This is a genomic window from Streptomyces sp. CNQ085 (assembly GCF_022614595.1).
Lineage (GTDB): Bacteria > Actinomycetota > Actinomycetes > Streptomycetales > Streptomycetaceae > Streptomyces.
Genome location: NZ_JAJFAU010000021.1, coordinates 1 through 43,053 on the forward strand (window position 1 = coordinate 1; position 43,053 = coordinate 43,053).

Consider the following 43,053-nt stretch of genomic DNA (forward strand, 5'->3'; position numbering starts at 1 on the left):
CGCAGTTCCTCGCGCAGTGCCCGCAGGGCGCGGAGGGCGTACTCGATGTCCTCCTCATCGTCTCCGGCGCGGTGCCGGTGGGCGACGCGGTCGCCGACCGGGTCCAGGTCGCCGGTGCCCTTCAGTCTCCTGAACGGGCTTGCGGGAGGCGCCTGTCGGCGGCCGGGGCGCGGCGGCCGATGCCCGCCGCGCTCCTCGGTACGGGGAAGCCGGGCAGGGTGGCGTACGGCTCGTGGTTCACGCCTCCGGATCGGAGGGCGCCCGGCGGCGAAGCGCCGACTTGACCGTGTCGACCACGAGCCGGGCCGCGACGCCCACCAGCAGCAGGCCGCCGGTCATCTGGACCATCACGATGACCCGGGCCGGCTGGGAGCGTGCGGTGATGTCGCCGTAGCCGACGGTGGCGAACGTCGTGAGCGCGAAGTACAGGGCGTCGGTACGGGTGAGGGGTTCGCCGAAGCTGCCCGGCTCGGCCCTCTCCAGGAGGTGGTAGACGGTCGCGAAGAGCAGCAGGAACAGCAGCAGCACGCTCACCAGTGCCTCGGCCGCCCGCAGGATCGGGCGGGGGGAGCGCTCGATCTCACGGATCTCCCAGAGGAACAGGGCGAGGACGGCGAGCAGCCCCAGGGCGAGGATGACGGCCGTGCCACCGGTGAACTCCTCGTCCACGGGCAGCAGGTAGTACGCGGTCAGGAGCGCCGCGGTGATGAAGGCCAGCCGCACCGCGGCGATCACCGCGGGAACGCCGTGGGCGGTGCGGGCGGCGCGGACGCCCTCCCGGTTGTCCGGGGGCGGTCGGCGGGACGGGTCGGGTGGCGGCATGCGCGTCTCCCGGTGGTTCCGGTTCCGGTTCGGTCGCGGCCCGCGGGGGCTTCGGCGGACGCGGGGCTTCGGCGATCAGGCGACGGCCCGGGACGTTCCGGGGCCGCAGGGGTGTCAGGGGTGTCAGGGGCGGACCGACACCGTCCAGCCGCTCTTGTAGGTGTCCGGCACCGGGTGGCGCGGCCATTCTCGCGCCCAGGACGGCGGGTCCGCCCGGCGCATGACCACCGCGTCGGACCGCCGGGGGGCGCGCGGGTCCGTTCTGACGCAGCCCGCGGCGTGCGCGACGGGGATCGCCGCGTCGTTGCCCGTGACCGCGCACGGGGCGCGTACGCCGTGCGCGTGGAGCACTGCCGCGATGCGCTGCCAGTCCTCGCGCGCCTGCTCCTGGATGCCCGCGTGGGTGTGCGCCAGAGTGGCCTGGACGACCAGGTGGCCCGCCAGCACGGCGGTGAGGACGACGGCCGCCGGCGCCGAGCGGCGGGCCCGGTCGGCGAGGCGGAGCAGGCCGAGGGCGGCGGGCACGGCCAGCAGCGCGTAGCCGGGCAGCAGGAAGCGCGGCGCGACGTAGGGCAGCAGGAGGAAGTACTGCGCCATGAGCGAGCCGGCCGTGGCCGCGGCCAGCCACAGCGGCGCCGCGTCCCCCGCGCCGGCCATGATCCACGGCGTACGGGTGCGGCGCGCCGCGAGCAGTCCCAGCGCGGTGAGCAACCCCAGCAGCGGCCACCAGGCCGCGGCCGCCCACCACACCCCGTCGCCGGTGCAGGGGCGGCACAGCAGCGGGCCGTCCAGCGAGGTGAGGTGGTCGGCCACCGACAGCACCGGCCGCATGCCGCCCTGGACCTCGCTCGCCTCGGCGAGGCGCTGTGCCACCCCGCCGAACCGCAGCCACGCCTCCGCCGCCCACGGCAGCGCGCCCGCAGCGGCGCCCGCGGCCACGGCGGCGATCCTGCCCCGGCCGTGCCAGGCGGGCACCGCGACGGCGGCCAGCAGCAGGGGCGCGGCGAGGGCCGCGCCCTCGTTGGGCCGCATCAGGGTCGCCACGGCCAGTCCGGCGGCCAGTCCCGCGGACCGCGCACCGCGGCCGGATCCGCTTCCCGCGAAGCAGCCCACCGCCGCGAGCGCGCCCATCGCCGTGTAGTGATTGGGCATGGCGGCGCCCGCGTAGAACAGCACCGTCCACAGCGAGCCGTACAGCGCCGCCGCCACCCAGACCGCCGAGGGCCGGGGCACCACCCGCAGCCAGGGGCGGAAACCCAGGTAGAGCGCGGTGCTCGACAGCGCCAGCAGCCAGACTCTCAGCAGCACGGCCGAGTCGCTCCAGGAGGCGACGGGGAACAGCAGCAGGGGCACGCCATGGGTGCGCGGGGCGCTGAAGGGGGTCGGGGGACCGTAGGGGGAGAAGCGGCTGGCGTAGACCGTCTCGTCCCAGCCGAGCGGCAGGGTGAGCGGCACCAGGAGGGCGGCGGACAGCGCCGGCAGGACGCAGACGGCCGCCAGTCTGCGGGCCTCCCGCCGCAGGGCGCTCGGCGATCCCGGCGCGGCGGCCGTACCGTCGGCGCCGATGCCCCCGCGCCCTCCGATCCCTCGGGGGGCGCGGAGCCCGCCGGGGACCGGTACCGTGCGGCCGAGGGGCAGGGCTCTGCCCGGCGTTCTGCCCGGCACGGCGTTCACGCGGCCTCCACCCGGTCGTCCTGCGGCCTGCGGTCTGTCCCCCGCCCGTCGTTGTACCAGCGCGCCGGGCGGGCGGCGTGCGCCCGCGCGGTGGCCGCACGGCGGCCGCACCGATCGGACGACGGCCCTACGGCAGCCGGCCTACGGACACGCTCCGGTGCGCGACCCCGGCGGGTGACGGAGGAAGGGGCGCGCGGGAGGGCACGAGCGCTGTGACATACGCCCCAGGCGCGTGGCCGGACGCCGTCGGTGCGGGCCCGGACACACCGGGAGCCGCGGCACGCCCCGGCCCGGAGCCGGGCGCGAGGGGGAACGAAAAGCAGCGTCTGACCTGGTACTTGGCCTACTCGGAGGAGCCGGGGCCGCCTGCCGCCGGCGGGGTGCCCGCGACCGCCGGACGGGCCCGCGGAGCGTGCTGCCGGGCGGGCCGCGAAGCGGGGCCGCGCCCACCAGGCTTCTGGCTTCCCGGTGCGGAAGATGTCTCAAGTAGGCTACGAGACCGTTGCCGTCCGGCAAGGGTGCCGGAGACCGTGACGCCCGCCGATGCTGTCGACCGGGTTCGTACGAAGAAGCGGAGTACAGCGGTGGTGCGGATCGAACTGGGGGCCGCGGTGTCCGTCGCCCGGGAGATCGCCGAGAAGACCCTGGCCCCGCGAGCGGCCTCGGTGGACGCGGAGCAGCGGTGGCCGAAGGAGGGCATGGCGGCCCTGCTGTCCCGGCTGGGCGGGCTGGTGGTGCCCGAGCACTCCGGCGGCATGGGCCACGGTCTGCTGGCCGTGGCGCAGGTGGGAGAGGCGACGGGCCGGGCCTGCGCCTCGACGTCGATCTGCTTCGGCATGCACCTGGTCGGCTCGGCGGTGATCGCCGCGCAGGCCGGCACCGTACAGCGGGAGCGGTACCTGGCGCCGATCGCCGCCGGGGAGCACCTGACGACCCTGGCCCTGTCCGAGCCCGGGACGGGCGGCGAATTCTGGCTGCCGCAGACGCGGATGGAGCGCGTCGAGCGCTCCGGCGGCGACCGGCTGCGGCTGACCGGCGCCAAGAGCTTCGTCACCAACGGCGGCCACGCCGACTCCTATGTCGTGTCCACCATCGCCGTGGGGCCGGAGACGCCGCCCGGCCAGTTCTCCTGCACGGTCGTCGACGCCGACGCGCCCGGCCTTCGGTGGGGTCCCCAGTGGCACGGCTTCGGCATGCGGGGCAACGACTCGCGCGGCCTGGAGCTGCCCGGCGTGGAGATCCCCGCGGAATGCCTGCTGGGGCAGGAGGGCGACGAGATCTGGTACGTGTTCAACGTCGTCGCCCCCTACTTCCTGATGGCCATGTCCGGCACCTACCTGGGCGTCGCCGCGGCCGCCCTGGAGGAGACCCGCACACATCTGCTGCTGCGGCGCACACGCGCCGGCCGCGTTCTGGCCGGCAACCCGGTCGTACAGCACCGGCTGGGCACGATGTGGGCCCGGGTGGAGCGCACCCGGCGCCTGGTCTACCAGGCGGCCGCCGAGGCGGAGCTCGGCGGCCCCGAGGCCCTGCCGGGGCTGGCCTCGGCCAAGGCCGAGGTCTCCGACGCGGCGGAGGCCACGGTGAACGACGCCCTGACCCTGCTCGGCGGGATCGGCTACGGGACCGACTCGCCGCTGCAGCGGATGCTGCGCGACGCCCGCGCCGCCCATGTGATGGCCCCGGTCACCGACGTGCTGCGGGTGTGGGCGGGCAAGGCCCTGCTGGACGAACCGCTACTGGAAGACTGACGGTGTACTGACGATGCCCGGTGAGAGGAACCGCATCCTGCTGGTGGACGTCCTCCCCGAGACCGCGGAGGACTTCGAGGCCGCGTTCGGCGAGGAGGCCGAGCTGGTCCACGTCACGGCCGCGAGCGTCCTGGAGCACACCGAGGGCAGGCCCGGCCAACGCCGGCCCGCCGTGGCAGTGGTGGGCCGGCGGGTACCGGCCCCGGTCGGCCTGATCCACGCGCTGCGTCCCCACCCGGCGGACCTGGCGGCGGTGGTGGTCGCCACCTCCGCCACCGACTCCCGGCTCACCACGCTGCCGATACTCTTCTCCGCCGACCTCGTCCGCCGGGTCCCGGACGCACGGGCCGACCTGCTGCCGCGGACAGCCCGCGAACTGCTGGAGGGCGTGACCGGACGGCGCGCCGAGATCTCGGTGCGCTCCACCGTCCAGCGGCAGCTCGCCACCGGCACGGTGATGGGCCGGCAGCTGGGGGAGCGGCTGCTGGGCGAGTTCCTCACCCAGGCCCCGATCGGCGCCCTCATGCTGGACGACGACGGCGCGGTGCTCGCCTGGAACCACCGTGCCGCGGACGTCCTGGAGCTGGACGACCGCGGATCGCTCCGCCGTCCGCTGGCCGACCTGTTCCCGGCGGACGTCCGCGCCGCGCTGCGGCAGCACCTGGCCACCGCCCGGGAGCAGTCCGCCCCCGGTCCCGACGTGGTCTTCGAGCGGACCGGGTCCGACGGCACCGCGCAGGCCATACGCATAGCCCCCCAGAAGGTGACGGACTCCGAGGGCCGCGAGCGCGTCCTGGTGCTCGCCGAGGACGTCACCGACCGCCTGCACGCGCAGCGCAAGCTCGCCGAACGCACCGGCCACGCCCTGCTCAGCGCGGAGGTCGCCGCCGCCATGACGGCCCCCGGCCCGCTGGCCGAGCGCCTGCACCGCTGCGTACGGGCCACCGCGGACCGGCTGGGCGCCGACCGTGTCTGCCTGTGGACCCTGACGCCGTCCGGCAGACCCGAGCCCGCCGCCTGCGCCGACCTCGACCGCGCCACCTCCGCCGGCGGTCTCCACCCCGAGCACGCTGACGAGGACCTGGTCGGGCGGATCGCCGCCCGGCAGCGTCCCCATCTGGACCTCGCGCCCCCCGGCGGGCCGGCGTCCGGGTCCGGCCGGCCGGCGGGCTCCTTCGCCGGCTATCCGCTGGTCTCCGGCGGGGAGCCGATCGGCGTACTGGCCCTGAACACCCGCCTGGCCCTGCCCGGTTCCACGCTCTCCATCCTGGAGAACATCGCCGACCAGGTCGCCGTCGGCATCCAGCGGGACCGCCTGCTGCACCGGCTGCGCGCCACCACCCAGGCCCTGGAGCGCCCGCTGCTCCCGCCCCGCCTGCCCGAACTGCCCGGCTTCGACCTCGCCGCCCGCTACCACCCCTTCGGCAGCGGGCTGCACATCGGCGGGGACTTCTACGACGCCTTCACCGCCCCCGACGGCCGGTACGTCCTGGCCCTGGGCGATGTCTGCGGCAAGGGGCCCGGCGCCGCCGCCATCACCGGCCTGGTGCGCCACACCCTGTGGGCGGCGGCCCAGCACACCACCGGCCCCGAACACGTCCTGAGCCTGGTCAACAACGCGCTGCGGCGGCAGAACGCCCCCTTCTGCACCCTCGCCTACGCCGTCCTGGAGCCGCCCTCCGATCCGGCGGACCCCTCCGGCACCGCCCGCGTCCGCATCGCCTCCGCCGGGCACCCCACCCCGCTGCTGCGCCGCGCCGACGGCCGCGCCGTGCCGCTGGAGGTGCGCGGTCCGCTGCTGGGCGTCCTGGACGAACTGCGCCATCCGGTGACCGAGGTGGAGCTGCGGCCGGGCGAGACCCTGGTGTTCTACACCGACGGCTTCACCGAGGGCGCCGGGGCGGAGGACCGCCGCGAACCCGAGGACCTCGCCGCCCTGCTGGCCGCACACCCGCCGCCGGCCGGTGACGGGCGCCCCGCCGACCGCGTGGTCGCGGCCCTGCTGGAGGACGCCCACTCCTGGTGGGGCGAGCGGCTCCGCGACGACCTGGCCGTCCTGGCCATCGCCCGCCTGGGCTGACCGGCTCCGGGCGGGCGCCGCCGCGGGCTCTCAGGGGCGGGCGCGGAGGTTGGTGCCGTTCAGGCACAGGGCGATGTTGCGGACCGCGGCGGTGAGCTCCTCGATCACCCGGGCGGCCCGCTCGGCGTCGTGGAAGGCGGGCCGGTCGGCGGACGCGGACAGGGAGCTGCTGAGGTCCTCGGTGAGGCGGCGCATCGCGTCCAGTTCCTCGGCGGGCGGCACGGCGGGGGCGCCGGGAACCGCGGGCTCGCCCGAAGGGGGCGCCGGGACCGGCGCGGCGGGGGCGGCCGGAGTCGCCGGGACGAGGGGTACGGGTGCGGGCTCCGCGGGCTGCCGGGGCTGATCCGGCCGCGGGGACTGAGCGGGCGCGGCCCGGGGCTCGGAGCGGGGTACGGCGGGTGCGTCGGACGCCGCCGACGTCTCCGGCGCGGCGGGGGCGGCGGGGGCGGCGGGGGCGGCGGGTGCCGCGCCCGTACCGCCGCCACCGGCCGCCGGAGCGCTCCACCCCCCGGCGGGCCCCGACGCGTCCGGCGAGAGCCTGGTCTGCGGCGGCAGCACGTTCTCGGCGGTGCCCGGGGACCACAGCGGCGCCGTCGGCTGCGGCGCGGTGGGGACGTGCTCGGCCTTCCACCGCAGCCGGTAGCACTCGACCTGGTCGGCGCAGGCGGTGCGGGCGTGGAAGACCGCGCTGCCCTCTCCCAGGTCGGGGTACCAGAGGTTCGGACCGGGGAAGCGCACCGTCCGCATCCTGGGCTTGACGGGCTCCGCGCAGCCGATGCAGCAGCCGGCCGGCACGCACAGCCCCGCGACCTCCTTCTGCGCGGCGGCGCGGGGACCGATCTCCCCGCGGTACTCCCCGTTGCCGCAGGGCGGCAGTTCTCCGCAGGTGCGGCAGACCGCGTAGTGCTCCGGGAGGACCTGCCAGCCGTGGCTGACGGGCGCGCACCAGTGCTTGGGCGTGGAGCGCGGGAAGTTCTCGTTGCGCAGGACCAGCACCACGGGCCGCCTGTAGAAGTCGGACCGCTCGGGGGGCTGCGCGTTCAGCCGCCCGTTCATCCTGCGCAGGTCCTCCGAGTGCCGCCACAGTTCGAGGTGCTCGCGCCAGGCCTGCTCGTAGGAGAGCGGCCAGGGGTGGTCCCGGTACTCGTCGATCTCCAGGATCCGCCAGGGCTGCCGGTCGAAGACGACGACGTGCCCGCTCCTCAGGCGCAGGTGCGTACCGTTGTCGCCCTCCTTGGGCCAGTCGATGCGGCCGACGCGGGTGGGCTGGTCGGGGAGCCCTTCGCGAACATGCATGCCACGCTCCTCGGCAACGGGACAACTATGGTCAACATGGAGCACTTTCCAACATTCTGGATCATTTCGGACCTTTAGCCGTTCAGACACGCGCACGCCCGTCGCCCAGCACGCCCCGCTCCGCGGTCGCCGTACGGCGCCGACGTGCGGCGACCGCGTGCGGCACGTACCGCGCCAACACCGGGCGCCCCGTGAGTATTGACCTTTTGTCTGAGATTCCCCGCGAATGGCTGGCTGCCCGCCATGAGATCCCTGGCCGAGAAGGACATCCGCGCGTCGTTCGTCAACTGCTCCAAGGGCGAGGCGAGACGCATGGCGCTGCCGCGCGACCTGACCGAACAGCCCTGGGACGAGCCGGACTTCCTCGGCTGGCGCGATCCCGCCGCCCCCGACCGCGGCCATGTCGTCGCCGAACGCGACGGCCTGCTCACGGACGTGGCCCTCCGCGCCCCCGCCCGGCAGCCGGGCCGCGCCCGCCGTACCGGCTAGATCAGGCCCTGCGCCGCCATGCCCTGCTCCACCAGCTCGAAGCCGGCGATGTTGGCGCCGGCCACGTAGTCGCCGGGGCGGCCGTAGCGCTCGGCGGTGGTGTGGCACAGGCCGTGGATGTGCCGCATGACCTCGGTCAGCCGGGCCTCGGTGTGCTCGAAGGTCCATGAGTCGCGCGAGGCGTTCTGCTGCATCTCCAGGGCGCTGGTGGCCACACCGCCGGCGTTGGCCGCCTTGCCGGGGCCGAACAGCACGTCGGCCTCGCGCAGCACGCGCACGCCCCCCGGAGTGGTGGGCATGTTCGCGCCCTCGCCGACCGCCCGCACGCCGTTGCGCACCAGCGTCGCGGCGTCCTTCTCGTCCAGCTCGTTCTGGGTGGCCGAGGGCAGCGCCACCTCGCACGGCACCTCCCAGACCCGGCCGCCGGGGACGAAGCGTGCCCCGCCGCGCTCGGCGTACTCGGACAGCCGGCCGCGCTCGGTGAGCTTGACCTGCTTCAGCAACTCCAGTTCGATGCCCTTCTCCGCGACGACGTAGCCGCCGGAGTCGGAGCAGGCGATCGGGACGGCGCCGAGCTGCCGGGCCTTCTCCATGGCGTAGATGGCCACGTTGCCGGAGCCGGAGACGACCACGCGCTTGCCCTCCAGGGTCTCGCCGCGCGTCCTGAGCATCTCCTCGGTGAAGACGACCAGGCCGTAACCGGTGGCCTCGGTGCGGGCCTGGGACCCGCCCCACAGGACCCCCTTGCCGGTCAGGACGCCGGCCTCCCAGCGGTTGGTGATCCGGCGGTACTGGCCGAAGAGATAGCCGATCTCGCGGCCGCCGACCCCGATGTCACCCGCCGGGATGTCCGTGTACTCACCCAGGTGGCGGTACAGCTCGGTCATGAAGGACTGGCAGAAGCGCATGACCTCCGCGTCCGACCTCCCCTTGGGGTCGAAGTCGCTGCCGCCCTTGCCGCCGCCGATCGGCATGCCGGTCAGGGCGTTCTTGAAGGTCTGCTCGAAGCCCAGGAACTTGATGACCCCCAGGTTGACGGACGGATGGAAGCGCAGGCCGCCCTTGTACGGGCCGAGGGCGCTGTTGAACTCCACCCGGAAACCGCGGTTGACGTGGGTCCTCCCGGAGTCGTCGCTCCACGGGACGCGGAAGATGATCTGCCGCTCGGGCTCGCACAGGCGCTCGATGAGGGACTCGTCCAGCAGTTCGGGACGCCGGGCGAAGACCGGTTCGAGGGATTCCAGGACCTCCCACACGGCCTGGTGGAACTCCTTCTCGCCGGGATTGCGGTGCAGTATCCGGTCGTAGGTCTTCTCGATCACGCGTACTCCTAGAAGGTGCGGCTCCTGTTGTCCCGCCGACTCCGCCGACCCCTGCGGAGCCCGTGAAACGCATGACGCCGAGCACCCCCGTGGAGATCGGGTGCTCGGCGTCTTCGTCGACGTGGCGGACTTCAAGCGTGACACGCCCCGACCGTGAATTCCTCCCGGGTACCCGGCCGGTGGCCGGGAACCGCGCGGCGGAGCCGCGCGGGCGCCACCGGCGCGTCCTGCCGCCGGACGCTTCCTCCCGGTGCGGCGCCTCCCCCATGGCGGCGTGAAGGCGTGCCGCCTTCGCCTTACGGTCGGCCAGCGCGATGAGCATTCCGGTGTCGTACACCGGCACCCGTGCGGTCACGCCGTGTTCCCGGGGTGGCTGTCGGCCCTGGCGGGCGCGTCACCCCCGAGAACGAGTCCCACGGCTTCGCGCGCCTCCTGCCGCTCCGCCTCGGTGGGATCGTCGTCGCCGGGCTCGGGAGGCGCGGGCAGTTCGGCGGCCTCCGCCACGCACGTTCTCCTCGGCGCCGACCGGTGACCGTCGCCCAGGACTACAAACGCTCTCGCTGGTAAGGGATTCGACGTCTTCTGCGCGCATGCGCGGGCGCCCGCGAGCGAAGCGGGGTACGAGCGCCCGCACACCGCGTGGCACTCTTGGACGAGGAGAGAGAAGCCATTAGGTTAGCCTCGCCTAATTTGATGGTCGCTCAGGTGACCCGGGAACGCATCCGGAGGGAGGGGACGTGAGCGCTTCCGACGGTGGCTGACGGCGCGCACCGGACGACCGCACCGCTTCTCCGACCCACCGCCTCCCCGACCGTGCCGCACCCAGCGAGGTAGAGCCCGTGTCCATCGTTCTCCCGCCCTCCGCCGCCCCGCGTTCCGCCTACCCCGCCGAGGTCCTGCCCGGACCGGTCCGCCGGCGCCTGCTGGAGCTGGCGGAGGGCGAGGCGCCCGTCTCCGCGTACCTCTACGACGGCCGGGCCGCCGCCGCGCGCGCCCGCGGGCTGCGCGCCGTGCTGCCGGAGTGGGCGGCCGTCCACTACGCGGTGAAGGCCAACTCCTTCCCCGGCGTCGTACGCGCGCTGGCCCCGTACGTGGACGGCTTCGAGGTCGCCTCCCGCGCCGAGCTGGAGCTGGCCCTGGCCGCCCTGCGGGAGCGGGACGGCCCCGGAGACCCGCAGGGCTCCGGCCGCTCCTCCCCCGTCCCCGTCGTCGCCGCCGGGCCCGCCAAGTCCGTGCCCGTACTGGCCGCCCTGGTGCGCGCCGGGGTCGAGGCGATCAATGCCGAGAGCCTGCTGGAGCTGCACCGCATCAGCCGCATCGCCGTCGCCGAGGGCACCACCGCCCGGGTGGCGCTGCGGGTCAACCCCGCCGGCGGCCCCGGTGAGGGCCCCGAGGCCGCACCGGCTCCCGGGTCGCTGCGCATGGGCGGCCGGGCGTCGCAGTTCGGGGTGCCCGAGCCCGACGTGCCCGGGGTGCTGGAGCAGGCGCTGCGGCTGCCGGGCCTGGACGTCACGGGCTTCCACGTCCACGCGGCCTCCAACAACCTCGACGCCGGCTCCCAGGCCGCCCATCTGCGCCGGTGTGTGGAGTGGAGCGCGGCGACCGCCCGAAGGCACGGCGTGGACCTGCGCATGGTCGACGTCGGCGGCGGCATAGGCGTGGCCTTCGAGGAGCTCGCGGGCGAGCGGCCCTTCGACGTGGACCGCTTCGGCGAGCTGGTCGCGCGGTGCGAGCCGCCGCCGGGCGTGCGGGTGGTCCTGGAGCCGGGCCGCTTCCTGGTGGCCGACTGCGGCTGGTACGCGGCCGAGGTCACCGACGTCAAGCACAGCTACGGCACCGCCTTCGCCGTGCTGCGCGGCGGCATCAACCACTTCCAGCTTCCCACCTCCTGGGACCTGGTGCACAACATCGCCGTCCTGCCCGTCGACCGCTGGCCCGACGGCCTGCCGCGCCCGGAGGCCGCCGGTACGCGCGTCACCGTCGTCGGCGAGCTGTGCACCCCCGAGGACACCCTGCTGCGCGATGTCCGGGTGGACCGAGTCCGAGCGGGGGATCTGGTCGTTTTCCCCTACGCGGGCTCCTACGGCTGGGAGTTCGCGATGCACGGCTTCCTCGGCCACCCCGTCGCGGAACGCCACCTGCTGTGACCGGCGACCGACCGCCCACCCGGGGACGGTCGCCGGGCCGTACGGCCGACACCCTCCCGACGGAGCAGAGGAACAACGGAGCGATGACGCCATGACCGTGTCCACCGCACCCCCGACACCGGCCGCCGCCGCGGCCATGGACACCACACCGGGACGGGCGGCGTGACGGGCCGCGTCCGCGCGGCGGAGACGGACTCCCCGGCGCCGGACCTCCCGGGCGCCCGGGACGGCGGCGGCCGGGCCGAGGCGCTGCGCGCCCTCGTCGACGGGCTGCTGGCGTCCGCCGCCCCCTCCGGCACGGAACCGCCCGCCGCGGAGCCGCCCCGCGCCGCCCCGCTGTCCGGTTCCGTGGACGGCCCCGGCGCGCTGGAACCGCTGCTGCGCGCCGCGCTCGCGGCGCTGGAGGAGGGCGCGGCCCGGCGCGGCGGTCCCGCTCCGGCGCTCGAACCCGGCGAGCTGGCCGCGCGCGTCGCCGGGGAGTACGCGGCGGCCCGCGGCGAGGAGGCCCTGCCCCGGCTGACCTCGCTGCTGGCGCACGGCAGCGCCGATCCGGCCGACCCGCTGTGCGCGGCCCATCTGCACTGCCCGCCACTGGCCGTCGCCGTCGCCGCCGACCTGGCCGTCTCGGCCCTCAACCCCTCGCAGGACTCCTGGGACCAGGCGCCGGCCGCCACCACCCTGGAGACGCTGCTGCTGGCGGAACTGGCCGGACTGGTGGGGTACGGCGAGGAGGCGACCGGGGTGCTGACCTCCGGCGGCACCGAGTCCAACCTGATGGGCCTGATGCTGGCCCGCGACCGGGTGCTGGGGCGCGCGTCGGGGCGGCAGGTCGAGCTGGAGGGCGTGCCGGGCACCGGCCCGCGCCCCCGCGTGTTCACCTCCGCCGCCGCGCACTTCTCCGTCCAGCGCGCCGCCGCCCTGCTGGGTCTGGGTGAGGACGCGGTGGTGCCCGTCGACATCGACCACGCCCAGCGCATGGACCCCGGCGCGCTGGCCGGCGCCCTGGAGCGGTGCGCGGACGCCGGCGAACTGCCCGTCGCCGTCGTCGCCACCGCCGGGACGACCGACACCGGCACAGTCGACCCGCTGCCCGAGTGCGCGCGCCTGGCCGCCGAGTACGGCGCCTGGTTCCACGTGGACGCGGCCTACGGCGGCGGCGCGCTGCTGTCGGACCGGCTGGCCCCGCTGCTGGACGGCGTCGAGCTGGCCGACTCCGTCTCCCTGGACTGGCACAAGCTGGGCTGGCAGCCGGTCGCGGCCGGCGTCTTCCTCGTCCGGCGCGCGCGAACGTACGCCTCGCTGGCCCGCCGCGCGGTCTACCTCAACCCGCGCGACGACGAGGAGGCTGGCTACCCCAGCCTGCTCGGCCTGTCGCTGCGCACCACCCGCCGCGCGGACGGCTTCTCCATCGCCGTCACCCTGCGCACGCTGGGCCGCGAGGGCCTGGGACGGCTGGTGGACGCCTGCCACGACCTCGCGCTGGCCGGGGCGGCGGCGGTGCGTGCCCATCCGCGGCTGGAGCTGCACGCCGACCCGGTGCTGACGGCGTTCCTCTTCCGCTACCTGCCGCACGGGCAGGACGGTCCCGTGGGGAACGATCCCGGGCGGGCCGACCGGATCAACGCCGCCCTGCGGCGCAGGCTGCTGCGCGAGGGGCGCGCGGTCGTCGGCCGCACCGAACTGCCGGGCGAGGGGCCGGGCCGGGTGCGGCTGAAGCTCACCCTGCTCAACCCGCACGCGACGCCCGTCGACGTCGGGCGGCTGCTGGACGCGGTCGCCGAGGCGGGCCTGGCGGAGGAGCGGGCCGTGGAGGAATCGAGGTGACCCCGAACCCGCTGGGCGGGAGCCCGTCCGCGCACGGTGCCGGCCCGCACGGCCCCGACCCGCTCAACCACCCCGACCCGCTCGACCACCCCGACCCGCAGCGCGCCGCCGCCACCGCCGCGACCGAGCGGCTGCTGCGCGCGTACGTCCGCGAGACCGGCACCGAGGTGCCGGCCGCCGGGCAGTCGCTGCATCTGGTGCTACCGCTGAGCAGGATGACGCTGCGCGTGCCGGTACGGTACCGGTCCGCGACCGGCTGGCACCGCTTCGGCGAGGTGCGCGTGGTCACCTCCGAGCGGGGCGGCAGCCTGCCCGCGGACATCGCGCTGGCGGCGGCGGCGCTGGTCCGGGAGCACGCGCTGCGGCGCGGCCGCCCCCTCCTGGACGGAGGCGACGCGGTGGCCCGGGTACTGGACTCGGCCCGCCGCACCGCCGTCCATCTGGCCCGGCGCCGCGCCGAGGCCCCCGGTACGGCCGGTCCGACGCCGTTCCTGGACGCCGAGCAGGCACTGCTGCTGGGCCACCCCCTCCATCCCGCGCCCAAGAGCCGCGGGGAGGCGTCGGACGCCGAACTGGATTCCCACTCACCCGAGTTGCGCGGCTCCTTCCCGCTGCACTGGTTCGCCGCGCACCCGGACGCGGTCGTCGGCGAGAGCGCGGACGGCCGCCCCGTCACCGATCTGCTGCGGTCCCTGGCGGCGGGTGTGGAGGTGCCCGCCGGCATGGTGCCGGTGCCCGCTCACCCCTGGCAGGCGCGCGAGGCCGTACGCCGCCCGCGGACCGCCGTGCTGCTGGAGGCCGGGCTGCTGCGTCCACTGGGGCCCGCCGGTCCGGCCTGGTACCCCACCTCCTCGCTGCGGACGGTGCACCGTCCGGACGCCGAGGCGATGCTGAAGCTGTCGCTCGGCATGCGGATCACCAACTCCCGCCGCAACAACCTCCGCGGCGAGCTGCGGCTGGGGGTGCGGGCCGCACGGCTGCTGGCCGCCGGATCGCCCGGCCGTCCCGGGCCGGGCGGATGGCTGCGCGCCGAACACCCGGAGTTCGGCATCCTGCGCGACTTCGCCTGGGTCTCGGTGGGCCGCGGCGAGGGCTTCCCGGAAGCGGGCCCGGAGACGGGCCTGGAGACGGCGATACGCGACAACCCCTTCCGGGGCGGGGCCCGGAACCGGACCGGCGGCGGGACCGGCGGCGGGACCGGCGAGGCGCTGTGCGTGGCCGGTCTGCTGGCCGAGCGCACCGGCCCCGGCGACGGCTCCCCGCCGCCGTACCGCTCCGCGCTGTGCGAGGCCGTGGAGCGCACCGCCCGCGCCCACGGCGTCTCCACCGCCGAGGCCTCCGAGCGCTGGCTGCTGCGCTACCTGGAGATGCTGGCCGTCCCCCTGATCCGCCTCCACGCCCACCACGGGATCGCCCTGGAGCCGCACCACCAGAACACCCTGGTGGCGCTGGGCGCCGACGGGCTGCCGGTGGCGGGCTGGTACCGCGACAGCCAGGGCTACTACGTCGCCGCCTCCCGCGCCGTCGCGCTGGAGCGGCTGCTGCCGGGCCTGTACGAGGGGGTGGAGCTGGTCTTCGAGGACTCCTTCGTCGACGAGCGCGTCGCCTACTACCTGGGGGTCAGCAACCTGCTCGGCGTGGTGGGCGCGTTCGGTTCGTTCGGCCTGGCCCGCGAGGAGCGCCTGCTGGGCGTGCTGCGCGCCGCGCTGGAGCGGCTGCGCGCCGCCGAGCCCGGCGCCAAGGGCCTGCTGGAGACGCTGCTGGACGCCCCGTCGCTGCGCTGCAAGGCCAACTTCCTGACCTGCGTGGACGGGCTCGACGAGCTGGTCGGCGACGTCCACACCCAGTCCGTCTACGTCGATCTTCCCAATCCCCTCGCGGAGGCACAGCCGTGACCGACCACTCCACCCCGCCGCGCGGCGTGTACGACCTCGTCGGCGTCGGCATCGGTCCGTTCAACCTCTCCCTGGCCGCGCTCTGCGACGGCGTGCCGGGGCTGGACACCCTCTTCCTGGACCGCCGTCCCGCCTTCTCCTGGCATCCCGGGCTGCTGCTGGAGGGCACCGTCCTGCAGGTGCCCTTCATGGCCGACCTGGTGACGATGGCCGACCCCACCAGCCGCTGGTCGTACCTGAACTACCTGCGCGAACACGGGCGGCTGTTCCCGTTCTTCTTCTCCGAGCGCTTCCACGTCCCGCGCCGCGAGTACGACCACTACTGCCGCTGGGTCGCCGAGCGCCTGCCCTCGTGCCGCTTCGGCGCGGAGGTGACGGCGGTGGAGTGGGACGCGTCGGCCGAGGCATTCGCCGTCACCCACCGCGCGCCGGGTGATCCGGGTGATCCGGACGGGGGCCGGGGCGGCGGCCGGGAGGAGCGCGTACTGGCCCGGCGGGTGGTGCTCGGCGTCGGCACCACCCCGGTCGTGCCCGAGCCCCTGCGCCCCCTGCTCGCGCCCGCGCACGCCGGGCGCGTACTGCACAGCGCCGACTACCGCACCCACCGCGCCGCCCTCGCCGGGAGGGACGACGTGACGGTGGTCGGGGCGGGGCAGTCCGGCGCGGAAGTCGTGCTCGACCTGCTGCGGCACCAGGACGGCGAGGGGCGCGGCGGCCCGTACGTGCGCTGGCTGGCGCGCACCCCGGCGTTCGCGCCCATGGAGTACTCCAAGATCGGCCTGGAGCACTTCACCCCGGACTACGTCCGCTACTTCCGCGCCCTGCCCGAGGCCGTCCGCGACCGGCTGGTGCGCGAGCAGTGGCAGCTCTACAAGGGCGTCAGCGAACAGACCCTCGGCGAGATCCACGACGAACTGTACGAGCGGACCATCGGCGGCGGACGGCCTCGGGCCGGCCTCCACCCGGGCGTGGAGATCACCGCCGCGGCCCCCGTGGAGGACTCGGGGGGCCGCGGGTACGTACTGGGCTGCCGCCACGCCCGGCAGGGCACGGAGTTCGAGGTACGCACCTCGGCGGTCGTCGCGGCCACCGGCTACGCCGCCGTACGACCGGCCTGCCTGGACCCGCTGGACAAGCTCGTCGACTGGGACGCGCGCGGCCGCTACCGCGTCGGCGGCGACTACCGCGTCGCGCTCGACGGGAGCGTCACCGGTGCGCTGTACGTGCAGAACGCCGAGACGCACACCCACGGCGTGGGCGCGCCCGACCTCACCCTCGGCGCCTGGCGCGCTGCGGTGATCCTCAACTCCGCCGCCGGGCGCACCGTACTGCCCGTACCCGACCGGGCGGCCTGGACGACCTTCGGCGCACCCGACTCCGAGGCGTACGACCCCGGGGCGCACGAGCCCGGGGCGCACGCCGGGGAGGCGGCCCGATGAGCGCCGTACCCCGCGACGCCTGGCGGGAGGCCGGGCGCAGGCTCCTGGCCAAGGCCGTCGAGGAGTTCGCCTACGAGGAACTGTTCGTCCCCGAACCCGACACCGGCGCCGACACCGAACCCGACACCGCCGGCGACGCGTACCGGCTGGACCTGGGCGGCGGGACCTCCTGGACGTTCCGCGCCGCCCGTGGCTCCTTCGGCTCCTGGCGCCTGGTCCCCGGCACCCTGCGCCGCCGGCCCGCACCCGGCGACGGCACGGAGGAGGAGGCGGACGAGGAGCCCGGCCCGGAGCGGCTGCTGCTCGACGCCCGCGAAGTGCTGGGCTGGGACGGCCCCACCACCGCCGAGGTGCTGCGCGAGCTGACCGCGACCCGCCTCGCCGAGGCCCACGTCATATCCCGCGACCTGCCCGCCGCCGCCCTGGCCGACCTGGACCACCTGGAGCTGGAGGCACACCAGGACGGCCACCCCTGCATGCTGCTCAACAAGGGCCGCCTGGGCTTCTCCGCCTCCGACGCCGCCGCCTACGCCCCCGAGGCGGCCGGCGAGGCGAGGCTGCGCTGGGCGGCGGTCCACACCACCCTGGCCTCGTACGCGGGCGTGCCGGGCCTGGACGCCCGGGCGCTGCTGTCCGAGGAACTGGACGCGGCCGTGCGCGAACGTTTCGCCGCCGTCCTCGCCGACGCCTGCGCCCAAAGCCCATACCCCCCGGACGATTTCGTCTGGCTGCCGGTCCACCCCTTCCACTGGGACGAGGCCGTGGCCACCCTCTTCGCCCCTTACCTCGCCGACGGCCGGATCGTCCCCCTCGGCGAGGGCCCGGACCGCTACCGGCCCCTGCAGTCGGTCCGCACCCTCGCCAACCTCGACCGCCCCGGCCGCCGCAACGTCAAGGTGCCGCTGCTCATCCGCAACACCCTGGTGTGGCGCGGGCTGTCCACCGAACCGACGCGGGCCGCGCCCGACATCAGCGCCTGGCTGCACGCGATACGCGAGGGCGACTCCTACCTCCGCGACGAGCTGCGCTTCCACCCCCTGGGCGAGGTGGCCTCCGTCGCCGTGCGCCACCCGCTGTACGAGTCGGTGGCCGACGCCCCCTACCGCTACCACGAGCTGCTGGGCGCGGTGTGGCGCGAGCCGGTGACCGCCCTGCTGCGCGACGGCGAGAGGGCCCGCACGATGGCCGCCCTGCTCAAGACCGGCTCGGACGGCAGGGCGCTGGTCGCCGAACTGGTGGAGCGCTCCGGCCTGCCCCCGCGCGCCTGGCTGACCCGCTTCCTGACCGCCCTGCTGCCGGGGCTGCTGCACTGCCTGTACCGCCACGGGATCGCCTTCTGCCCGCACGGCGAGAACACCGTGGTCATCCACGATGCCTCCGAGGTGCCCGTGGGCATCGCGCTCAAGGACTTCGCCGAGGACGTCAACCTGCTGCCCGGCCGCCGCCCCGAGTACGCCGGGCTGCCACAGCGCGCCGACGCCGTACTGCTGCGCTGGCCGGCGCACGAGCTGGCGCACTCGCTGCTGAGCGCCGTCCTCGCGGGCCACTTCCGCTTCCTCGCGCCCCTGCTGGAGGAGCATCTGGGCGTCCCCGAGCCGGACTTCTGGTCCCTGGTGCGCGCCGAGATCGGCCGCTACCACGGCCGCTTCCCCGAACTCGCGGACCGCTTCGAGGAGTTCGGCCTGCTCGCGCCGTCCTTCGACCGGGTCGCCCTCAACCGCGAGCAGTTGCTGGGCGGCGGCTTCCACGACCGCGCCGAACGCGACGGGGGTTTCGACATCGTCCACGGCGCCGTCCCCAACCCCCTGGCCACCGCGGCGCCCCTCACCGAACCGACCGAGGAGTCAAGGTGACCGACCCGTACGAGCGGCTGCGCGCCGAGGCCGAGGCGGGACGCGTCGAGGAGGTGGTCGTCGCCGTACCCGACCTCCAGGGACGGCTGATGGGCAGCCGCCTGTCCGTGCCCTACTTCCTCCAGGAGGCCGCGCGCGAGGGTTTCGGCGCCTGCGTCTACCTGCTCGCCACCGACGTGGAGATGGACACCGGCCCCGGCTACGCCATCGACGCCTGGGACGGCGGCTTCGGCGACTTCGTCCTGCGCCCCGACCCGGCCACCCTGCGCACCGTCCTGCCCTGGGACGAGGGCACCGCCCTCGTCCTGGCCGACGCGGTGTGGCACGACCACGAGCCCGTCGCCGTCGCTCCCCGCCACGTCCTGCGCACCCAGCTCGACCGGCTGGCCGCCCGCGGCCTGACCGCGTACGCCGGCACCGAACTGGAGTTCCTCGTCTTCACCGCCTCCTACCGCGAGGCCTGGGAGCGCCGCTACGACGGTCTGCGCCCCGCCGCCCGCTACAACACCGACTACTCCCTCCAGGGCCTGGAGGAGGTCGAGCCGGTCGCCCGCCGCATCCGCCGCGCGATGACGCGCGCCGGGCTGCGGATGGAGACCGCACGCGGGGAGTGCCACCCGGGCCAGTACGAGATCGTCTTCCGCTACGACGAGGCGATGACCACCTGCGACAACCACGTCCTGTTCAAGGACGGCGCCAAGCGGATCGCCGCCGCCGAGGGCGCATCGCTCACCTTCATGCCGAAGTTCGACGAGGGCGAGGGCAACTCCTGCCACATCCACCTCTCCCTGCGCGACGCCGACGGCACACCCGTGCTGGCCGACCCGTCCGCCGGGGACGGCATGTCGGAGCTGATGCGGCACTTCGTCGCCGGTCAGCTCGCCTGCCTGCCCGACCTGGCCCTGCTGATGGCGCCCAACGTCAACTCCTACAAGCGCCTCCAGCCCGGCGCGTTCGCCCCGACGGGCGTCGCCTGGGGCCGCGACAACCGCACCTGCCCGATACGGGTGGTGGGCTCGGGCCCGTCCCTGCGCATCGAGCACCGCGTCCCCGGCGGCGACGCCAACCCGCACCTGGCCGTCGCCGCCGCCGTCGCCGCCGGGCTGTACGGCATCGACAACCGCCTGCCCCTGCCGCCGGAGCACACCGCCAACGCCCTTGCCGACCCGTCCGTCCCCCGTCTGCCCGCCACCCTCACCGAGGCCCTGCACCGCTGGGAGAACAGCGACCTCGCGGCCGGACTCTTCGGCAAGGAGACCGTCGCCCACTACGCGCGGGCCGCCCGCGCGGAGCTGTCCGCCTTCGAACGCGCGGTCACCGACTGGGAGCGCGTCCGCGGCTTCGAGCGCCTGTGAGCCCGTGCGTGCCACCAGGGCACCGGGAGTTCACCGGGGACGCGGTGGCACCGCCGGCGGTGGCGGGGCGTTCGGCGGCAGCGGCGTCCGGCCGCGCCACAGCGGCAGGGCCGCGGGCAGGGCGAGCGCCGCGACGAGCGCGGCCTGGACGAGGATGTACCCGGGGGACGGATACGGGGAGACGAGGGCGTTGCCCACGTAAACATAGCCATCGCCGAACAGGGAGCCCAGAAGGAAGTACAGCTCGGGACCGTAGTAGGAGACGATGGCCACGACGACGGACACGCGCGCCCGCGCTTCGCGGAGGTCCGCCGATGTCGCGGCGACGCACAGCGCCCCCATCGGGAGGACGGCGCAGAGGACCGCGGGCAGCCCGACGGCGTCCACCGTCGTCGCGTCCGTCCCCGGCAGTGCCACGAACGGCATGAAGAACAGACCCGTCAGCGCCGCCCCGGTAACGTACGTCGACCGGTTCACGGCGGCCGACGCCGGCCTCGTCCGCTTCAGAGCCGCCCGGTGCGGCCACAACCGCAGCCCCAGTCCGGCCATGAGCAGCACGGTGGCCACCAGCCCCAGCAGCGCGTACACGTCGGGACGGACGGACAGCAGGGACAGGCAGTCGACGAGGTAGTAGACGGTGCTCCCGGCGACCAGCCCCCGGCCCGCTGCGCCCTTCGCCCCCGCCCGGTCCAGCAGAAGGGTCCCGGCCAGGAGCAGTACCGAACGCAGCAGGAAGAATCCCGCGCCGACGAGGTTCGCGTTCCCTATGGTCGACACCTCGGAGAACGGCCAGGCCACGATGACCACGGCGGCGAGCGCCGGGGGAACCCTCCTGTCCAGGAGCCGGCCGGGCCGGGGCAGCCGGGGGACGGCGGCACCGACCGACCGGGGCCACAGCGATCCGCGTGTCGGCGCGGTGACGGGTATCTCCAACTCGCCCAGCCGGTTGACGATGTTGACCGAGCCGCGCAGCGGTCCGGAGCGCTCGGCGAGCGCCCCGGGGTCGACACCGATCCTGACCCACCCGCCCGACGGGTCGAGGGGTCCGCTGTGCTCCACGGTGATCCAGCTCGCCGTGGTGGTGGCCTGGAAGACGCGTGCCAGAGGCGAGCCCACCAGCCGCACCGTGTGCGCGGCCGACGGCCCGGAGTCCCCCTCCGGCCCCCCACTCCAGCCTCCAGCTCCAAATCCGGCTCCGCCCTCCGGCTCCGCTCCCAGTTCGACGCGGTCGGGGCTGGCCTTGAACTGCGCCTCCTGCAGAGCGGCGGTCGCGGCGGCGGACACCTCCTTGCTGTCGTCCCCGGCCAGCCGGTGCAGCAGATCCATGGCCCCGACCGCCCGCTCGATGTCGTCGTCGAGCAGGATCCGCCGCAACTCCCGCACCCCCGCGAGCCGGTCGGCGGAGACCTGCCCCTGCGTCCGTCCGACCAGGTCGGCGGGCAGGGGCACGCCCTTCAGCCGGGCGGACAGCGGAACCCAGCCGACGACCAGCTTGCCGGAAGCATCCACCCACTTCTGCGGCGTCTGGTGGCTGGTGGTGGCGCGCACCCGCGTGTAGACGTAGTCGTACAGCTCGTCCAGGTCGACCAGGCCGTCCCCGCCGGTGTCCGCCTCACCGGTGCGCAGCCCGTGGACGAGCGCGCCGGTGAAGACCGACGACCCGTGCCGGTCCGTCCGGGCCAGCCGGTCGTCCTCGAAGGCGTACTCGGTCGCGCCGGAGGCCGTGATGACCATCCGGCCCCGGCCGTCGCCCGCGCCGTCCGTCCCGGACACCGCCGCCGGGAAGGCGCTCTCCCCGTCGATCGCGTCCGCGGAGCGGGCCCGCATCCCACGGGAGAACGCCCCGCCGTAGCAGCAGTCGAGGAACACCGCGATCCGCCGGGCGCGGCTCTCGGTCATCTCCTGATCGACGAAGCGGGCGGAGACCGCCGTCGCGGACAGCCGGGTGGGCACGGTGTCGGCGCCCGCGAAGTACAGCGCGCCGGACACGCCCTTCAGACCGTGGCAGGAGAAGTGGAGCAGCAGGAAGTCGTCCGGCCTGCGGTCGGCGAAGAAGTTCGCGACCTCCCGCCGGACGACGTGGGCGGGCCGGTTGCGGACCACCGTGACCTGGAATCTGCCGATCTGCGGGTCGGCCAGCACGGACTCCAGGGCCCGGGCGTCGTGTGCCGGGGCCGCCAGGCGGCTCAGCCCCTCGTGTTCGTAGACGTCGTTGGCCACGATCAGGGCGTGCCGTCCCGCCACCGCCGGTCAGCTCCTCTCCGGCTCGGATGGAGCGGATGGACCGGGGGTGTGTGCCCGGAGCCAGGCGTCGACGATCCTGTCCTGGGTCTCGGCCGAGACGCCGGTGACCTTCAGGGTGTCGCCGTCGATCGTCAGCTCGGCGGTACGGCCGGCGGCTCCGGAGTCCGCGCCCCTGGCCATCCACTGCCGGACCACCGTCACCAGCTCGTGCAGGGCCACGGGCACCTGGGCGAGGGTCACCAGCAGACCGCCGATCTCCGCCACGTCCACCGCCCGGGTCCCGTCCGGGGCCGGCCCCGCGCTCACCGCCTCGACCCGTTCGACGTCCAGCTCCAGCAGCTCCTCGCGTAACGCCGAGGTCGCCAGCTCCAGACGTTCCGCGTCCTCTCCGTCCGCTCCGCGCAGCCGGAGCAGCACCCGGTCGCTCATAACCGTTCCTCCCCGTTCGGGCACGGCCCGTCACACGCAGGCGCGTCGGATCCCCGCCGCCGGCCGTGCCCCGCCGACAGTAGACCTCCCCGCTCCCTCACCGGCGCGAAACCGTCGTTTGCGGACGACTTCGCCATCACCCGCCCACGGTCCGACGGCCTCGCCCGCCCCCGAGTGCCGAACACGTCGGCGGGCAGCCCCGGGCCGGGGCCCGCCAGGGGCTGGTGACGGTCCGAGTGCAGGCGCGGTGGGCGGGGTGGCGGGCGGTGTGGTCGAGCCGCCGGTCCAAGGCGGTGCCGAACTCTTCGGCAAGGGGACAGTCGCCCACTACGCGCGGGCCACCCGCGCTGAGCTGTCCGCCTTCGACCGCGCCCTCGGCCGCTCCGAGGCGCCGATTCCCCACAGCGAGGCGCGCCGCGCCCCCCTCGAAGCCGCAGGCAGGGGCGAGTGACCTGGCAGGTCTTGTGGGAGCCGACTGCGCTGGACGCTGCCACCGGTCACCTCAGAAAAGATCCCGGCAGTGTCGACGCCCTCCTCAAGACCACCGACCAACTCGCCGAGAACCCTCGCCCCCCTGAGTCCCGCCCGTGGGGGACCGAGCATCGTCGTCTCCGCCACGGCCCCCGGCGTGTCCTGTACCGCATCGACCAGGACGCCCGCACCCTTCACATCGAGCACGTCGGACGCGCCGGCGACTGACGCTCCCGGCCGCACCCGCCCTGAAGCCTGAAGCGTCAACCGGCAGCCCGCCTCCAGGCCCGCCAGGAACCGGGCGGCGGCCCCGGGGTCGTCGGGGCCCAGGCTCGCCGCGATCCGCACCGCGCGCTCCCCCGCCCACCACCGGACCTCCCCGGCGTGCGCCGAGAAGCAGTCCCCGAGGTGGAACATGCGCGGCTGGGGCGTACGCAGGTAGGCGACGGCCCCGGCCCGGTACGCGGCGGGCCACCGGCCGCTCATCCGCCCTCCCCCACAGGTGAGTCGAGCAGCACGGTGAACCACACCCACTTGCCGCCGGGCACGCAGGTGTAGCCCAGGGCGTCGGCCGTCTCCCGCAGCAGCCACAGCCCGCGCCCGCGTTCGGCGTCCCAGTCCGGCACCTGTACGGCGGGGGCCCGGCAGGAGCGGTCGTACAGCCGAACCAGGGCCGTGCCCCGCCCCTGCCGCACCTCCAGCCGGCACCGCCGGTCGGCCACGTGCCGGCACACGTTCGACAGCAGCTCCGAGACCCCCAGCCGCGCCGTCTCCACCGCCGCCCGGTCCCCGCCCATCGCGCGCACCGCCGCCGCGACCTCGCGCCGCCACACCTCGATCCCCCGCGCCTCGACGGCTATCTCCCAGGCATGGATGTGGTTGTCCGCGATGTTCCGCTCCACGACAGCCATAGGGGGGCTCCAACCTTAGGTAATCGTTCCGGCACCGATGGTTACCGGCCAGCTCCGGCATATCCACCGTCATTTACCTGCCACAACTGACACACTCCTCCGATGTCGGGGAATGTCGGTTATGGCAGGTGAAGAACCTTGAACGAGGCCTTGCGGCGTGCTGTCTCGGAGTCCGGTATGACTTCCTACCAATTGGCGCGCGCCTGTGGAGTCGAAGGCCGAACAGTCGATCGGTGGTTGTATGAAGGACGGGTACCCCGCCCCGGTACCCGCGCAGTTGTCGCCGACCGACTGGGAGTTGAGGAAAGCGTGCTGTGGCCCAACGCCGTGAAGGCCGTCATGAAGACCGGCCCAGACCGCGAGGTCGTCTCGGTCTACCCGTACCGCTCGGTCTGCCCGTCGTCCGTCTGGCGCTCACTGATCACGGACGCCCGCGAGGAGCTGACGTTCGCCGGGTACACCAACTACTTCCTCTGGCTCGACCACCCGAATCTCGCCACCGTGCTCAGGAAGAAGGCCCGCGCCGGTGTCGCGGTGCGGTTCCTGCTGGGCGAGCCCGACTCAGAGACGACCCGGCGCCGCGAGACGGTGGAACAGACCGCACTGACCGTCTCCACCCGCATCCGCATCACGCTGGAGCACTTGGAACGGCTCGGGGACACCGAGAACATCGAGGCCCGCTACAGCCGTCACGAGGGCCACATCAGCCTGTCGGTGTTCCGCTTCGACGACCAGATGCTCGTCACTCCCCACCTGTCCAACCTGGTCGGTCACGACTCGCCCATGCTCCATCTGCGGCGACTGCAGGACGACGGCATGTTCGACCGTTTCGCCTCGCACGTCGAGGCGCTGTGGAAGGAGGGAGCTCTGGTCAACGGATGACTGCGGACAGCGTTCGGCACGACCTGCCGATCGATCGGTGGCGGAAGTCCAGTCACACCGCCGGCGACGGCAACTGCGTGGAGGTGGCGGAGATACCCGGCACCTCCGGCATCGCCGTACGCGACTCCAAGAACCTGGGCGTCCCCCCGGCCCGCGTCTCCCGCCCCGCCTGGGCGGCGTTCCTCTCGGCGGTGGCGCGGGGCACGGCCCCCACCGGCTAAAGGACAAGCGACCCCGGAAAGAGCGCTGTCGGAGGCTCGGCGCGACCCTGGAGGGGTCGTCACCACCGTCGGCGGACGGTCGCCTTACCGCCGGTCACCAGGCTCGCCGGCGGAACGTCGTCGGCCACGACCGCGCCGGCGGCGACCACGGCGTCACGGCCGATGCTGACGCCGGGCAGGATCATGGCCCCGGCGCCGATCCACACGTTCTCCGCGACGTCGATGGGCGCACCGGTGAGGTACAGCTTGCGCTCCCCGGGGTCGACCGGGTGGCCGCTGGTGATGAAGGTGACCTTCGGGCCGATCATCACGCGCTCGCCGAGCCGGATGCCGGCGTAGTCCAGGAACGTGCAGTTCTGGTTGATGAACACGCGCTCGGCGAGGTCGAGGTTGAGGCCGTGGTCCGTGTAGAAGGGCGGGTAGATCGTGACTCCCGGCGGCAGCGGCATGCCGAGGATCCGCTCGAACAGTTTCGCCTTGCCGGCCTCGTCCTCGAAAGGTAAGGCGTTCAGGCGGGAGGTGAGTTCGGTGACCCGCAGGACCCTCTCGGCCATGGCCTGGAACTCGGCGCTGTGGATGCGCATCAGACGGTCGCTGGACATGTCACGGTCCTTCCGGTGTAGCGGTGGCGGAGGCTCGCCGGGAGACCAGTTTCAGGGGTGTTCGCGGAGGCGGGAGCGAAGGTGGCCAAGAGCGTTTCGCGGCGGGCGCCACGGACACACCCGCTTCGGCGCCCCGGGGCGTGTCGCGAAAGCGCGTGCGACGGCGGACGTGCCGTAGTACTCCTGGAAGGTCCCGGAGTTCAGTTCCGCTCCCGCTTGGAGTCGTCGATGGCCGTTCGTCGTGTCGTACCCAACATCCAGTCGGAGGCCGTACAGGAGAGCCGGGAGTTCTACGGCCTGCTGGGGTTCGAGGAGGTCATGAACCACGGTTGGATCGTGACGCTCGCTTCCCCGTCCAACCCGGCGGGGCAGGTCAGCCTCGTGACCGGCGACAAGACCGCCCCCGTCACCCCCGACATGAGTGTCGAGGTGGACGACGTGGACGCGGCCTATGCGGTCATGCGGGACAGCGGTGCGGAGATCGTTCACCCCCTGCAGGACGAGGAGTGGGGTGTTCGGCGGTTCCTCGTCCGCGACCCCGACGGCCGAGTGGTCAACGTGCTGGGCCACCGCTGACGCCGGCCCTGCGCGAGGAGTCCGGCACTACGGGCGGAACCTTCACGGTGCGGGGTGTGCGCGTCGACGGTGGGCAGGGCTCCGCAGTCACCGTCCGGTTTCCGCGGCGGTTCCCCTTCCCGACGCCCCGTGCAGCATCAGCACCACCCCGCTGAGCAGTGACGCCGCCGCGGTGAGGACGAGCAGCGTCCCCAGCCCCAGGCCGGGGATCACCGCACCGGCGAGGGCCGGTGCCGCGACCGAGCTGACGGCCCCCACGACCAGGCAGCCGGTGAACGCCGCGCTCGCGCGGTCGGGCACCAGTTCGGCGGTCCAGACCGCCAGCACCGCCGACCCGGTCATGTACCCCGCGCCGAAGACGCACGCCGAGGCCGCCGTCGCGGCCGGGGAGTCGCCGGCCAGCCCGAGGAGGGCCAGCGCGGCGGCCACCGTCACCAGGCACAGCGCCGCGACCCTGGGACTGCCCAGTCGCCGCGCGACGGCCCCGGTCGCCACACCCACCATGCCGGTGACGCCGATGGCCGCGCAGAGCGCCGGGACGGCGCCGACCGGGCCGTCCGCGCTCAGCTCCCCGGCCGGTAGCCGTCGTAGTCGTTCCATCCGGTGGTCCGGTCCATCTCCTCCCAGGTGGGCCAGACCGCGCCCGTCGCCTGTCGGACGAGTTCGCCGGGCAGGCCGAACGGCGGGGCCTTGTGCGGTTTGGCGAGGGCCTGGCCGACGATCGCGTCGTGGAGGACGGCCGCCGCGTGCAGACGGGGCAGCGCGGCGTGGACGCGTTCGGCGTGGCCGGGCGGGAGGGCGCGCGGGTCGTCGATGCCGAGGTCCAGCGCGGCCCCCGCCGTCACCAGGGCGATCTCCGGGCGCTTGCGCATCGCGAGGTCGTGGTGGAGGTGGAGGGCGATCGCGTCCCAGACGACCTCGACCCGGTCGGCGGGCACCCCGCGCTCGGTGAGGAAGCGGGCGGCCAGGTCGGCGCCGTCGAGCTCGAAGGACTGGTCGCCGTCGCCCTCCGGGGTGAGCCCGGCGTCGTGCAGGACGCAGCCCAGGAACAGCAGTTCGTCGTCGTAGTCGCGGCCGGGCAGCAGGCCGCGCCGCTCGCCGGAGGCGCGCCCGTGGAGGTAGGTCCTCAGGCTGTGGTTGAAGATCGCCGGGTGCTCGGTCCGCTTCGCGTGGTGAAGGGCCTCCAGAGCCAGCGCGGTGCGCGGCAGGGGCAGTTCCTCGTAGGGGTCCGTCATGTCATTCCTCCTGGTTGCCGGATGTCGTGGGTGGAGCGGGGGTCTCGCGGAGGCGGCGCAGGGCGAGCAGGCCGCCGATACCGGGGACGAGGGCGTACCACCGCGCGCCGGCGGCGGTCGTGGTCTGCCAGGCGGCGGCGATGACGACCAGGTAAGCGGTGCCGTGCAGCGGGCCGGCGAGCGAGGTGACCGGCCGCGCGTGGACGGTGAGCAGGTTGGCCAGCAGCACGGCCAGGGTGGCGGCCTCGGCGCCGGCGGCGATCCGCAGGATGCGCACAGCGCTCACGCTCCCGTGGTGGAGCCGGGGCGGACGATCATCAGGACGACGACGACCGCCCACAGCAGATTGAAGGCGCCGGTGAGCATGGACAGCCGGGCCGCCGCCGAGCGTGTCTCCCCGTTGGCCGCCGCCGTACGCGCCCCCGTGCCGTCCGCCGGCCGGAGCATCCGCCGCTGGCCGGGCACGATCGCCAGGACCAGGACAGCCGCGGCGATCGCGGTCAGGACGAGCGAGACGATCAGCCAGGCGTCGGTGAGGACCCCGAGCCGGGCACCCGTGGCGATCCCGAAGACCGGTACGGCGATACCGGCGACGGCGTAGCCCCGGCAGATCCGGTGCAGGAACGCGGCGATCGAAGCGTCCCTGCCCTCCCCCGGCTCCCCGGACCCGGCGGCCTGCCGCGCGTGGCGCGGGAAGAGGGAGGCGGCGACGGTGATCGGGCCGATCACCACGATCGCCGCCAGGACGTGCACGGACAGCAGCACCTTGGTCACCGCGGTCTCCTCACCCCCGATGGCGGATATGTTGGTTGCCAACATATAGCACGCCTACATGTCCGTTGAGTAGGCTATCTACTCATGAAGGCCGACGCCGTACGCGGACATCTGGACGGGCTGCTGCTGGCCGTGCTGGAGCCGGGACCGCTGCACGGGTACGCGATCATCACCGCCGTGCAGCGGCGCAGCGCGGGCGCGCTCGAACTGCGCACCGGCACGGTCTATCCCGCGCTGAACCGCCTGGAGCGCACCGGGCTGCTGCGCAGCAGCTGGGACTCCACCGGTGAGCGGAAGCGGCGCCGCTACGAGCTCACCGACGCCGGACGGCGCGCCCTGGCCGACGAGCGGTCGGCCTGGCAGTCGTTCACGGCGGCGATCGGCTCCGTCCTGGACCCCGCCCCGCACCCCGGGCACGCCGGATGAGCGGCCCCGGACGGCGGCCCGGCCCCGCCGGGGAGTACGCCGACGAGTACGCCGAGGCCCTGGCCTCCGCCCTGCGCGGCCCGGCCCGTGTCAGAGCCCGGCTGGTGGCGGAGATGCGCGACGGCCTCGCCGAGACGGTGGCCGCGTACGCCGCCGGGGGGCTGCCCCACGAGCTCGCCGTGCGGCAGGCCGTCCGCGAGTTCGGCACCGTGGCGGAGGTGGTGCCCTCCTGTCAGCGGGAGCTGACCGCCGCCCAGGTCCGTCACACCGCCCGGGCCGTCGCCCTGGCCGCACCGCTGCCGGCCGTCTGCTGGTACCTGTTCCTGGCCACCGGGCACGGCGGCCAACTGCCCGGGTTCGCCCGCCTGCTGGCGTTCCCCCTGGCCGGGTTCGCGGCCGTCGCCGCGCTGCTCGCGGCCGCCGCGCTGGCAGCCACCGGCCCCCTCGCCCGGCGGCTGCCCACCCCGCACCGGCTCCCCCGGGCGACCGCCTGGACCGGCACGACGGCCGGCGTCTGCCTGGGCGTGTCCGCGCTCACCCTCGCCGCCTCCTCCCCCCTGTCGGAGAACTGGCCGGTGGTCGCGCTCGCGGGCGTCCTCGCCACGGTGCTCCACACCGTGGTGGCCTCCTCCGCCCGCGCCTGCCGCGACTGCGCCCGCGCATAGCCGCTCCCCCGGAGGCATCCGCGACTCTGTTCCCCCGATGCCCCTTTCGCGCTGTTCACGACCAAAAGCGGGAAGTCGACAGATCCCCTTCCCAGACTTGCGGGCCGGCCGAGCTGACCGGCACGCCCCGGCGCACGTCCGCGCGCACCACGGCCCGCCCCGGGCGGGGCGGGCCGCTCGCACACGTCCGGGACCGCCCGCCTCAGCGGCGCCCCGCCGCCCCGCTCAAGGGGACCTGCCGGGCGGCCTTCCGGGCGGTGAGGGGGAAGAGTTCCAGGCACTCCTCCCGGCGGACCCCCTCGCGCACCTCCAGCCGCGGGTGCCCGGCCCGGACCACGTCGCGGGCACGGAGGTCGATCTGCCGCCAGGTGAACGTCTCGTCGGGATTCCCGGACGCCCAGTTCCGGGCGTCCTCCTGGGTGGCGCCGAAGGCGATGCCGCGCATCTTCGCCCAGATCGCGGCGGCGGTGCACATCGGGCACGGCTCCAGCGTCGTCAGCAGGAAGGCGCCGGTGAGGTAGCGCGAGCCGACCCGCTCGGCCGCCCGGCGGATGGCCTGCACCTCCGGGTGCGCGGTCGGGTCGTGGCCCTGGACGAGTCCGCTGCCCGACTCCCCGAGGACGGCCCCGTCCCGGATCACCACCGCCCCCAACCCGTAGTTTCCGGAGAGCGCCGCCTCACGGGCCAGCCGCAGGCACCTCAGCATCCCCTCCTCGATCTCCCGGGCCGTCATCCCGCCTCCGCGGGGCGCGTGCTACAGGTGGACATCAGGGCTTCCTTTCCGCAGATACGCACATCGGCGTCCTCGGTGGCTCGCTCGATCCACAGCGACCCGTCGTTCTCCACGATCCAGTAGTCCCGGGATCTGATGTCGATACAGCGAACGTCCATACGTCCTCGGTACATCTGCGCCAATTCCCGCACATGATGGAGGACCTCAGTCAGTTCTCCGGAACGGAACGAGAACTCCCGTTTTCCGTTGGCGCGACCTCGGGACACCACAGGTATGAAACTTATCTTTCGCGCGCCCCGTTCACAAGCGAAAGCCGCCATCTCCTCCATGAGGTTCAGACCGCCCGGAGCGACCACTGAATTTATCGATAATCCGATTTCCCTGCGCACCACCTCCGCGAGATTCCTCTCGATATCACCGAAGGATTTTCGGCGCAGCACATCGTCGTTTTCGATGGACGGCCGGTGGATACTGAACTTGAACTCGCCCGCGTACTCCGCGCAGGCGTCCATGGCGCGGGTGGACACGGCGAAACCGTTGGTGGTGACCACGGGCCTGAGCCCGGCGCCGGCGACCGCGGCGATGATCTCGGGCAGATCCTCCCGGACCGTCGGCTCACCTCCCGCGAGTTTCACCGACCGGGCGCCACCGGACGCGAAGAAGCGGGAGATCTCACCGATCTCCCGCACGGACAGTTCACTTCTGCTGGTGGGCGGTGCCTGGCAGAAGGCGCAGGCGACATTGCATCTGCGCGTCACCCGTAAGCAGACCGATCTAGGCAGCTCCTGCGGTATCTCCTTCACCGGCCATCTCCGATGCGGTAGAAAGCTCCAGCATGTTGAGAACATGCGACATCTGTTCGGCGAACTGCTGTGTGTAGTCGAGGCTGGCCCGGACACGGTCGGCGACATCGGGGCCGGACGGGACCTCGGTGCCGTAGAAGACGATGACGCCGTGCGGCGTCCGGCCGTGGACGTGACTGTTGGTGGCCGCGTCGAGCCGGAGTACCGGGCACGCCAGCACCCATCTCTGCTGCGGCTCGATCATGCGGCTCACGTCCGGGTCGTACAGATTGCTGTGGTCCACCGGGAGCTCCTGGTAGAGCGGAACGCGCTCCCGGTACGCCTGGCCGCTCACGATATGAGGGGTGTCGACGTAGATACGGGTGAAACCGTACTCACGCGGCATGCTGATGTTCAGCACCGCCAGATCACGGTCCTGCCGGAGATAGTGGCGGCCCTCCTCGTCCCGCTCGGCCACGAAGTACCGGGCGTTGCAGGTCACCCGCAACGTCCTGGAGACGAGTTCGCACATGATCCGCAGGGTGCTTTCCAGGATTCGCCGCTGCCGCAGCCGCAGCAACTCGTAGCGCTGCACGAAATCGTCCCGCTCCAGCATCTGCTGCCTCCGCACGAAGCCCTCACCGACCGCCAGGGAGGCAATCCCGAGGAACAGCGGGAAATTGCCCCACCCCAACCCTATCGACGCGGTCAAGTAGCCGTGCCCCGAGAGCTGGTCGGTGAAGAGGTTCACCCACAGGCCGATCAGCACACCCGAGACGACAGACGTTCCCACCCGCACGGCCGTCATCAGGCGCATATCCACCCCGCCTCCCCCTCAAACCGACAGCCAGTGCAGCACACCGGGGAATCGCCGCACGAGGGTGCCAGATGGAATCCCGCCAGCATCACCGGCATCACCGGCATCACCGGGTGTGGAGTACAGAATTCCGCTCCTGCTCCCGCACTTCCCCCCTTCCCGTTCTTCCCGGAAGAAGCCGCCGGCAAGCCCGGTCACACCCCGGCCGTCCGCGAGATCCGCGGGGAGGAGGCGGTACGCGGGCGCTCCCCGGAGCGCGCGACGGGGCGCGCCCCGGGGCGCCGTAGGACAGAGCCACAATCCGTTCGTAACTTTTCCGCTCACCGGCAGATATGCACGGCGGACGGCGGACGGCCGTGAGCGGATGAGGGACGAGAGGAGAAGCACGGTGGGGCGGAACCGGGTGGCGTACGGGTGCGGGGTCGTGGTGGGAGCCGCCGTGATGGCGGTCGCGCCGCCGGGTGGTGCCGAGCCGGCCTGGGCCGACGAGACACACCACGGGTCGCACAACGGGCCGACCGTCGCGCTGATCTCCACCGGGCAGATCGACGACCCGATGGAGGACGTGCTGGAGCACGCCGCGCTCCTCCAGCGGGACCACCACACGGGCTGAGCCCGGATCGGACACCGGCTCCGGGGTGAGCGAGCCGGCCCCGCCCGGCGGGTTCGGACGGAACCGGGCGGGGCCGTCGCACCGGAGGCGGCGGAGACCGGGGCACGCACCGCCCCCGGTCTCCCGGCTGTCCGCGGGACCGGGTGGGGCCCGGTCCAGGACAGCCGATAGCCCGGCGGAAGGGCGGCTGTGGGGGCCGCCCTTCCGCCGGGCCGGTGCTGCTCGAAGGCGCCGGGTGCGGGGCCCGGCGACTGGGCCGGACCGGACCGCCGTACCGGCGTTCGGACGCCGGGGCCGTGCCGCGCTCAGACGCCGATGCCGCGGCCGTCCTCGCGCCAGACGGAGACGACCGACGGGCGGGGCGCCCTTCCCGGCCCGTCGGGCCAGGCCGAGGCGGGCTGCTCGTAGCTGGCGCCGTCCACCTCGCCCGGGTGCTGCACCGCGACCAGCACCCGCCGGTCCTGGATGATCGGGCCACAGGTCTCGGCCCCGGCCGGGACGGTGAGGAACTGCCTCACCTCACCGCGCCGCTCGCCGGCCGTGGCCACGCCGAACAGCCCGTCGTGGGAGCCCAGCGCGTTGCCGTCCGTGGAGATCCACAGGTTGCCGTAGGCGTCGAAGGCGAGGTTGTCCGGGCAGGAGATCGGGCTGACCTGGTCCTTGGGGAAGCCGGCGAAGTAGGTGGCGGGGTCCTCCGGGTCGCCGCAGACCAGGAACAGGCGCCAGGCGAAGCCGTCGGCCGCCGGGTCGTCCCAGTGCTCGGCCAGCTCCAGCACCTGGCCGTGCCTGTTGGCGTTGCGCGGGTTGGCCTCGTCGGCGGCCGGGTTGGAGCCGACCCCGCGCTGGGAGTTGTTGGTCAGCGCGACGTAGACGCGGCCGGTGCGCGGGCTGGGCTCGACGTCCTCGGGACGGTCCATCTTGGTGGCGCCCACCTTGTCGGCGGCCAGGCGCGTGAAGACGTAGACCTCCTCGGCGCTCATGCCGGGGACGTGGGAGGTGTCACCGGTGGCCAGCGGGATCCACACGCCGGAGCCGTCGAACTCGCCGTCGGAGGGGAGCTTCCCGCTGCCGTCGATCTGGTCGGCCGGGCTGTCGCCGGTCAGCTTCGCCACGTAGAGGGTGCCCTCGTCCAGCAGCGTGAGGTTGTGCTCGCGGGCGGCGCGGCTGTCGCCCTTCGCCATCCGCCGGGAGGAGACGAACTTGTAGAAGTAGTCGAAGCGCTCGTCGTCGCCCATGTAGACGACCGGGCGGCCGTCCGCGGTCAGGCGGGGCTCGGCGGCCTCGTGCTTGAAGCGGCCGAGCGCGGTGCGCTTGCGCGGCACGGAGTCGGGGTCGTACGGGTCCACCTCGACGACCCAGCCGAAGCGGTTGGCCTCGTTGGGCTCCTCGGTCAGGTCGAAGCGGTCGTCGAACCGCTCCCACTTGCGTCCCGAGGCGCCGCCGCTCATTCCGTAGCGGGCCAGTCTGGCCCTCACCTCCGGGTCGGTGACGGAGGCGGCGCCCCCGAAGTACTGGTTGAAGTTCTCCTCGGCCGACAGCGCCGTGCCCCAGGGGGTGGTGCCGCCCGCGCAGTTGTTGAGGGTGCCCAGCACCCTGGTGCCGGTGGGGTCGGCGGAGGTCTTCAGCAGGTCGGACCCGGCGGCCGGGCCGGTGAGGCGGAACTCGCTGGTGGCGGTGAAGCGGCGGTTGAGGTGGTGGCGGGGGACGGCCGTGAGCTTCCCCGTGCGGCGGTCCTCCTCCACCACGACGACGGACAGGCCGTGCGCGGCCCAGGCGATCTCCACCTGCTCGCGGGTGGGGTTGTCCCCGTCGTAGCCGGGGAACATCAGCTCCTCGTCGGTGTACTCGTGGTTGGCGAAGAGCACCTGGCGCCCGCGCTCGCCCTTGAGCGGCAGCAGGGTGAGGAAGTCGTTGTTGTAGCCGAACTGGCCGGCCTGCGCCTTCGCGCTCTGCTTCTCCGGGTCGAAGGCGGGCGCGCCGCGCAGGATCGGGTCACCCCAGCGGATGACGACGTTCTGCGCGTAGCCCTCGGGGACGGTCACCGCGTCGGCGGTGTTCGGCGCGACGGGCGCGAAGCGCAGGCCGCGCGCCGCCCCGCGGATCTTGCCGTGCTCCTTCTCCCAGCCCTTGCCCGGTACGGCGGAGGGCTTCGCGGCGGCCTCGGGCGCCTGGCCGATACCGACCGCCGCCCCGGCGGCGGCGGTGGCGCCGACGACGGCGCCGGCGCGCAGCACAGAGCGGCGGGAGAGGGCGGCGGCGATGACGTCGCCGGCGTACTCGTTGCCGCTGTTGTTGGGCACCTCGTGGAAGCAGGCGTCGCCGCAGCGGTAGCGGCAGGTCATGGCGGATCTCCCGCCGGGGTGCGAACCGATCAGCGGCAGCAGCTTGCGCATGGTTCCCTCCGGATGCTCCGTGTCTACGCGTGTCGGGACGCTAGGCGCGCGGGCACGACGGGGGGCGACCGCGCGATGAACGCGGAGTGAATCCGGCCCGTGGAGTCGGCAGGCCGTCCGGCGGCCGCCGTGGCCGGATCCGTACGTGGCCGCACCGCTGCCACCGGTGCCCGCCGGTCCGTACCGCGGCCCTCCCGCGCCCTTGGCCCGGCCCTCCCGGCGCCCCCGCGCACGGCGGTATCCGGACCGGCGACGCGGCCCCGGACCGTTAGGATTTCTCCCATGGCGGCCACTGGAAAAGAGCAGCGGGGGGCGAAGGCGTTCTACGTCACGACCCCCATCTACTACGTCAACGACGCTCCGCACCTGGGCCACGCCTACACGACCGTCGCAGGCGACGTGCTCACCCGCTGGCACCGCCAGCGCGGCGAGAAGGTGTGGTACCTCACCGGCACGGACGAGCACGGTCAGAAGATCATGCGCACCGCCGAGGCCAACGGGGTCAGCCCCCAGGAGTGGTGCGACAGGCTCGTGGAGGAGGCGTGGAAGCCCCTCTGGGAGCACCTGGAGATCGCGAACGACGACTTCATCCGCACCACGCAGCAGCGGCACACCGCCCGCGTCCAGGAGTTCGTGCGGGACCTGTACGACAAGGGCGAGATCTACCAGGGCTCATACGAGGGCCCGTACTGCGTGGGCTGCGAGGAGTACAAGGCCCCCGGCGACCTGCTGGAGGGCGAGGGGGAGTGGGCCGGCCAGAAGCTCTGCCCCGTCCACCGCAAGCCGGTGGACGTCCTCAAGGAGGAGAACTACTTCTTCAAGCTCTCCGAGTACGGGCCCAAACTCCTGGAGCACTACGAGCGGCACCCGGAGTTCATCCAGCCCGAGTCGGCGCGCAACGAGGTGGTGAACTTCGTCCGGCAGGGTCTGGAGGACCTGTCGATCTCCCGCTCCACCTTCGACTGGGGCGTGAAGGTCCCCTGGGACGACAAGCACGTGATCTACGTGTGGATCGACGCCCTGCTGAACTACGCCACCGCCGTCGGCTACGGCTCCGACCAGGCCAGGTTCGACGAGACCTTCCCCGCCGACGTCCACCTGGTCGGCAAGGACATCCTCCGCTTCCACGCGGTGATCTGGCCCGCGATGCTGATGGCGCAGGGCCTGCCGCTGCCGGGGAAGGTCGCCGCGCACGGCTGGCTGATGGTCGGCGGCGAGAAGATGAGCAAGTCCAACCTGACCGGCATCAAGCCCCAGGACCTCACCGAGCACTTCGGCGTGGACGCCTACCGCTGGTACTTCCTGCGCGCCATCGCCTTCGGCCAGGACGGCTCCTTCTCCTGGGAGGACTTCACCCACCGCTACACCAGCGAGCTGGCCAACGACTACGGCAACCTCGCCTCCCGCCTGGCCGCCATGGTGAACAAGTACTTCGACGGGCTGCTGCCGGAGTCCAAGGCCGACGGCGAGGCCGAGCAGGCGATCCGGGACGGCATGGCCAGGGCCGTGGCCGAGGCCGACCGGCGCATCGGCGACGAGCTGGACTTCGCGGGCGGCATCGCGGCGGTCTTCGACTTCGTCAAGCAGGTCAACGGCTACCTCACCGAGCAGGAGCCGTGGAAGGTCGCCAAGGACACCTCGCCCGAGGCCCAGGAGCGGCTGGCGACGATCCTCTACACCGCCGCCGAGTCGCTGCGCGCCTGCGCCGTTCTGCTCAACCCGGTGATGCCGCGCACCTCCGGCCTGCTGTGGGACTCGCTGGGGGCGGAGCCCGCGCTGGGCGCCCTGGCCGACCAGCGCGTCCAGGACGCCGGCGCCTGGGGCCTGCTCCCGGCCGGCACTCGGGTCACCAAGGGCCCGGTGCTCTTCCCGCGCCTGGAGGAGCCCAAGGGCGCGTAGCCCGGACCGGCCCCGGACCGTCCGCCCCGTACACGTAAGCGGTGCCCCTCCGTCCCGGCGGGTGGGCACCGCTTCGCCGTGTGCCCGTGCCCGTGCATCCGCTTCGGCGAGTTACTGCTGGACCCCTCCGGCCAGCTGCTCGGCGATCTGCGGTACGCCTGCGAGGTGGAGTTCTGGCGCGAGGGCGCCAGGCTCCTGGAGAGGGAGGACGCCGCCGAGCGGCTCGCCGCGCCCAACGCCGGCCTCCAGGTGTGGGGTTCTCTGCGTGTCGTCGCCGAGTCGGTCAAGGATGGCCGGGTCACCGAGTATGCCGCGACCGCCTTCGTCGACGCCCTTCTGGACACAGGCATTCGCTACCCGTTTCCCCGCGGGGGCTTCATCACCTGGGCCAAGCACAACAGCCTCTTCTGATCTGACCGCAGGTCGCCCGGAGAATGCGGTGACGTGCTGGCCGGTTGGGAAGCCGGGGCGCGCCGGATGGCCGGGGACCGTTCCTACGGTCGGTGGCATGACGAGGACCACACGGTGCACGGCCTCCGCCACGCCCGGAAGCTCACAGCTCCCAGGTATGGGTGCGGCCGTCGGGGGAGGTGTAGGACACGGTCTGGCCCCTGGGCGTGACGCGGACGGTGAACCACTCGCGGCGGGGCCGGTTCAGCTCCCGCCACCGCCGGTGGGCGCGCTCGACCACCGCCCACAGGTCCCGGGGCCCGGCGGCGGAGACCGCCGCGCCGGCGCGCCCGTCCCCGTGGTCGGTCACCCGTGCGCGGGAGCCGTCGGCGGGGTCGTACAGGACGGTGGTGCGGGTGCCGTCGGCGGCACGGCGGTACTCGCGTTCGACGACGGGCCCCAGGTGGAGCTGGGCGAAGAAGGAGAACGTCCAGTCGTCCAGCACGCTGCCGGACAGCGGCGTCTCCCGGCTCCGCCCGCCCTCCGCCCCGGCCGGGGGCGGCACCGGCCGGGGGCCGGACAGCAGCGGCATGAAGGCCGCCGGGGTGTGCAGGAGGTGTCCGGCGGCCGTACCGTCCGCGAGCTTGGTCAGCCGGGCCAGCACCCCTCCGGCCAGCGTCCCCTTGAGCGGGACCACCATGATCCCGCCCACCGCGCACTGGTCGGTCCAGGCGGCGGGCACGCGCCGCACCGAGCAGGTGGCGATGATCCGGTCGAACGGCGCGTGCCCCGGGGCGCCCGCCGCGCCGTCGGCCGTCTCCACCACCGGTGACAGCCCCAGGCCGTCCAGCCGCTTCCGCGCCGCGGCGGTGAGGCGTTCGGAGACGTCCACGGTCACCACGTTCCCCGCACCCGCCAGCCGGCACAGCAGCGCCGTGTTGTAGCCGGTGCCCGTGCCGACCTCCAGCACCCGCGCGCCCGGCCCGGCGTCGAGCGCGTCGAGCATGTCGGCCATCAGGCTCGGCGCGGTCGAGGAGGAGGTGGGCACGCCCGTGACGGCCCGCTCCCCCGCGTCCTCCGCGTGGAGCCCGTCCACCTCGGTGATCAGGGAGTCGTCCGCGTACACCCGCGCCGTCCACTGCCCGGTGTCCCCGTCCGCGCGGCGGCAGGGCAGGAAGCGCTCGCCGTCCCGGCGGTAGAACACCGGGACGAACCGGTGGCGCGGCACGTCCAGGAAGACCTCGGCCAGCCGCGAGGAGAGCACCACACCGCCCTCGTCCATCCGCCGCACCATGCCGACCCGCGCCTCGGCCAGCTCCGCGTGCTCCGCGCGCTCCTCACGCTCGTCGCCCCCGTGCGCTCTCACATCCCTTTCCCTTCCAGCCAGTCGGCGACGGCGGCCGTGATCGGCAGCCCGGTCGCCTGCTCCACGAAACCGAACTGCCCGCTCGGATTGATCTCCAGGAAGCACCATCGCCCCTCGGGGGTGACGACGAAGTCGAACGCGCCGTAGGGCAGGCCGAGGGTGTCCATCATCCGGCGTACTCCTGCCGCGACGGCCGGCGGCGGCTCGCACAGCCGGTATCTGTGACTGCCGTAGTCGCTGCGCCAGTCCACGTGTCCGGCCGGCGAGTCCGCGTGGATCTCGGCGGCGAACAGCCGCCCGCCGACGGCCGTCAGCCGCACCTCGTACGCCTTGGGCACCCACTCCTGGAACAGGTGCGCCGTGGTGGCGATGTCCGGGTGGCCGAGCTCTGCGGGGCCGACGATGCTGGTGTAGACGGCCGCCGACCTCCCGCCGACGGTGCCGCGCACGGGGGTGAAGGGTTTGAACACCACCCGTCCGCCGACCTCCTCGCCGAACTCCCCCGCCGCGCCGGGGTCGTTGGTGATCAGCGTGCGCGGCACGGACAGCCCGGACTCGGCCGCGACGCGCAGTTGCAGCGGCTTGTACTCGGCGTCGGCCGCCAGGCCCGGGGGCGGCAGCCACCGGACCGGCAGCGCCGCCAGCAGCCCGCCGAAGCCCCGCCGGGCCTCCCGTTCGGCCACCCTGCGGGCGTCGGGCGACATCCCGTCGGGGAAGCGGGGGCGGGCGGGCCTGCGGTAGTAGACGCTGCGCACGTCCCGCAGGTCCAGCGTCCGGCGCCCGGTGCGCAGTGTGCCGCTCCACGCCTTCCCGGCCGCGTGCCCGCCCTCCTCGGTCCGTCCGCCCTCCCCGGTCCTCCCGCCGAGGCGCGCGGCCAGCGACAGCCCCAGCGGGAAGTCCGCGACATCGGTGCGGAAGACGGGTACGGCACGCCGGTTCAGCTCCTCGACCACCAGGTCCGCGGTGGGGTCGAAGCGGCCCGCCAGCACCAGGATCCTCCCGGGCGCGGTCGTCCCGGGCCGTCCGTCGTCGGTCACCGGCCGTCAGTCGTCACTCGGGCCCGGATCGTCCGGCGCGTCCATCTGGCCGGTGGGCTCGGTGGGGCCGAAGGTCTTCGGCGGGTTCTTGGTCATGAACACCCCCGGCGGAAGACCCTGGTAGACACCGGTCTGGGTCTCCTCGTCATAGGCGATGTCCTGCGGCAGCACACCTCCCGAACCGGTGGTGGCGGTCAGGAACCGGAAGGCCAGCGGCGCCGGGCCCCGGTGGCCCGTCAGATCCGGCAGCTCCGGGGCGGCTCCCCGGTCCAGCGGGAACCTGTCCTCGGGCCTGTCCAGGGACAGGCCCGCCCCGGTGCGCTCATCGGAGAATAATGTCATGGTCATGGCTCCCCCTTCACTTCGGGGGGCGGAATCCCCCTCTGGGTTATCTCCGCCCGACGGCCGCCGTAAGCCGGTTTTCCGGCCACGGCCCAGGCCCGTACAGGCCAACGACCGGACTGCCCCCCGGTTTCGCGGGACCTCCGTCCCCTTCCCCCGGCCGCGGTGCGTGGAATACCCCTGGGGGCGGGCGTCCGGCAGGCGGACGCGCCGAGGAGGGAGGAGGGGAGCGGACATGGGCGAGCAGCGGCTGGCGGGTGGACGGGCGGTGCACGAACTGCGATGTGGCGCGGCAGTTCGCGCCCGGCCTGACAGGCGAGGAGGGCGGGCGCCCGGTCGTGCCGCGCGAGCCGCGCGACCGGGCCGACGGCGTCTGCCCACCGGTGGACTTCAGAGCGGTCCGCTGGTGACGGCCGCCCTGCCGGACGGGCTGGACCGGCTGGGTCTGCCGACCCGGCCGGTCCAGCCCGGAGGGTTCCGGCGCAGGGCGCGGGCGGAGAGCCGGTAGCGCAGGCCGTCCCCGTCCGGCGCGGTCAGGACGTAGAGGCCGCCGTCCTCCAGGACCCGCAGGGCGTCGCGGTGCGCGATTCCCTCCAAGGGGCGGTGACGCAGGACAGCGGCCGGGTCTGGCCCGCCGGGGTCGTACAGCTCGTACGGGCGGCCGGGCTCGTACGGGCGGATGGTGCCGGGCGCGGCCCAGGACGCGTCCGGGGGCGGGTCGATGCGGTCGGCCAGGCGCGGGGCCCGGGCGCGTATCCAGCGCAGGGCCTGACGCGGACTGCGGGCCCGGTGGCAGTCGAGCAGCCACTCGCGGTGGGTGTCGGCGTCCAGGACGGTGACCTCGCACCACACACCGCCGACGCCGCCGCAGGTGCGGGCCGCGGCCACGGCGAAGCCGGTCAGCGCCGCACTGACGGTCATGATCAGCGCACCCAGGCACAGAGCGGTGAAGTCCATCACGCTCACGGCCCCTCGCGCGAGGCGCGCAGCTCGAACCAGACCCGTTTCCCGGCCGGTTCCGCCCCGCCGGTCCAGCTCACGCCCCAGGCGTGGCTGAGCGCCTCCACCAGGAACAGCCCGCGCCCGCCGGTCTCGTCCTCGGCCGCGTGACGCGGGCGGGGCACCCCGCTCTGGTCCCCGTCCCACACGGAGACGACCGCGCCCAGCCGCGTGACGGCGGCCCCGACCCACAGATGGGGTACACGGGTGTGCACGACGACGTTCGTCACCAGGTCGCTGACCAGCGTGCGTGCGGTGTCCAGCAGCCCGTGGTGCCCGGCGGCGCACAGCCACGCCGCGACCGCGTCGCGGGCGACTCTCGGGGTGGTGGGCAGGGCGGGCGCGGTCAGCCGGTAGACGGCGGTGGCGGGTCTGCCGTATGCGGTCACGGTCATCTGCGTCTTCTCCCAACGCGGTTCGTCCGCGGTTCGTTGCGTTTCGTCTGCGGAGCACGCGCGCCCACCACCGTGGCTCGGCCGCCCTCCCCCGCCCGCGTCGGTGTGCGGGCAGGGGAGGCCAACTGCACTGCGGGTTCACTGGTGTTCACGCTGCGCTACCGAGGACCATAGGGCACTCGGGATAAACATGACTACCGATTCGCGAGGATCCATGTGGATCCCCTTGGACCACTTCACTCGTAAGAGGGCAGACTGTCGCCATGCCACCGAGGACAGTGACAACCGCCCGGCAACGGCGACTTGGCACCGAGCTGCGCAAGATGAGGGAGGCGGCCGGGCACAACGCCCGCGAGGCCGCCGCGATACTCGGCATCGACCACACCAAGATCAGCCAGGTCGAGACCGCCCGCTTCGGCGTCAGCGCGGACCGGGTGCGCACCCTCGCCGGCGCGTACAGGTGCGACGACCAGGCGTACGTCGACGCACTCGTCGCCATGGCGACCAACCGGACCAGAGGGTGGTGGGAGGAGTACCGAGGTGTTCTGCATCCGGGATTCCTCGACGTGGCAGAACTGGAGCACCACTCGGTCTACCTGCGCACGTACCAAATCGCGCACATCCCCGGCATCGCTCAGACAGAGGACTACGCACACGCGGTCTTCAAATTCGGCGCTCCCCACCGAATGCACAAGAAAGAAGCCGAAGCCCGAGTCGGGCACCGCGTACAGCGAGCGAAGATCCTCGATCGGGGAAGTCCCTTCGAGTACGAGGCTCTGGTGCACGAAGCCGCGCTACGCATGAGGTTCGGCGGGCGTGACGTAGCCCGGGCACAACTCAGACGTCTCCTGGAACTGACCGACCGGTCCAACTTCACGCTTCGGGTGGTTCCCTTCAAGTCGGACGGATTCGCCGGTTCGGGCCAGGCCGTGCTGTACGCGGGCGGGCCTGTACCTCAACTCGACACCGTGCACCTCGACTCGATGCTCGAACCGGTTTTCCTCGACGCAGAGGAACACCTGGCCATCTACCGGAACATGTTCTCCAAGATGGAGAGGCGCGCCCTGAGCGCCAGGATTTCGCGGGACTTCATCGCCGGGATCATCCACGACTTGTGAGAGGGACGGACATGCTGGAAAACACATGGCAGAAGTCATCGTTCTGCGGCGGGAACGGCGGAAACAACTGCGTGGAGCTTCGCTCCGACGCCGGAGCAATCCGGCTCCGCGAGAGTGAGCGGCCCGGGCAGACCATCGCCACCACGCCCGCCGCAGTGCGGGCACTGATACTCAGCGCCAAAGCGGGCGAACTCGACCATCTCACACACTGACTCCCCAGGAGGGCGAGCCCGACATGTCCACACCCATCGAGTGGCACAAGGCGACCTTCTCCGAAGGCGAAGGCGCCAACTGCATCGAGATCGCCCGGGACGGCGATCGCGTCCTCATGCGCGAGAGCAGCAAGCCCGACGAGATCGTCGTCACCACACCCGCCAAGCTCGACGCCTTCCTCAAGGGCATCAAGGCCGGCGAGTTCGACCACTTCGTCGACTGACCACCCGCCCGCCTCCGGCATCGAAGCGGATCCGGGTCGTCTCGGAGTGGCGGCGGATGCGGCCGTACGGCAAGCGCCGGTTTGTCGCGGACTTGACGAGCGTGCCCGCGAACTCATCCCCAAAACGTAACGACAAAGCACTCCCGCTCACCAGTGAAGACCAGGTGAGCGGGAGCGTGACAGTGAAGTCTTCTCGGCAACGTGACGGTTGCACTGCGTGACGATGTCGCGGTGTGTCTCCAGCCTCGGGAGCACCCCGAGGCCAGACAGCATGAAGCCTCTGGCAGGAACGAGTCGACCAAGATCACGTTCCGTACAACCAGAGGCTCCACGTGCCGTCCAGTATCACC

General features: G+C 73.5%; 44 protein-coding genes and 1 pseudogene. 23 read left to right on the plus strand and 22 right to left on the minus strand.

The window, feature by feature from the left end:
• On the plus strand, positions 1-284 hold a 284-nt coding region (locus LJ221_RS06345; RefSeq protein WP_241714519.1), incomplete at its 5' end, for a hypothetical protein.
• Here the strand turns inward: LJ221_RS06345 and LJ221_RS06350 are convergent.
• Complete coding sequence (locus LJ221_RS06350) at positions 238-822, minus strand: potassium channel family protein (RefSeq protein WP_241714520.1); 585 nt, start codon at positions 820-822, stop codon at positions 238-240. The genes LJ221_RS06345 and LJ221_RS06350 overlap by 47 nt on opposite strands.
• Positions 823-945: 123 nt before the next feature.
• Positions 946-2,496 carry a hypothetical protein gene (locus LJ221_RS06355; protein ID WP_241714521.1) on the minus strand — a complete coding sequence of 517 codons (1,551 nt, stop codon included), beginning with the start codon at positions 2,494-2,496 and terminating at the stop codon, positions 946-948.
• A gap of 530 nt (positions 2,497-3,026) precedes the next feature.
• On the opposite strand from LJ221_RS06355, the gene LJ221_RS06360 reads away from it, so the two are divergent.
• Both LJ221_RS06360 and LJ221_RS06365 read left to right on the plus strand, forming a co-directional pair.
• Positions 3,027-4,247 carry an acyl-CoA dehydrogenase family protein gene (locus tag LJ221_RS06360; protein ID WP_241714523.1) on the plus strand — a complete coding sequence of 407 codons (1,221 nt, stop codon included), beginning with the start codon at positions 3,027-3,029 and terminating at the stop codon, positions 4,245-4,247.
• A 13-nt stretch (positions 4,248-4,260) separates the two neighbouring features.
• Positions 4,261-6,327, plus strand: coding sequence for a SpoIIE family protein phosphatase (locus tag LJ221_RS06365; RefSeq protein ID WP_241714524.1), 2,067 nt, complete (start codon positions 4,261-4,263; stop codon positions 6,325-6,327).
• Between the two features lie 30 nt (positions 6,328-6,357).
• Here the strand turns inward: LJ221_RS06365 and LJ221_RS06370 are convergent, their stop codons facing one another.
• The gene (locus tag LJ221_RS06370) at positions 6,358-7,623 is read right to left on the minus strand and encodes a hypothetical protein (RefSeq protein ID WP_241714525.1); all 1,266 of its coding nucleotides are present in this window, start codon (positions 7,621-7,623) and stop codon (positions 6,358-6,360) included.
• Positions 7,624-7,866: 243 nt separating this feature from the next.
• On the opposite strand from LJ221_RS06370, the pseudogene LJ221_RS06375 reads away from it, so the two are divergent.
• A pseudogene (locus LJ221_RS06375) lies at positions 7,867-8,106 on the plus strand (FBP domain-containing protein); the annotation flags it as partial.
• Between the two features lie 2 nt (positions 8,107-8,108).
• Here the strand turns inward: LJ221_RS06375 and gdhA are convergent.
• Positions 8,109-9,434, minus strand: coding sequence for an NADP-specific glutamate dehydrogenase (gene gdhA / locus LJ221_RS06380; protein ID WP_241714526.1), 1,326 nt, complete (start codon positions 9,432-9,434; stop codon positions 8,109-8,111).
• Between the two features lie 351 nt (positions 9,435-9,785).
• Positions 9,786-9,938: a hypothetical protein gene (locus LJ221_RS06385; protein WP_241714527.1), complete on the minus strand. Its 153-nt coding sequence runs from the start codon at positions 9,936-9,938 to the stop codon at positions 9,786-9,788.
• Positions 9,939-10,273: 335 nt separating this feature from the next.
• Here LJ221_RS06385 and LJ221_RS06390 point away from each other — a divergent pair, with 335 nt between their 5' ends.
• The 6 genes from LJ221_RS06390 to LJ221_RS06415 all read left to right on the plus strand — a co-directional run bounded on the left by LJ221_RS06390 (position 10,274) and on the right by LJ221_RS06415 (position 19,947).
• Positions 10,274-11,581, plus strand: coding sequence for a type III PLP-dependent enzyme (locus LJ221_RS06390; protein ID WP_241714528.1), 1,308 nt, complete (start codon positions 10,274-10,276; stop codon positions 11,579-11,581).
• A 273-nt stretch (positions 11,582-11,854) separates the two neighbouring features.
• Positions 11,855-13,405: an aspartate aminotransferase family protein gene (locus tag LJ221_RS06395; RefSeq protein ID WP_374228392.1), complete on the plus strand. Its 1,551-nt coding sequence runs from the start codon at positions 11,855-11,857 to the stop codon at positions 13,403-13,405.
• Positions 13,402-15,300, plus strand: coding sequence for an IucA/IucC family siderophore biosynthesis protein (locus LJ221_RS06400; protein WP_241714530.1), 1,899 nt, complete (start codon positions 13,402-13,404; stop codon positions 15,298-15,300). Before LJ221_RS06395 ends, LJ221_RS06400 begins: the two co-directional genes overlap by 4 nt.
• Entirely contained in the window at positions 15,297-16,739 is a 1,443-nt protein-coding gene (locus LJ221_RS06405) for a lysine N(6)-hydroxylase/L-ornithine N(5)-oxygenase family protein (protein ID WP_241714531.1), read from the plus strand. Before LJ221_RS06400 ends, LJ221_RS06405 begins: the two co-directional genes overlap by 4 nt.
• The gene (locus LJ221_RS06410; RefSeq protein WP_241714532.1) at positions 16,736-18,592 is read left to right on the plus strand and encodes an IucA/IucC family siderophore biosynthesis protein; all 1,857 of its coding nucleotides are present in this window, start codon (positions 16,736-16,738) and stop codon (positions 18,590-18,592) included. The genes LJ221_RS06405 and LJ221_RS06410 overlap by 4 nt, the downstream gene beginning before the upstream one ends.
• Positions 18,589-19,947: a glutamine synthetase family protein gene (locus LJ221_RS06415; protein WP_241714533.1), complete on the plus strand. Its 1,359-nt coding sequence runs from the start codon at positions 18,589-18,591 to the stop codon at positions 19,945-19,947. Before LJ221_RS06410 ends, LJ221_RS06415 begins: the two co-directional genes overlap by 4 nt.
• A 30-nt stretch (positions 19,948-19,977) precedes the next feature.
• On the opposite strand, the gene LJ221_RS06420 is transcribed toward LJ221_RS06415, so the two are convergent.
• Both LJ221_RS06420 and LJ221_RS06425 read right to left on the minus strand, forming a co-directional pair.
• A complete protein-coding gene (locus tag LJ221_RS06420) occupies positions 19,978-22,191 on the minus strand; it encodes a caspase domain-containing protein (protein ID WP_241714534.1) in 2,214 nt (737 codons plus the stop codon).
• 6 nt (positions 22,192-22,197) lie between these two features.
• Positions 22,198-22,620, minus strand: a complete 423-nt coding sequence (locus tag LJ221_RS06425; protein ID WP_241714535.1) for a hypothetical protein — start codon at positions 22,618-22,620, stop codon at positions 22,198-22,200.
• A gap of 268 nt (positions 22,621-22,888) precedes the next feature.
• Between LJ221_RS06425 and LJ221_RS06430 the strand changes: the two genes are divergently transcribed.
• Positions 22,889-23,071 (plus strand): hypothetical protein, encoded by a 183-nt coding sequence (locus tag LJ221_RS06430; RefSeq protein ID WP_241714536.1) that lies wholly within the window; start codon positions 22,889-22,891, stop codon positions 23,069-23,071.
• Complete coding sequence (locus LJ221_RS06435; protein WP_241714538.1) at positions 23,068-23,319, plus strand: type II toxin-antitoxin system RelE/ParE family toxin; 252 nt, start codon at positions 23,068-23,070, stop codon at positions 23,317-23,319. The genes LJ221_RS06430 and LJ221_RS06435 overlap by 4 nt, the downstream gene beginning before the upstream one ends.
• Positions 23,320-23,573: 254 nt before the next feature.
• On the opposite strand, the gene LJ221_RS06440 is transcribed toward LJ221_RS06435, so the two are convergent.
• On the minus strand, positions 23,574-24,002 hold the full coding sequence (locus tag LJ221_RS06440; RefSeq protein ID WP_241714540.1) for an ATP-binding protein: 429 nt from the start codon (positions 24,000-24,002) through the stop codon (positions 23,574-23,576).
• Between the two features lie 309 nt (positions 24,003-24,311).
• Between LJ221_RS06440 and LJ221_RS06445 the strand changes: the two genes are divergently transcribed.
• Together LJ221_RS06445 and LJ221_RS06450 are read left to right on the plus strand one after the other, a co-directional pair.
• Complete coding sequence (locus LJ221_RS06445; RefSeq protein WP_241714542.1) at positions 24,312-24,884, plus strand: hypothetical protein; 573 nt, start codon at positions 24,312-24,314, stop codon at positions 24,882-24,884.
• Positions 24,881-25,105 carry a DUF397 domain-containing protein gene (locus tag LJ221_RS06450; RefSeq protein WP_241714544.1) on the plus strand — a complete coding sequence of 75 codons (225 nt, stop codon included), beginning with the start codon at positions 24,881-24,883 and terminating at the stop codon, positions 25,103-25,105. Before LJ221_RS06445 ends, LJ221_RS06450 begins: the two co-directional genes overlap by 4 nt.
• 59 nt (positions 25,106-25,164) lie before the next feature.
• On the opposite strand, the gene LJ221_RS06455 is transcribed toward LJ221_RS06450, so the two are convergent.
• Positions 25,165-25,707, minus strand: a complete 543-nt coding sequence (locus tag LJ221_RS06455) for a DapH/DapD/GlmU-related protein (RefSeq protein ID WP_241714546.1) — start codon at positions 25,705-25,707, stop codon at positions 25,165-25,167.
• 228 nt (positions 25,708-25,935) lie between these two features.
• On the opposite strand from LJ221_RS06455, the gene LJ221_RS06460 reads away from it, so the two are divergent.
• Positions 25,936-26,283: a VOC family protein gene (locus tag LJ221_RS06460; protein WP_241714547.1), complete on the plus strand. Its 348-nt coding sequence runs from the start codon at positions 25,936-25,938 to the stop codon at positions 26,281-26,283.
• Between the two features lie 87 nt (positions 26,284-26,370).
• On the opposite strand, the gene LJ221_RS06465 is transcribed toward LJ221_RS06460, so the two are convergent.
• The 4 genes from LJ221_RS06465 to LJ221_RS06480 are packed head-to-tail and all read right to left on the minus strand — an operon-like array spanning position 26,371 to position 28,292.
• The gene (locus tag LJ221_RS06465) at positions 26,371-26,883 is read right to left on the minus strand and encodes a hypothetical protein (protein WP_241714548.1); all 513 of its coding nucleotides are present in this window, start codon (positions 26,881-26,883) and stop codon (positions 26,371-26,373) included.
• Positions 26,847-27,518, minus strand: a complete 672-nt coding sequence (locus LJ221_RS06470) for an HD domain-containing protein (protein ID WP_241714549.1) — start codon at positions 27,516-27,518, stop codon at positions 26,847-26,849. The genes LJ221_RS06465 and LJ221_RS06470 overlap by 37 nt, the downstream gene beginning before the upstream one ends.
• A gap of 1 nt (position 27,519) precedes the next feature.
• On the minus strand, positions 27,520-27,804 hold the full coding sequence (locus LJ221_RS06475; protein ID WP_374228391.1) for a hypothetical protein: 285 nt from the start codon (positions 27,802-27,804) through the stop codon (positions 27,520-27,522).
• Positions 27,801-28,292 carry a DUF2269 family protein gene (locus tag LJ221_RS06480; RefSeq protein WP_241714572.1) on the minus strand — a complete coding sequence of 164 codons (492 nt, stop codon included), beginning with the start codon at positions 28,290-28,292 and terminating at the stop codon, positions 27,801-27,803. Before LJ221_RS06480 ends, LJ221_RS06475 begins: the two co-directional genes overlap by 4 nt.
• An 84-nt stretch (positions 28,293-28,376) precedes the next feature.
• On the opposite strand from LJ221_RS06480, the gene LJ221_RS06485 reads away from it, so the two are divergent.
• Both LJ221_RS06485 and LJ221_RS06490 read left to right on the plus strand, forming a co-directional pair.
• Positions 28,377-28,718, plus strand: a complete 342-nt coding sequence (locus LJ221_RS06485) for a PadR family transcriptional regulator (RefSeq protein WP_241714550.1) — start codon at positions 28,377-28,379, stop codon at positions 28,716-28,718.
• Positions 28,715-29,383 carry a permease prefix domain 1-containing protein gene (locus LJ221_RS06490; RefSeq protein WP_241714551.1) on the plus strand — a complete coding sequence of 223 codons (669 nt, stop codon included), beginning with the start codon at positions 28,715-28,717 and terminating at the stop codon, positions 29,381-29,383. The genes LJ221_RS06485 and LJ221_RS06490 overlap by 4 nt, the downstream gene beginning before the upstream one ends.
• A gap of 202 nt (positions 29,384-29,585) precedes the next feature.
• Here the strand turns inward: LJ221_RS06490 and LJ221_RS06495 are convergent, their stop codons facing one another.
• Genes LJ221_RS06495 through LJ221_RS06505 form a run of 3 tightly spaced genes read right to left on the minus strand, consistent with a single transcriptional unit; the run spans position 29,586 to position 31,715 of the window.
• Positions 29,586-30,116, minus strand: a complete 531-nt coding sequence (locus LJ221_RS06495; protein WP_241714552.1) for a nucleoside deaminase — start codon at positions 30,114-30,116, stop codon at positions 29,586-29,588.
• Positions 30,113-30,964, minus strand: coding sequence for a radical SAM protein (locus LJ221_RS06500; RefSeq protein ID WP_241714553.1), 852 nt, complete (start codon positions 30,962-30,964; stop codon positions 30,113-30,115). The genes LJ221_RS06495 and LJ221_RS06500 overlap by 4 nt, the downstream gene beginning before the upstream one ends.
• Positions 30,891-31,715 (minus strand): hypothetical protein, encoded by an 825-nt coding sequence (locus LJ221_RS06505; protein ID WP_241714554.1) that lies wholly within the window; start codon positions 31,713-31,715, stop codon positions 30,891-30,893. The genes LJ221_RS06500 and LJ221_RS06505 overlap by 74 nt, the downstream gene beginning before the upstream one ends.
• 388 nt (positions 31,716-32,103) lie before the next feature.
• Between LJ221_RS06505 and LJ221_RS06510 the strand changes: the two genes are divergently transcribed.
• Positions 32,104-32,328, plus strand: a complete 225-nt coding sequence (locus LJ221_RS06510) for a hypothetical protein (protein WP_241714574.1) — start codon at positions 32,104-32,106, stop codon at positions 32,326-32,328.
• Positions 32,329-32,633: 305 nt separating this feature from the next.
• Here LJ221_RS06510 and LJ221_RS06515 read toward each other — a convergent pair whose 3' ends face one another.
• Positions 32,634-34,721: a PhoX family phosphatase gene (locus tag LJ221_RS06515; RefSeq protein ID WP_241714556.1), complete on the minus strand. Its 2,088-nt coding sequence runs from the start codon at positions 34,719-34,721 to the stop codon at positions 32,634-32,636.
• 282 nt (positions 34,722-35,003) lie between these two features.
• Between LJ221_RS06515 and metG the strand changes: the two genes are divergently transcribed.
• Positions 35,004-36,620: a methionine--tRNA ligase gene (gene metG / locus LJ221_RS06520; RefSeq protein WP_241714558.1), complete on the plus strand. Its 1,617-nt coding sequence runs from the start codon at positions 35,004-35,006 to the stop codon at positions 36,618-36,620.
• A gap of 78 nt (positions 36,621-36,698) precedes the next feature.
• Positions 36,699-37,031 (plus strand): hypothetical protein, encoded by a 333-nt coding sequence (locus LJ221_RS06525; protein WP_241714560.1) that lies wholly within the window; start codon positions 36,699-36,701, stop codon positions 37,029-37,031.
• A gap of 142 nt (positions 37,032-37,173) precedes the next feature.
• Here LJ221_RS06525 and LJ221_RS06530 read toward each other — a convergent pair whose 3' ends face one another.
• The 5 genes from LJ221_RS06530 to LJ221_RS06550 form a co-directional block, all read right to left on the minus strand.
• Positions 37,174-38,376, minus strand: coding sequence for a methyltransferase domain-containing protein (locus LJ221_RS06530; RefSeq protein ID WP_241714562.1), 1,203 nt, complete (start codon positions 38,374-38,376; stop codon positions 37,174-37,176).
• On the minus strand, positions 38,373-39,413 hold the full coding sequence (tgmB, locus tag LJ221_RS06535; protein WP_241714564.1) for an ATP-grasp ribosomal peptide maturase: 1,041 nt from the start codon (positions 39,411-39,413) through the stop codon (positions 38,373-38,375). The genes LJ221_RS06530 and tgmB overlap by 4 nt, the downstream gene beginning before the upstream one ends.
• Positions 39,414-39,419: 6 nt before the next feature.
• Positions 39,420-39,761, minus strand: a complete 342-nt coding sequence (locus LJ221_RS06540; protein WP_241714565.1) for a hypothetical protein — start codon at positions 39,759-39,761, stop codon at positions 39,420-39,422.
• A gap of 384 nt (positions 39,762-40,145) precedes the next feature.
• Positions 40,146-40,721, minus strand: a complete 576-nt coding sequence (locus LJ221_RS06545) for a hypothetical protein (RefSeq protein ID WP_241714566.1) — start codon at positions 40,719-40,721, stop codon at positions 40,146-40,148.
• A complete protein-coding gene (locus LJ221_RS06550; protein WP_241714567.1) occupies positions 40,718-41,149 on the minus strand; it encodes an ATP-binding protein in 432 nt (143 codons plus the stop codon). Before LJ221_RS06550 ends, LJ221_RS06545 begins: the two co-directional genes overlap by 4 nt.
• Positions 41,150-41,412: 263 nt before the next feature.
• Here LJ221_RS06550 and LJ221_RS06555 point away from each other — a divergent pair, with 263 nt between their 5' ends.
• From LJ221_RS06555 to LJ221_RS06565, 3 genes are read left to right on the plus strand one after another with little or no spacing between them, the layout of a single operon-like run.
• Positions 41,413-42,267 carry a helix-turn-helix transcriptional regulator gene (locus LJ221_RS06555; RefSeq protein WP_241714568.1) on the plus strand — a complete coding sequence of 285 codons (855 nt, stop codon included), beginning with the start codon at positions 41,413-41,415 and terminating at the stop codon, positions 42,265-42,267.
• An 11-nt stretch (positions 42,268-42,278) separates the two neighbouring features.
• Complete coding sequence (locus LJ221_RS06560; RefSeq protein ID WP_241714569.1) at positions 42,279-42,479, plus strand: DUF397 domain-containing protein; 201 nt, start codon at positions 42,279-42,281, stop codon at positions 42,477-42,479.
• Between the two features lie 23 nt (positions 42,480-42,502).
• Positions 42,503-42,703, plus strand: coding sequence for a DUF397 domain-containing protein (locus LJ221_RS06565; protein WP_241714570.1), 201 nt, complete (start codon positions 42,503-42,505; stop codon positions 42,701-42,703).
• Positions 42,704-43,053 lie beyond the last annotated feature (350 nt).

Bases quoted from the DNA above. Each gene is read 5' to 3' on its own strand.
- LJ221_RS06425 (WP_241714535.1), bottom strand. From the start codon at position 22,620: ATGAGCGACCGGGTGCTGCTCCGGCTGCGCGGAGCGGACGGAGAGGAC.
- LJ221_RS06490 (WP_241714551.1), top strand. From the start codon at position 28,715: ATGAGCGGCCCCGGACGGCGGCCCGGCCCCGCCGGGGAGTACGCCGAC.
- LJ221_RS06470 (WP_241714549.1), bottom strand. From the start codon at position 27,518: ATGACGGACCCCTACGAGGAACTGCCCCTGCCGCGCACCGCGCTGGCT.
- LJ221_RS06495 (WP_241714552.1), bottom strand. From the start codon at position 30,116: ATGACGGCCCGGGAGATCGAGGAGGGGATGCTGAGGTGCCTGCGGCTG.
- LJ221_RS06540 (WP_241714565.1), bottom strand. From the start codon at position 39,761: ATGACCATGACATTATTCTCCGATGAGCGCACCGGGGCGGGCCTGTCC.
- LJ221_RS06450 (WP_241714544.1), top strand. From the start codon at position 24,881: ATGACTGCGGACAGCGTTCGGCACGACCTGCCGATCGATCGGTGGCGG.
- LJ221_RS06460 (WP_241714547.1), top strand. From the start codon at position 25,936: ATGGCCGTTCGTCGTGTCGTACCCAACATCCAGTCGGAGGCCGTACAG.
- LJ221_RS06485 (WP_241714550.1), top strand. From the start codon at position 28,377: ATGAAGGCCGACGCCGTACGCGGACATCTGGACGGGCTGCTGCTGGCC.
- LJ221_RS06410 (WP_241714532.1), top strand. From the start codon at position 16,736: ATGAGCGCCGTACCCCGCGACGCCTGGCGGGAGGCCGGGCGCAGGCTC.
- LJ221_RS06465 (WP_241714548.1), bottom strand. From the start codon at position 26,883: ATGGAACGACTACGACGGCTACCGGCCGGGGAGCTGAGCGCGGACGGC.
- LJ221_RS06565 (WP_241714570.1), top strand. From the start codon at position 42,503: ATGTCCACACCCATCGAGTGGCACAAGGCGACCTTCTCCGAAGGCGAA.
- LJ221_RS06505 (WP_241714554.1), bottom strand. From the start codon at position 31,715: ATGCGCCTGATGACGGCCGTGCGGGTGGGAACGTCTGTCGTCTCGGGT.
- LJ221_RS06550 (WP_241714567.1), bottom strand. From the start codon at position 41,149: ATGACCGTGACCGCATACGGCAGACCCGCCACCGCCGTCTACCGGCTG.
- LJ221_RS06500 (WP_241714553.1), bottom strand. From the start codon at position 30,964: ATGTTCTCAACATGCTGGAGCTTTCTACCGCATCGGAGATGGCCGGTG.
- LJ221_RS06560 (WP_241714569.1), top strand. From the start codon at position 42,279: ATGCTGGAAAACACATGGCAGAAGTCATCGTTCTGCGGCGGGAACGGC.
- LJ221_RS06555 (WP_241714568.1), top strand. From the start codon at position 41,413: ATGCCACCGAGGACAGTGACAACCGCCCGGCAACGGCGACTTGGCACC.
- LJ221_RS06440 (WP_241714540.1), bottom strand. From the start codon at position 24,002: ATGGCTGTCGTGGAGCGGAACATCGCGGACAACCACATCCATGCCTGG.
- metG (WP_241714558.1), top strand. From the start codon at position 35,004: ATGGCGGCCACTGGAAAAGAGCAGCGGGGGGCGAAGGCGTTCTACGTC.
- LJ221_RS06350 (WP_241714520.1), bottom strand. From the start codon at position 822: ATGCCGCCACCCGACCCGTCCCGCCGACCGCCCCCGGACAACCGGGAG.
- LJ221_RS06365 (WP_241714524.1), top strand. From the start codon at position 4,261: ATGCCCGGTGAGAGGAACCGCATCCTGCTGGTGGACGTCCTCCCCGAG.
- LJ221_RS06515 (WP_241714556.1), bottom strand. From the start codon at position 34,721: ATGCGCAAGCTGCTGCCGCTGATCGGTTCGCACCCCGGCGGGAGATCC.
- LJ221_RS06455 (WP_241714546.1), bottom strand. From the start codon at position 25,707: ATGTCCAGCGACCGTCTGATGCGCATCCACAGCGCCGAGTTCCAGGCC.
- LJ221_RS06370 (WP_241714525.1), bottom strand. From the start codon at position 7,623: ATGCATGTTCGCGAAGGGCTCCCCGACCAGCCCACCCGCGTCGGCCGC.